A 57,671-nucleotide genomic window follows, 5' to 3' on the forward strand; every position below is an offset into this window, starting at 1 on the left:
GCGAGGAAGCCGATCGTCGGCACGTTCTTATCCGTGTTGGCCGGCAGCGTCGCCATGACATAGCCGTTGTCGTCCATGGTGACTTCCTGCATGCCGACCGCGGTCAACTCCTCCACGAGCAGGCGGGCGAGCGTCAGCTGCCCCGGCGTCGACGGGCACGTCTGGCTGTCGTCGTCGGATTGGGTATCGATTTGCGCGTATGTAGTCAATCGCTTAATTAATTCGTCTTTCATGCGTCATGATCATCTCCTTTGGGTCCATTGTAAAACAACGTTCGCGCCAATGGAAATGCACTGCTGTACCGGGGCAAAGCGCGGCAAAAAGCCTGCTCGCGGGAGGCGCGGGCCGGCTGCTGCAAATGCGGCTTATGGGCGGCAATCAGGACTTCGGTTTGATCGGAATCCATATTTCGCAGCGGTGATCGGGGCTTGTCGGGTCTTCGTCCGGGTACAGCTCGAACTCCGGTCCGCCCGCGTGCTCGTAATTCGAGGACGGGAACCAGTCTTGGAAAATGCGCTGCCAGACGTCCTGAATCGCGTCGGGCACCGGGCCGATGGCGGTGAACACCGCCCACGTCGACGCCGGAATCGTCAAGGTCTCGAAGCCGACCTCGGGCGCCTCGCCTACTTCCGCCGCGATCATGTAACGCAGCGTGTCGTCGGCATGGTTGAAGTCCATGCAGATGCCGAGCGTCTCATGGCGCGGCGAATGCGCGGCCAGTTTGGCCGTCGTGCCGTTCGCGTTGTGCTCCTGCCAGAACTTCGGGATGGCCCGGTGGTTCTCCCCGTCCTTGCACGAAGTGACGAAGCTGACGCCGGCGACCTCGAAGGCGCCGCGTTCGATAATGCGATATTCCATTTCCTTCTCTCCTCTCAGCGATAGATGGAACGAGATGCGGGGGAACGCTTTCAGCTTCGCGCCCGGCTGGCGCGCTTCCGACGGCGTGATGCCGTGCGCCTTGCGGAACGCCTTGGCGAACGACTCGGGCGAATCATACCCGTACTTGAACGAGACGTCGATCACCTTGGCGGACGTGGAAGCCAGCTCCTGGGCAGCCAGCGACAGCCGCCGTTTGCGCAAATAATCGCCGACCGTCACGCCCGTGATCATGCTGAACATGCGCTGGAAATGGAACGGGGATGAGCAGGCAACCCGCGCAGCCGCCTCGATATCCAACTTCTCCTCCATCCGCGACTCCATATAGTCCATCGCGTCCTTCATGCGCTGCAGCCATTCCATTGCCGCCTCTCCTCCAGTGCTCTCATCATACCGTGCGCCGCCGGTCGCGGCCTGTTCTTGCGTGCGTTCGTTAGACAGGGTGATGCTTCCAGTGTAAACGGGCGAGCCGCCGCCGGTCCAGACGAACAAGACGCCGGTTGCGAAGTCCGCAATCGAGAAGAAGCCGGCAGCAACGACGGCAACGGAGATCCGGCGGATTCCCTTTGATTCGGGTCATGGGCGGGCGATCGCCATGGGGAAGCGGGCCTAGCCGTCCCGGGATTCGCCATGCCGGCGAGAGGCGCGGCAGACAAGCAATCGCTTCATGCCCCCAAAAACGGTCATTAGGATGCAGGACGCGGGACAAATGCGACGTTTTCGACAAGAAGTTTTTGTAAAATCATTCCGTTCAATCGGCCGAAAGTCAGAAATGTTTGCGAAAATATTAGCAATCGCGTGAAGTAACGTGACATAAACAGCGATTCAGGACGATGTTTTGTCTGAAAATATATGTTTATTCCATTATTTCTCATATGTTATTGTGAAATAACGTGACGTCATCAACCTTATTTTATTTATTCGGCCATAACATCAACGGCATCGTTCGCATCAGGTACCGGCCTCACTACAACGTGAAAGGGTGCATGATTTGAGAACCATCCCTGTCTTGAACAAAGTCGTATCGCTTCCGCTCGCAGCCTTGCTCGCTCTGGGGGGCGCCATGCCGCTCGCGGCCTCGGCGCAGACCGCTCAGGCCGTCCTGTCGAGCGAGAACTTGCTGGACCGCAGCTTGCTCGCGCCGCTGCCGGCTTCCCATCTGAGACCGGCTTACGTTTCGCCGAATTTGAAGAACCGCGAGGACGAGCCGGTACGCGTCATTCTGACGCTCTCGCAGCAGCCCGGAGCGGTAGGTCGTTACGCGGCCAAAATGGGCGTCAAGTCGATGACCCAGCAGTCGGCCGAGCGCGCGGCCCAGCAGGAACAAACGACGCTGATCGGCAAGGCGGAGGCGGAAGGCCTCGACGTGCAGGTCAATTACCAATACGATACCGTTCTGAACGGCATGGAAGTGACGGTGCCGGGGGATCAGATCGACGAGCTCGCGGAGCTGCCGGGCGTAACCGGCGTGTTCGAGAATGTGACGTATTACAACCTTCCGGACCAGGAAGGCGAAGCGGCGGCGGAGCCGTTCATCGATTACGAGCCGCTGAAACAAATCGGCGTGCCGGAGGCATGGGAGGCGGGATTAAGCGGCAAAGGACTGAAAGTCGGCGTTATCGATACGGGGGTGGATTATACGCATCCGGATCTGAAGGACGCGTACGCGGGCGGATATAACGCGCATACGCATTCGAACGATCCGTACGAGAATATACCGGGCAAGCCGGAGGACAAGGTGTACGGCACCGATCACGGCACGCACGTCGCAGGGACGATCGTCGGACAAGCCAAGAATACGACGTCCGACATTCAGCACAAAGGCATCGCGTACGGCGCCAAGCTGTATGCGTACAAAGTGCTGGCGTCCACCCAAAAGCCGGACCAGGCAACCGGCACGTCGGCGCAGGTCATCGACGGCATCGAGCAGGCGGTGGAGGACGGCATGGACGTCATTAACCTGTCGCTGGGCTCCGATGTGGACAAAGATCCGAATTCGCCGGACGCGATCGCGGTGAACAACGCGGTGCTGGCGGGCGTCGTCACGGTCGTGGCGAACGGTAATGCTGCGGACTCCGGTCCATACTACTACTCGATGGGCTCTCCGGCCACGTCGCAGCTGGCGATATCGGTCGGCGCGGCGACGACGGTATCCAAGCGGTTCGAAGCCACCGTGGCGGTCGGCACGGCCGCAACGGGAGCAGACAAGGACAAGGCCGTAATCGCCGAAACGGCGGAAGGCGGCGCGGTGCAACAGCCGGAAGCCGCGACGCCGGAAGCGGACCCAACGGAAGCCGAACAGCCGGCGGTAGAGCAAGCTGCGGCGGAGCAACCGGAGATCGCGCTTGCCGTGCCGGACGCGGAAGAGAAAAAGGAAGCGGCGGCCGAGGAGCCTGTGCCGCCCACGAGCGGCGGCGGCGCGACAACGCCGAGCAGCACCCCGATCGGCCTGATGGCATGGACGACGAATCAAGAGGATTTCGCCTCTATTCTCGGCGCAGAGCTGCAAGAGGGCGTCTATGTCGGGCTTGGCGCGGACGACGATTACAAGGGCAAGGACGTCGAAGGCAAGGTCGTGCTGATCTCGCGCGGAACGCTCACGTTCGCGGAGAAAGTGGCCATTGCCGCGACGCACGGCGCCAAAGCGGCCGTCATCTTCAACGGCAACGCCAAAGGCAACGTGCCGGATCTAAGCGCGAGCATCCCGGGGCGGGACGAGCCGGTTGGCGCGATCGGCTTCCTGGGCGACAGCCCGGAATACATCCCGACGTTCGACATGGCGGGCACGACGGGCCGGGCGCTTGCGAAGCTGCTGACCGAGCAGCCGGGATCCTATCCGACCTTTACGTTCGGGGAGACGTTCAAATCCACGACGGTGGCGGGCGATACGATGGCGAGCTTCAGCTCGCGCGGTCCGAACGGCGATCCGACCCTCGGCATCAAACCGGACGTCGTCGCGCCGGGCGTGGGCATTCTCTCTACCGTTCCTGCCTACGGCAAGGGTAATCCGAACGTCAAGTACGATGAGCTCTCCTACGGCCGGAAGAACGGGACGAGCATGGCGAGCCCGCACGTCGCGGGGCTCGCGCTGCTGCTCCAGGAAGCGCATCCGGACTGGACGCCGTTCGATATTCGCGCGGCGCTGGCCAATACGGCCGATTCGATCAAGGACGAAGCAAACACGACGTACGACGTCTACTCCCAGGGTGCGGGCCGCGTGAACGTCGCCAAGGCGATCCAGACGCCGGCGCTGCTCCAGACGGTGGAGAACCTCAAACTGCTCGATACGAATCTGGAGGAGCAGAACGTCGTCAACTACGGTTCTTCCGCCAGCTTCGGCCTGGCGAAAGCCGGCGCGGGCGCCAAGTCGGTGAAGCTCGTGCTGAAGAACTTCTCGAACGCGGACCTTACGTACACGGCATCGGTCGTGAAGCATGCGAGCGTCACGGGCGATCCGAACGGAGCGGTCGCTACGCCGGACGGCGCGAATATCGACGTCAAGCTGGAAGGAACGGACGCCGGCGCGTTAACCGTGTCGAAGTCCGGCGGCGCGGCTGCTCCGGGCCAGAAGGAGTTCACGCTGACGTTGTCGCCGCAGGCGGATGCCGCGGACGGCGTCTATGAAGGTACGGTCGTGCTGCGCAGCGAAGGCAAGCCGGACCTGCGCCTGCCGTACGTCGTGCACGTCGGCGACGAGCAGCCTAGCAACGGCTTCGGCGTGGAGGATGTGACCGTATCGCCACGCATCATTACGCCGGACGGCGATGGCAAGAACGACACAACCGATGTTAGCTATAAGCTGACGGCGGAAGACGTGAATTATATCGAGCTGCAGGCGTATGATCTGAACGACGAACTGATCGCCGTACTGGCTTCGGCGCAGCAGCGCGACGACAAAGGCGCGTTGGTCGCGTTCAAGCCGGGCGATCGCGTCTTCGAGAACGTCGGCGACACCTATATCGACGACGCCGACGGAGACAATGAAATTGACGTAAACGACAAAGGCGAGCCAATTCTTTATCACTTGAAGAAAGGGACGTACCGCCTTGTGGTCGATGCCCTGAGCATTACGCCGGACAACAAGCTGGGCGCCGAATACGTAGCCTTCTCGGAATTCCGCGTCGCCGAGACCCCGGCACCTCCGGTCACGCCGCCAAGCGGCGGTGGCGGCTACGTGCCGCCGGTGATCACGCCGCCGGCGCCGGCCGCGCTTGACGCGTCCGCGAACGCGGTCGTGGGCCAAGGCCAGCAACAAGTGCGCCTGACGTCGGCCGAAGAGAAGAAGGACGGCGCGCCGCTTGCGACCGTGAAGGACGCGGATCTGGAAGCGGCGATTAAGCAGGCAGGCAGCTCGCCGGCGGCGATCATCGTGCAGCTGCAGGCGGAGAAGGGACAGCGTGCGCAGCTGACGCTGACCGCGAAGCAGGCGGCGATTCTCGCCGGCGCGCCATCGGGCAGCACGCTGCTGCTGAGCAGCGGCGGTTCATCCCTTGCGCTGCCGATCTCGCTCATCAAAGGACTTCCCGCCGAGAGCGGACTGCAGCTCGTCATTGCGCCGCAGAAGGATAAAGCGGCGCAATTCGGCAGCGCGGAATCCGGCTTGACCGTCATCGGCGATCCGGTCGCTTTCGAAGCGAACGTCACGGACGCTTCCGGCACGAAGCCGCTAATCGTTCCGTTCAGCACGCTCGTGAAGCGCTCCTTCACGATTCCGGGCAGCGTGAAGCCGAATTCGGCGGGCGTACTGTACGAGGAAGGCGGCAAGCTGCGTCCGGCGGCATCGACGCTGGCGCCGCAGGACAACGGCACGACGATCGTCACCGTCAGCCGCCCGGGCTTCTCGACGTACGCGGCCGTGTCGACGACGGCGCAGTTCGGCGACATCGCGGGCAGCTGGGCGGAGCCGAAGATTCAGGCGCTCGCCGGCAAGCTGCTCGTGAACGGCACGGATAAGACGACGTTCTCGCCGAAGCGGGCCGTGACGCGGGCGGAATTCGCTTCGCTGCTGGCGCGCGCCCTCGGTCTGTCGGGCTCGTCCAAGCAGGCGTTCCAGGACGTGCCGCAGGACGCGTGGTATGCCCAAGACGTGGCGGCCGCGTATGAAGCGGGTCTCATTACCGGCACGCCGGAAGGCCGCTTCGCGCCGGATGCGTCGATTACGCGCGACCAGCTGAGCGTCATGCTCGCCCGCGCCATCAAGCTGCTGAATATCGCGCCGGTCCAAGGCGAGCCATCGCGCGTCGCTTACGGCGACGAGAGCGAATTCCCGGGCTATGCGAAGGACAGCATCGCGGCGGTGACGGATGCCGGCATTCTGCGCGGCGATACGTCGGGCGGGGTCGCCTACTTCCGCGGCCAGACCATCGTCACCCGCGACGTGGCGAGCGTCGCGATTCTCCAACTGCTTCAACAGGGGAAACTGACGGATTAACGAGGAAGCACGGTCAATATTGAAAGAGAAAGCCTCCGCTTGCACGGCGATTGCCGTGCGGGCGGAGGCTTCTTGGCGTTGCCGTTCAAGCGCGATCATGCGGATCTGACGCGGCTAGTGGCGAATCTCGAACGCGTCGACTTTCACGCCGTCCACGTCATATGCCTCGTAGACGAGCGAGTCGCCTTTGATCGTAATGCCGGCGAACATCTGCTTATTGTTCTGGAGATGAACCTTGTGGTAGAACAGGTCTTCCTTCTTCTCGTTGAATTTGGGCCCGGCCGCGTTGGTCACGACATAGACGGTGCCCTCTCGATTCCGGACGGTGCCGTCGCCGTCCCCTGCGATCTTGCCGCCGCGCAGCGGGTAGGAGCGGCTGTACTCGTGATTATGCCCTTGCAGCACGAGATCGACTTTGAACTGATCGAACACCGCGACCCATTTGTCCAGCTTCTTGTAGCTATTGCCCCCGTAAGGACCGCGATGCATGGCGACGATCTTCCAAGGCTTGTCCGAGAACGCGAGATCGTTGCGCAGCCAGTCGACCTGACCCTTCAGATTGGATTCCGAATTCAGCACGACGACGTGCGCCGATCCGTAATCGAACGAGTACGTCGTGCCGGGAATGGACCCGGCGGCCCCGTTGCTCGGCGCGTGAAAATGCGACACGAACCGCTCGGCATTCCCCTCGACCTCGTCGTGATTGCCGGTCACCGGCATGAGCGGGACGGAGGGGAGGATGCCGCTTGCGCTGGCGAAGAAGGACCGCCAGGCATTCTCGTCCTTCGGATTTTCCGTGAAATCCCCGTTATGCACGATGAACCGCGAATCCGGGAAGACATCGAACGCCCGGCTCAGCGTGTTGCCCCACAGCTTGAAGTCCGCCTCCGTCGCTCCTTGCGAGTCGGTCACGTTCAGGAACGTGAACGCGTCCGTCTCCACGGGGGCCGTCGCGAATTGCGCCGGCTCGCTCCAATCTCCGTCCTCCCCGGTCCCGACCCGGTACGTGTACAGCGTATCCGGCTTCAAATCCGTGACGTTCACCTTGTGAATGCCTTGCTGGGAGCCGCTTTCGGCCAGCGCCTGCGTCGTGCCGGTACGAGCGATAATCGCCCGGCTTCCGCCGTCGAACGCGGCGCTCGTCGCCTTGCCTTCGACGACCTGTATGACGGTGCCCGCCTTCGGGTTATCCGTGAACCACGTGAACGCGCGAGTCGTTCGGGCATCTTCATGAAACGTCGTCGCCAGCGATTCGGGCATGTTCGATTCTCCGTCCTTTTGATCCCAGAGCATAAATAATAGTATGGCCAGCGCGATCGCCGCGAGAACGGCAATGAGCGCGATATTTTGTGTTCGCATCGGCGTTTCCCCTTTGGTGAAGAGATGGAAGAGAATGAAGAATGACCCCCTATTAATTCTACACGATTCGGGCCCTGTTAAAAAACCCGATGCGCCGGGACGGCCGATTCGGCGTTGCTTCAGCCTGTAATTCGGACGCAAGGGGCGCTCCAACCGTCCGGAAAAGCGGCCAGTTCGAAAACTGTTTCGCCCATTATGTGGAATTCCGGCTTGAATTTTGTTATTTTTCAAACAAATTAAGCGCGAAAAGAAAAAAATTATTGTTCACCTTTTGTTCAAAGGTGTAGAATAAGGTGAAGGTTAAAATTCGTTCTTGCCTGCGCAGCGCGATCGGAGCTCTCCGACCGTGAATAAAACGCGTTAATTAGAGGATCAGACTCGTCTGGTTTTTTATGTGAAAACTGTCACAAGGCGCTTGGGCCGTAACCGGAACAGGCCGAAGCAGGCACGCGAACTGGCAACCAAACCGTGATTTTCCGTAAAGGAGGACGTTTCTAATGTCAACACCTGAAGCTGTACAAACGGCTGAGCTGACGGCCAGCAAGCAGTTGGATATTCTGGATCAGCTGATCAAGCCGGAGGTTCAAGAATCGCTAACCGTTCTGGTGGAGAATCTGCCGAAACTGGCGGAGATGGTCACGATGATGACCAAGGCGTACGATTTCGCGCAAAGCATCGCGACCGACCAAGTCTTGATCGACGACATGATGGGCGGTCTCGGCGAAATGGTGACTCCCGTCGTCGACAAAGCCAAAGGCATCGCGGCTGCGGCAATCGAAGCCAACGACCGCGCGCAAGCGGAGACGGCATCGATCGGTCTGTTCGGCATGCTGAAAATGCTGAAAGATCCGCAAGTCCAAAAAACGCTCCGTTTTGCTCAGGCGTTCCTGAACGCCATGGCAGAACGCGACCGGAACAAACTGTAGGGAACGGGGGATAAACATGTCCAGAGAAATTCTAATTCTTGGCGGCGGCTACGGCGGTTTGTTGACCGCATTGACGGCACGTCAATATTTGTCGGCCGAAGAAGCGACGATCACGCTCGTGAACCGCTTCCCAACGCACCAAATCATCACCGAGCTGCACCGTCTGGCTGCAGGCAGCATCGCCGAGCCGGCCGTATCCCTGTCGCTCGAGAAGCTGCTTCGCGGCAAGAACGTGAACCTGGTGATCGACACCGTCGCTTCAATCAAGCCGGACCAGAAGAGCGTTGAGTTGGCAAGCGGCGTCGTGTATTCCTACGATGCGCTCGTGATCGCGCTCGGTTCCGAGACGGCGTTCTTCGGCATTCCGGGTCTGGAAGAGAACAGCTTCGTGCTGAAATCGGTCAACGACGCGAACCGCATTCGCGCTCACGTGGAAGCTCGCCTCGACGCTTACAAAGCATCGGGCAACAAAGCCGACGCGCGTATCGTGGTCGGCGGCGGCGGTCTAACGGGCATCGAGCTCGTAGGCGAATTCGCCGACAAGCTGCCGGTCGTCTGCCGCGAGAAGGGCATCGATTTCAACGACATCGAACTGTACTGCGTTGAAGCAGGTCCTTCCATCCTGGCCGGCTTCCCGCAAAATCTCGTTGACCGTGCGTACAAATCGCTCGAGAAACGCGGCGTGAAGTTCCTCACGGGCCTCGCGATCACGGAAATGACGAAAACGACGGTCTCCCTCAAAGACGGCCAATCGATCGAAACGAACACGCTCGTCTGGACGGGCGGCGTAGGCGGCAACGCCGTTGTCGCGAACTGCGGCATCGAAGTGAACCGCGGCCGCGCGTCGGTAACCGACACGCTGCACTCCACGTCGCATCCGGACGTCTTCCTCGCTGGCGACAGCGCGGTCGTCATCCCGAGCGAAGGCGCGCGTCCTTACCCGCCAACGGCACAGCTGGCTTGGCAGATGGGCGAAGTCGTCGGCTACAACCTGGCGGTGAAGTTCAAAGGCGGCGTCGAAGACGTGTTCACGCCGGTATTCTCCGGTACGCTGGGCAGCCTCGGACGCAAAGACGCGATCGGCATGATCGGCGGCAACCAAACGCACCTGAAAGGTCTGCCGGCCACGCTCATGAAGGAAGCGTCCAACATCCGCTACCTGTCGCACATCCACGGTCTGTTCGCGCTGGCTCACTAAGAGCGCCGCGATCCCAACCGCTTATAAAGAAGAGGTCGCCTTTGCGGGCGGCCTCTTTGCGTTGCGAGCCGGTCATCCGGCGTTGCGGGGAGCACGCGTTCTTAGGGACGGATCGTCAATGTCCGCCGAGATGCCCGCATGCGGATCGCATCCGTGCCAGGCTTAGTCTAGTCGTTGGCTGGGAGCTCTGCGCGGTCGCGGTACGTCTCGCCCCATTGCTTCATGCTCATAATGATCGGCTCGAGCGTGCGGCCGAACGTGGTCAGCGAATATTCGACCTTCGGCGGGACCTGCTGGTACACCTCGCGGTGGACGATGCCGTCTTGTTCGAGTTCCCGGAGCTGGAGCGTCAGCATCCGCTGCGTAATGTTGGGGCAGATGCGCCTGAATTCGTTGAACCGTTTCGTGCCGCCGATGAGATGGTACAGCAGCACGCTTTTCCATTTGCCGCCGATCACGTCCAGCGTGAATTCGACCGGACAGCCCTCGTAACTGGCGCAGTCGCTGAAGCCGTCGATCCGTTTTGCCATAATAGGTTCCTCCCGAATATAGGTATACAAAAAGCATCTACATGCGATTTCGTGTGTACGGTCGTTACTTCCTGATACTACCACAAACGCATGCGTTAGTTGAAGATCGAGGCGGCGCTAGCGTGCGAGAATACGCGTCTTTCCGCTATTCGAACGTGATTTCTGTTACGATAAAAGCTATAGGAGCGGCAAAGGCGTGCCGCGCAAATTCGGGGTTGGAGGAGGGATTCGCATGCGGTGGGAAGACGGAACCTACACCGTGACATGGCAGGGCCGGGCGCTGAGCCTGCTTCCGAAAGAGTACGGGCTGCTCCGGTACTTGCACCGGCATGCCGGGCAGACGCTGTCGCGGGAGCAGCTGCTGGATGGCGTATGGGCGATGGAGTCGCCGACCGACCGGACGGTGGACGACCATGTGTACCGGCTGAGGCGCAAGCTGGAAGGATGGTCGCCGGGCATCCGGATCGAGACGATTCGCGGACGCGGGTACAGATTAATCGCGGAGGAACCGCCCGGCGAAGGCAATCCGCTGCCGCGCCAGGCAGCCTTCTCGGAGGATATGAAGTCGATCGCGGGGGCGTATTTGCGCTATGGCCGCGGGGATGCGCTGCTGACGTTGTCGCGGAACCGGGAGGTGCTCGGTTTCGAAGCGGATCCGTCCTTCGCGCTGCTGCTTCGCATGATGGAAGGGCGGGACGTGCGGTTTATTACGCGGGAAGAGGGGGCCTTCGCGGACCGGGCTTTTCTGCTGCTGTACCTGTACCAGTTCTTGCAGCCGTTCGAGAACCGGGCTTATGTCGAACGGGCGCTGGAGCGTCGCGTGCTCCCGCCGGTCTGGCACGCGGAGCTTGCCACGATGGCGATCATTTCGATGCGCATGGACTGGGGCGAATGGGAGGCGGCGCGCGAGAAGCAGGCGGAGCTTGCGGCGGAGGCGGAGCGCAACGGCTGGGAGGGGCTTATTCCGTATGCCGCGAACCTGAGGCTCGAGTACGTGATTCGGGCAGGACGATGGACGGAGATAGCCGAGGCTTCGGCCGCGGCCGCGCGGCAGCTGGCGCGGTATCCGTACCAGCGCGAGACGGGGCACTATCGCGTGCTGACGGGCATTGCGGCACACCGCGAAGACGCGGCTAACGGCTTGGCGAGCATTGACGAGGGATTGGAGCTGCTCCGACAGTCGCGGTTTCTAGCCAATCAAATGAACGCCTATCATACGGTGCTTGCGGTTGGCCGCGAGCCGGAGTTGGCCGGTCTCCGGGTTCGATACGCCAAGGAGTGGAAGCAGCTTGCGGACGACCTCGGGCTGACGGAGATCGAAGGGGAGATCCGATCGCGGTTGCGGGATGAACTTGGCTTCGTCTGATAATCCTCTGACATTGCGGCGGTAAGGTGGATGTGAACCTTATTGCGACCGGAGGAGCTTGGAATGATGAAACAGAAGACTGCGCCGCTGTGGCGACCGCTTGAAGAGAAAGGCTATCGCCGGCTATTCGCCGGACAGCTGCTGTCGGACTTCGGCAATTGGCTGGATTTCATTGCGCTGAGCGCCATTATCGTCTACGCCTGGGGGCATGGCTCGATGGCGCTCGCCGCGCTCTCGATCTGCATCGGGCTGCCCTATGTCGTCGTCGGCCCGTTCATGAGCGTGCGTACGCAGCGCATGCCGGGCAAGACGCTCATGATCGTCTGCGATCTGCTGCGCGCGGGGACCGCGCTCGGACTGGCGTTCGCGCCGTCGCTGCCCGTGCTGCTGGCGCTCGTGCTCGTCAAGTACAGCGTCAGCGCGACCTTCGATCCGCTCCGACAGGGCGCGGTGAAGCGACTCGTCTCCCCGGCCATGTTGGCGCAGGCGTCGTCGCTCGGCCAAATGGCGGCGAATATGACGAAAATATTCGGACCAGCCGCGGGCGGAGCGCTGATGAGCGGACTCGGCGCTTCCGCGCCGTTCTTCGCGTCGGGCGCGATGTACGCGCTATCCGCGCTTGTGTTGGGCGCCATTCCGGCCTGGAGCGGAACGGGGGACGAGGAGCGCAAGGAGAAGGCGAGTCTTCGGGCCGCTTATCGGCATGTGACGGGGAGGCCGACGCTGCGCGGCGCCATTCTCTTCGCGTCGGCAATGTTCTTCCTCGTATTCCTGTACGACGGGCTATTCCCGCTGCTGACGAAGGAGGCCGGCATGGACGAGAGCCGGCTCGGACTGCTGGTCGGCGCCGTGGGCGCGGGCAGCGTAGCCGGGGCGCTTGCGGCGGGACAGTGGAGCGGGTGGCAGCGCCGGCCGCTCGCTTACATGGCGGGAGCGAGCCTGGCATCCGGGTCGCTGATCGTGCTCGTCGGACTGGCCGCCGCGGGGATGCTCGAAGTTCCGCTCGCCGTCTGGCTGCTCGCGTTCGCGGGGCTCGGCTTCACCGGCGCGCAGAGCGCCGTCCCTTTCGGCTACGTGCTCCAGGCGGAGACGGACGACGTCACGATCGGCCCGGTATCCGCGCTCTCCGGCGCCTTGCAGACCAGCTCGATGCTGGCTGCTCCCGTGCTCGGCGCCGCGCTTGCTGGGTGGCTCGGCATTGGCGGCGTGCTGATCGCCGTCGGCGGGGTCACGGTGCTCGCGGCGCTGGCGTGCCGGGTAACTGTCGTCGGAGGGCGGAAGCTCGACGACCGGACGAAAGCGGAAGGATTGACTCCCTAGCCCTATACGCGGACAACGGTACCCTATGGTAAAATGAGGGAATTATTGGTGATGCGGGGAGGTGCGGCATGTGGCGGATCGCATTCGGCGGAAGCTAAGTTATTTCATCTACCTGCTGCTCATGCTCGTATTCGGCATTTTAATGGTGCCGCAGCGCGGCGTATGGGGACCGCAGGAAGAGGTCTACAACGTGACGTACGCGCCGATCTGGATGTTAGCCAAGCCTCGAATGGACGTGAACGGTTATATGGTCGTCTACGAGCTGGATGTGGCGCGGCTGCTCGTGACGCTGCTGGTGATAACGCTCGTGATGTATGCCGAGCATAAAATTTTTCGCGGGGACGACCAGCGCTAAGACCAGGCCTTGCGGAATCGCGGCGGCGACGTCCGAAGAAGCGGCCGAGGTCTAATCATGCGGCAAAACATGCGCAGTCCATCACCCGCCAGACTCGAACTGCTCGCGTTCGGGTCTTTTTTGCCTTGGCCGCGCGCCGTGCGCGTAAAATCCATGTCCGACATTGGACTATTCCATTGTCATGCGTCCGGCCAGCGCCTATACTTGTTCTACTTTAACCGACGGTTGTAACGGAGGTGTTCCGTACTTGTTGAAGCTGATGCGTTATTTGAAGCCTTATTGGCGGACGGCGCTGCTGGCGCCGCTTTTTATGCTACTCGAAGTCATTATGGACCTTCTCCAGCCGAGGCTGATGGCCAGCATCGTGAACGACGGCGTGACCGCCGGCAATCTGGATCATATCATCCGGACCGGACTCGACATGCTCGGCGTGGCGCTCGTGGGGTTAATCGGCGGCGTCGGCTGCACGGTATTCTCCACGCAGGCGTCGCAGCGGTTCGGCACCGATCTGCGTCAGGCGCTGTTCGCGAAGATTCAATCGCTCTCGGCTCCGTCGCTCGACCGTTTCGGCGCGGGCTCGCTCGTCACCCGGCTTACCGGCGATATCGCGCAGCTGCAGCAAATGGTGCTGCTGACGCTGCGCATCGTCGCCCGATGCTTGTTCCTGGCGGTCGGCAGCATCGTCATGGCCGTGCTCATCAGTCCGAAGCTGTCGCTCATTCTGCTGGCGATGATTCCGGTGCTGGTGGTCTTCCTGGTCGTCATGACGAAGATGACCGTGCCGATGTACGGCGCGGTGCAGGAGAAGCTCGACGGCGTGAACGCGGTGCTGCAGGAGAACCTCTCCGGCATCCGCGTCGTGAAGGCGTTCGTGCGGGGCGACTACGAGGAGCGGCGCTTCGGCGAAGCCAACGGCCGTTTCCTGGAAGCGAGCTTGAAGGCGGCTCGCGTCGCGGCGCTTAACGGCCCGCTCATGTCGGTCATCTTGAACTTCAGCATCGTCGTCGCGCTCTGGTACGGCGGCGGCTTGACCGAGAAGGGGCTGCTCGAAGTCGGGAGCTTGGCCGCTTTCCTTGCGTACGTCACGGAGCTGCTGTTCGCGATCGTCGGGCTTGGCGGCCAGCTGATGATGATCGCGCGGGCGAAGGCGTCGGCCCGGCGGATCGCGGAGCTGCTCGATACCCGGTCGGACAAGGCGACGGATGAGCGGATTATGGGGCGGCTTGACGGTCGTGCCGCCGATCCCGAGGGAAGGGCGGCTAGGCTGGGAGATGTCGCAGACCATGACGCCCGAGCGGACAAGCCGACGCTCGAAGGCCTCGGCGCCCATGCGCGTTGCGGATCGCTCGAGTTTCGCGGTGTTGGCTTCTCTTATGGCGGGGCATCCGGTCCGCGCGTGCTGGCGGATATCGATTTCCGGGCCGAGCCGGGCGAGACGATCGGCATCGTCGGCGTGAACGGCGCGGGCAAATCGACGCTCGTCAGCCTGATCCCTCGTCTATACGAGGCAACCGAAGGACAGATTCTCATCGACGGCACGGATATCCGGGACCTGGCGCCGGAAGAGCTGCACCGGGAAGTCGGCGTCGTGCTGCAGCAGGCGCTGCTGTTCACCGGCACGATCCGCGACAATATCCGGTACGGCAAGCCGGACGCCGCGGAGGAAGAGATCGTCGCCGCCGCGCGGGCGGCGCAGGCGCACGACTTCATCGCGGCGCTCCCGGACGGCTACGATACGGAGCTGGGCCAGCGCGGGGTGAATCTCTCCGGCGGTCAGAAGCAGCGGATCTCGATCGCGCGCTCGCTGCTCGCGAAGCCGCGCATTCTCATTCTCGACGACTGCACGAGCGCCGTCGACCTGAACACCGACCGCCGCATCCGGCAGTCGCTGCAGACGCTGATGAAGGAGACGACCTGTCTCGTCATCGGGCAGCGGATCGCGTCGATCGAACACGCGGATCGGATTCTCGTGCTCGAAGAAGGACGCATTACCGCAAGCGGCACCCATGAGGAGCTGCTGCGCCGAAGCCATCTGTACCGGGACATCGCCGCGTCCCAGCAAGGAGCGTGACCTTATGGCAACCGCGACGACAACGAAACCGAATCCCGCCACGCTGCGCAGGCTTGGCGGTTATCTGCTGCGCCAGCCGATGCGGCTGTACGGCGTCATGGCGGCGACGCTCGCGTCCGCCGGCTTGACGCTGGCGGCTCCCTATCTGCTCGGAGGGGCGCTCGACCGCTATATTATCGCGCGTCAATTCGACGGCTTCTTCTCGGTCTGCCTATTGCTGCTCGCCGTATACGCCTTCGGCAGTTTCGTGAACTGGCTGCAGGCGCATTGGCTGGCGGACGTCGCCCAGCGGACCGTCTGGCAGCTGCGCACGGACTTGTTCCGCCATCTGCAGCGGCTGCCGGTGCCGTTCTTCGCCCGGCGGACGCACGGGGAGCTCATGAGCCGCACGACGAACGACGTCGAGAACGTGGCGAATACGCTGAACCAGACGCTGGTGCAGCTGCTATCCAGCGTCATCATGCTGATCGGCTCGTTCGCCATGATGGCGGCGCTCAACGGCTGGCTGACGATTACGGCGCTCGTGACCGTGCCGCTTATTCTGTTCATCTCGAAGCGGATCGGCGCGGTGACCAAGCGGCAGTTCCGGGCGCAGCAGGAGCATTTGGGCGCGTTGAACAGCTTTATTGAAGAGAACGTATCGGGGCAGAAGGTCGTGACGCTCTTCCACCAGGAGCAGCGCGCGCTGGCTCGGTTCGGCGAGATGAACGGCCGCCTTATGAAGGCGGGCACGACAGCCCAAATTTACTCCGGTCTCATGGGACCGGTCATGAATATGGTCGGCCACTTCAGCTATCTGCTCATCGCCGCGGTCGGCGGCTGGCTCACGCTGCACGGCGAGGCGACCGTCGGGGTGACGATCAGCTTCATCGGCTATTCGGAGCAGTTCGGCCGGCCGCTGCGGGACTTGGCCAACCAGTTCAACCTGATCCAATCCGGCGTGGCCGGCGCGGAGCGGGCATTCGATATCATCGATACGCCTTCCGAGTACGAGGACGGGGCGTCGCGGAAGCCGGGACCGCTGGCCGGCCGCGTCGAATTCCGCGATGTCGCCTTCGCTTACTCGCCGGATAAGCCGATTCTGCGGGACATTACGTTCACCGCGCAGCCGGGGCAGACGATCGCGCTGGTCGGACCTACCGGGGCGGGCAAGACGACGATCATCAACCTGATCGGCCGGTTCTTCGACATTACGGGCGGCCGCATCCTCATCGACGGCATCCCGGTCGACGAGCTGGACCGGGACGCGCTCCGGCGGCAGATCGGCATCGTCCTGCAGGATGCGCATCTGTTCTCCGGCACGATTCGGGAGAACATCCGCTACGGCCGGCTGGACGCGACGGACGCGGAGATCGAGGCGGCGGCCAAGCAAGCCCACGCGCACGCGTTCATCGCCCAGTTGCCGCGCGGCTACGAGACGGTGCTGACGCCAGAAGGCGGCAACGTAAGTCACGGTCAGCGGCAGCTGATCACGATCGCGCGGGCGATTCTGGCCGATCCGGCGCTGCTCATCCTCGACGAGGCGACGAGCAGCGTCGACACGCTCGCCGAGCTGCGCATTCAGGAGGCGATGAAGACGCTGCTCAAGGGCCGCACCAGCTTCGTCATCGCCCACCGGCTCAGCACGATCCGCGGCGCGGACTGCATCCTGGTCGTCCAGGACGGACGCATCGCCGAACGGGGCACGCACGAAGAGCTGCTGGCGCAAGGCGGTCTGTACCACGAGCTGCACGGCCGGAAGTTCGAGACGGTTTAAAGCCTCCCCCAAACCCCCTCCGCCGAGGGGGCTCCAAGGGCTGCCGCCCTCTGGACACCCGCTTTCGTGCTTGATCGATTGGTAGCGGATAGCGGATAGTTTTCGTCGGGGCACGCTTTTGTCCTGCGGACAAAGCTAACGACGTTTTTCAATGCTTAATCCCCTCCGCCGAGGGGGCACCGAGGGCTGTATGCACACTTACGAAAGCAGGTTTCCTCATAATAAGCTCTCAAAGCATCGTGCATGTACCGCTTGAAGAACTGCAACAAGCGACGAGAACCGATAACGGCGCAAAGCCGCTCCTTCCCCATCCGGCGATGGCGAAGGAGCGGCTTATTTGTTTTCCATACGAGGCCGCGGCATTCCGGCACCGCAGTGCTCGTTCACGCGTCGTCGGTCTAACCGTCTCGCGTTAGTTGCGGCGCCAGACGAGCTTGCGCGGGTCTACGCCGCCTTCGGCGGACGGGCTGACGCGGAGGCCGGCCGCGATCTGCTCCCAGCCGACGAGCTTGAAGTTCTGGTTCAGCTGCTTGTCGCCTTGCATGTTGCGGTCGTCCTGGGAGACGAACAGGCCGTACGGGTAGGCGCTGCCAAGACCGAAGCCGATGACGTCGATGCCGTCCGTCTCGGTCGTGCCGTCCGCCGTCTCGCCGTCCGCGATCGTAAAGCGCGACAGGAACGGGTTGTTGCCTTGGCGGTCATAGACGGCATAGCTGTTGCTGCCTTGGCTCGAAGCGATCAGGTAGCCGGTGCCGCCTTGGCCATAGTAGAGGGTCAGCCCTTCGATGTCGTCCTGCACGCGGCGGCCGTCGGCGAGGTCGACCGTCGCGAGCGGCTTCTTCGACCCGGACGGCTCGGCGTCGTATTTCCAGATCGCGTAATCTTCTTCCGCGACATACAGCGTGCCGTACTCGTCGTCGGCGACGATGCCCTCGGACTGCGTCGCGAGCTGGAAGCTGCGGACAAGCTTGCCGGCGATTTTGCCTTTGCCGTTGTCGCTCAGCAAATACTGCTCGAATTCGCCGTCCTTGCCTAGCGCGATCGCGTAGAATTTGCCGGTCTTGATGCTGTGGTACAGGCTGAATCCGTACACTTCGCCCATGTTCGACTTGATCGGCGCGGCTGTGACGGACTTCAGGGCGCCGCTCTTTCCGTCGATGGTGAAGACGTCGATCGTATTGCTCGTCCGGTTCGTGGCCGCGACGATATCGACCTTCTTGCCGCCCAGCGGGAAATTGTAGCGCAGATCGATATTGTTCATTTTACCGAGCTTATACGATTGGAGCTGCTTGCCCGTAAGGTCGTACACGAGAACGCCGCCGGCTTTGTTCGTGGCGATCAGCTTGCTTTTGGCCGAATCCGCGGGATCGACCCAGATGGCCGGATCGTCCGCCGCGTCGTCGCCGTCGGCGACCGCGGACGTCTCGCCCTGCGCCTTGACGGTGAAGGCCGGGACGGCTTGTCCGTCGTATTTGGCGTTGGCCGCTTCGATGCTGGCCCACAGCGATTCCGGCACGTGGATAATGCCCCGGGCGGCTTGAACCGGCTGCGCGAGCTTGCCGTCTTTGCCGGCGAGGCGGTACTCCTTCTCGCCCAGCGTCACGATGCCGGCGATGCCGTTTTTCAATTTGAACAGGATGGCCTTGTCTTCTTCTTCCCAGTGGACGGCGGCTCCGATTGCGGCCAGTTTCTCCCGCAGCGGCACGAGCTCCTCCGTCGCGGCGGACGTGGCGGCGATCGCGCTGCCCGTTGGCAGCAGCAGCGAGGCGGCGAGAATGGCGGATACGAATTTGTTCATACTCTAGTTTCCCCCTAAATGGCAGATATGGATGCACCAAGCTTAGGGACAAATTGTATGCGCTATATTAAGCGGATATAGAGATGTTGTGAAGCGAGGAAGTCTTTCGAGCCGTTTCGACGCAAGGATGGGTCGTTCGGCCTGATGATGTGTTCCCACGTTATGCGAAATTAGGTACAATGGGTGAAAAGTCATTGTGGCGAAGGGCGAAGAGGCATGAAGGTTTCGGACATTGCATTGTTTCAAGGACTGTCGAACGTCGAGCTGTCCAAGCTGCTCGGCCGTCTGGCCAAAAGGCGGCTGCACGCGGGGGAAGCGCTGTTCGAGCAGGGCGACTTCGGCGAAAGCATGTTCATCATCGAGCATGGCGAGGCGCAGCTATATTCGCAGGTCGGGGAGACGCGTCAACCGCTGGCCGTCCTCGGGCCGGGCGACAGCTTGGGCGAGATGGCGCTGCTCACCGGCGAGACCCGCTCGGCGACGGTGGTGGCGATCGGCGAGATGATGCTATACGAGATCGACCGGGAGACGTTCGATCGGCTGATCGCCGAGCATCCTTCGATCTCCGCGTATTTCATCCGGATGCTCTCGCGCAGGCTGACGGCGACGAACGGACAGCTGCACGATACGCTGCAGACGAAGAGCGAGTGGGTGCTGCAGGAGCTGTCGGAGCTGTCGGAGCCGCTGGACCGGATCGTGCTGTGGCTGTCGGAGCTGCCCGCGGCGCCGCAGGCGCTCATCGACCATACGTTCCACTGCCGAATGGACGAAGAATACGCCCGTCACCCGGCGTTCGCGAAGCTGGCGTTCCACGAAGCCGACGAGCCGTCGGGAGGCGAAGGGCGTTACCGCATCCATCCGGCGTTCAAGAAGGAGCTGTCCGACCGGTCCGCGCAGCGGTTCGGAGACGATCGGAAGCGGGCGTGGCGGGAGGATGCCGCTCGCTTCTACCGCCAGCGGCAGCGCTGGCCGGAGCTCGCCGAGCTGTACGCGGACGCCGGGGATTGGCTGGCGGCGCTGGAGGCGGCAGAGCAGGCAGAGAGCTCGCAGGATCCGGCCGACGACGGCCGCCCGCTGTTGTTCGAAGCGCTGCGCGGCGCGCCTGCGGCGCTAATGGGCGAATATCCGGCGGTGCTGGAACGTTGGCTTGCGGCGTCTAAGGCGCTCGATCCCGGAGCGGGGCTGCGTAAGCTCGAGGATGTAACCGCTTGCTGGATAGATCAGGGCGATACCGAACGGCTCCCGCGACTGTATGAACGCGGGGCCGATCTGTGCCGTCAGCTGGGCGACGACGAGCGGGCCATGACGTATCTCAGGCTAGCCGAGGCTGCCGATCCATACAACCGGACCTCCGCGCGCGGTTATGAGCTCACCCGCCAGGAGCTGGCCGGCAGGCGCAGCCGGGAGAAAGCCGAGCGGGCTCGCCGATTGGCCGGCGGCCCTTGGGCCGGTTGGGTCAGCGCGATCGCGGCTGCGCTGTGCGTGCTGTTGTTCGTTTATTTGCCGCCGGTCGGCGACTTGTCGCGGCACGGGATGATTTTCATCGGGATCGGCATCGCGGCCGTGCTGCTGTGGATCGTGAACATCGTGCCCGATTATATCGTGGCGCTCGGCATGGTGCTGCTCTGGGTGCTCGGCGGGCTGATCGAGCCCGAGCAGGCGCTATCCGGCTTCGCGTCGCCGACGTGGCTGTATATGATCTTCATCATGGCGCTGAGCGCGGCCATTACGCGATCCGGCATTCTGTACAGGTTCTCGCTGCACGCGCTCAAACGGTTCCCGCCGCATTACCGGGGCCAGCTGTGGGGCATCGTCGCGGGCGGCATCGTGCTCAATCCCCTCATCCCCTCCTCTTCGGCGAAAGTATCGCTCGGCGTCCCGATCGCGCGGACGCTGTCGGAGTCCATGGGGTTCCGGGACCGCAGCGGCGGCGCGGCCGGACTTGGGCTGACGGCGATGATCTTCTACGGATTCACCGCGCCGTTCCTGCTGACCGGCTCATACACGAACGCGATGGCGTACGGACTCGTGCCGGATGCGCCGGGCGTGTCGTGGCTGTCGTGGGCGCTGTACGCGCTGCCGGGCTTCGCCGTGTTCGCGGCGGTGATGCTCGGCGCGCTCGGCTTCATGTTCCGCGGCACGACGGCGGCGCGGCCGATCGAGGCCGGCGTGCTGGACGAGCAGCTGCGGCTGCTCGGACCGCTGACGAAGGCGGAGCGGGTCTCGCTTATGACCGTCGTCGGCTGCATTGTGCTCATGATGCTCCAGCCTCTTCACGGCATCGACGGCACCTGGATTCTCATGGGCGGCTTCGCGGTGCTGGTACTGTCCGGCACGCTGGACCGCAATGCGGTGCTGACAGGCATCGATTGGCCGTTCCTTCTGTTCCTTGGCGTTGCGTTCAGCTTCGCCAACGCCGCCGAAGCGCTCGGCATCTCGGCCGCCCTATCGGATTACTTGGGCGCGCATATGGAGGCGTTCATCGCTTCGCCGACGCTGTTCCTCTGCGCGGTCATCGCGCTATCGTTCCTCGTGACGCTGGTCGTGCGCGACGACCCGGCGGTCATTCTGCTCGTCACGGCGCTGATCCCGCTGGCGGAGAAGGCCGGCGTCGATCCGTGGATCGCCGTCTTCATCATTCTGCTGTCGACCGATCCGTTCTTCTTCGCCTATCAGTCGCCGACGTATCTGACCGCCTACTACAGTTCGGAAGAAAAGGCGTTCAGCCATCGGCAAGGTCAGCTCGTGGCGCTGTTCTACGCGGCGGCGGTCGTGCTGGTCGCGGTGCTCAGCGTGCCGTACTGGCGGTGGCTCGGACTTATTCAAGGTTCATAATCGTGTCGTCCCCCTTCCGTCTATGGCGCAACATCGGCCTCAGGCGGGAGGGTTTTTGTCTTAGCTGCAAACGGCTGGATCGTCTGCGAAGAATATCGCGCGCGGGCTCGATCAAATCCGCCGATATATGTCATAATACGAGAGAGTACATTTTAAAGGAGACTTGCACGATGACCCAAACGAAAATCATCATTGACTGCGATACAGGGATCGACGACGCGCTGGCCATTCTGTACGCGCTGCGCGCGCCGAACGTACATATTGAAGGCATTACGACCGTGTTCGGCAATACGCCTGTCGAACAAGCGGCGGACAACACGCTGCGCCTGCTGGCGCTGGCGAACCCGGGCTACGAGATTCCGGTGGCGCTCGGCGCGACGCGCGCGCTCGTCCGGGAGCCGGGCACGTTCGCCCCTCACGTCCACGGCGAGAACGGCATCGGCAACGCGGAGCTGGCGCCGTCGCCGCAGAAGCCGGTCGGCGAGTCGGCGGCGGACTTCATCGTCCGCAAGGCGAACGAGCAGCCGGGCGAGATCGTGCTCGTCACGCTCGGCCGGTTGACGAACGTGGCGCACGCGCTGGATAAGGATCCCGAGCTGACGCGCAAGCTGAAGAAAGTCGTCGTCATGGGCGGCAACGTGCTCGTGCCGGGCAACATTACGCCGGTCGCGGAAGCGAATATCTGGGGCGATCCGGAAGCGGCGGATCAAGTGTTCACCTCCGGTCTGCCGGTGACGATGGTCGGTCTCGACGTTACGCTCAAGACCCGCATCACGGAAGAGCATCTGAAGTATTTGAACCGCTTCGGCCGCGAAGAGAACAAGGCGATGATCGCGTTCATGGAGCAGTCGCTGACATATTACTTCAACTTCTACCGCGACGTGAACTACTACCTGGGCAGCGCGCCGATGCACGATCCGCTCGCCCTGATGGTCGCGCTGCAGCCGGACCTGGTGACGTACCGCCGGATGAAAGTACGCGTCGAGTGCCAAAGCCCGCTGACGCTCGGCATGGTCGTCGCCGACCTGCGTCCGCAGCCGACGGTCGGCTCGGAGATCGAAGTGGCGATCGACGTCGATCCGGAGCGCGCGGTGGGCGCGTTCTTGAGCGTGTTTATGTAAGTGATGCAAGGAGGAAGGCCGAGCAGCGCCGTGTGGCGTTGTTCGGCCTTTTCTGTATGGGGACGAGGGGTGCTGGCGAAGCGCTTCGGCCAAACCGGAGGACAGCCGCACGGCGCCGGAGGCATTCGAGCTCAGGAACTTCGTCTGCAGCTCGGCAATGATCGCCTTCATGTCATCCGCGTTATAACGATTCCGAACCTGAGCGGACGCTGAACCAAGGCTGAGCGCGGCCAGCCGTTAACCCGCCAGCGTCCCGTCAGCCCGTCGAGACGCCATCCGATGCAACAAAAAAACGTCCCCGGCGCTAACCGGGAACGTCTTCTCTCATGCTTGCGCCGGGCTCCACGGCGTTGCGTCCGCCCCGCTTGGCGCGGTACAGCGCGTCGTCGGCTTGGCGCAGCAGCCCGTCCAGCGTATCGTGGGGCGAATGGCTCACGGCCACGCCGAAGCTTGCCGTCAAGGGGAGCGAACGCCGCTCCAACGGAAGCGGATGGCTCGCGATCGCGCCGCGCAGCCGTTCGGCCAGCAGCATCGCCTGGTTCGTATCCGTGGCCGGCAGGCAGAGCACGAACTCCTCCCCGCCGTAACGCCCGAACAGGTCGACCGAGCGCAGATGCGGCTGGCAGCGGGCCACGACGTGCCGGAGCGCTTGGTCCCCTGCCGCATGGCCGTGTTCGTCGTTGACGGATTTGAAGTGATCGATATCCAGCAGCACGATCGCGCACGGCTTCCCGGCTAGCCGCGACTTGGCCAGCAGTTCCTCCGCGGACCGCATGAAATACGCGCGGTTCGCGATTTGCGTCAGCCCGTCGACGGTGGCCAAATGCCGCAGCTCGTCATGCAGCCGGACGGATTCGGTCACGTCGACGAACACGATCGCTTTGCCGCCAAGCTGCTTCTTGGACCGCATCACCGGCCAGGCGTGCGCCTTGTACCAACTGACCGTGCCGTCTTCGTGCGTCCACCGCAAATCCCGTTCCTCTTCGTCCAGCGCCTCGAGCGACGGGATCAGTTCCGCAACGGACGGCGCGAACGCAAGCTCTCGCAGCGTTCGCCCGATGGACGATTGGCCGAGCGACGGGATCAGCTTCAGCGCGGCGCCGTTATAGTCCGCGACGCGGCCGGTCGGATCGAGGACGAGCACGGCGTCGCGCATGCTCTCGAAGATCGCCGCCCGGGCGACGGGCGCGACCGTCAGCAGCCCCGAGGTGACGATCGACCAGATGTACAAGCCGTTCACCACGCACAGCGTGACCGGCACGGGATCCATGCCGTATGGCGTGAGGCCCATCAGATAGAGGAACGACATCATCATCGGGATATATAAGTTCGCGATTAGAATCGCCATCTGCAGCCGGTACGCGGACCGCGCGCCCCGCCACTGGCGGATGAGCAGAATGCCGCCGAACAGCAGACAGCCGAACGTATAGCTGCCATTGACGATATACCAGGGGCCGATCTCAATGTCCAGGAACAGCGACGTTTCGCCCGGGCGAATATAAATATCGGCATAGAAGAGATGATGGTACTCGTTCGTCAGCACCATCAGCAGCGTGATGGCGGGTATGGCGAACATGAGAATCAAGTTGCGCCGCGTCACGAACCGGTCCAACCCGATGTATTGCATGACCATGAGCAGGCAGCAAGGCGCAAGGAACGGCATGCCGAAAAACTCCGCATACGTCCACCGCAGCGCTTCCTCGTACGTCGTGCTGGCGAGCTCGAGGGCGAAGCTGAACGTATAAATGGCGGAGAAGACCGAGATCCACACGAACGTTTTGAGCCCGGAGAAGGTCGACTTGAGCGTATAGGCGTAAATACCTAGCAGCACGCTGAGCACGCCGGAGACGCAAATAATCACGATATAGTTGTGGACGGCATTACTCATTCGGGTACATACCTCTCCATGACGAACAAAATGTCGGAATTTGTTGAGCGCATACCTGAATCGTAACATAGATCGAAAGCGGGCGTGAAGTGTTTTCGGCCTCTTCCAAGGCGAGGTACGCACAACGCAAAATCCCCCGGATTCCCAACATGGGGGATGCTCCGGAGGTCTGACGTCATGAACGGCTTGGGTCATACAGCCTTGCGGGGGCTGGCGGCACGCCAACCGCAGCGCGATCCGGCGCGCCGTCAGGCACGCGCCCCCCCCCTCTACCCTTCGCCAAGCGGAATGCGGTATTGCGACAGCTCCTCGACGATATGCTCGCCGCCCTGGTACACCCATTTGAATCGGAAAACGCTGCCTTCGTATCCGGTCCGCTTGCGGATGTCCGGCACGATGACCGCGTCCATATTGTCGAGGATCGTCTGCTGCATGGTGAACAGACGCTGCTCGTTGGCGGCGCTTTGCAGCACGGCGTCGTCCTCTGCCAGCGTCTGCATATAATACGCCTTGGCGATGTCGTCGTCGCCCAGCTCCTCGGGCAGCGGGTGCCCGGAGCCACGGAACACTTCGCGCACGGTTTGAATCCAGTCGCGATATAAGTCAATGGTGATGTCGTACATGGGACAGTTCCTCCTTCAGTCGAAAAACGCTGACTCTATTATAAGGGAACGCGGCCTATGGCGAAATAACGGACGAGTGGAATAAATGAACCTTGTTCAGGGGAGCGTAACCAGAAAATGCGGATTTTGACGCGCGCGCTAACTTGTTTCCACGGTAGGATCGGGGGCTAAGATGAAGCAGTACCTGCATGATGAAATTAAAAAAATTGTGAATGCGACCATACAGGCTAATAAGGACTACTTTCAGTTGTGGAAGGAGCACATCCTATTCGGCTGGCAATGGTGGCTTCAAGCCATTCTGTTCGTAGGGCCGATTGCGGCGTGGCTGTTGGTCCGCAGGAAGGATAGCACCGACCGCTTGCTGTACGCAGGCTGCTTCTGTCTGCTCGCCACCTCCTGGCTTGATTTTATCGGGAACAGCTTCGGCCTCTGGTATTATCCTTATAAATTTCTGCCCTCCCTGCCGCCTTACGTGCCGTGGGAGACGACGATTACCGTCGAAATTCTGCTGCTGATTCAATACGGATCCCGCATCTCGCCTTGGTGGTCCGCGGCTGCGCTTGGGCTGTTCAATTCGTTTATTGGGGAACCCATCGCCGAGTGGCTGGGACTATACGTACGGCTCCATTGGCGGTATATATACTCGCTCCCGCTCTACGCCGTCCTGTACATGATCGCGCATCGCATTAGCCGCAGGCAAAGGTTCGGGGCTCTTTAGCAGCACCACGAAAGGATGTGAGTCGACTGGAGAACTACCGCAATTTGGACAACAAACACAGAAGGTATAAAGCCCATATCAGTACGGCCGGCACCACCCAATTCCATTTGCGCAATCCTTACGTGATCGCCTGGTGGTCGGCGGCGTTCCCCGGCTTCGGCCACCTCCTGCTAAGCAAGTATCTGCGCGGCCTGGTGTTGTTTATTTGGGAGGTAATCGTCAACAATCAGGCTCACATTAACCTGGCGATGGTGTATTCCTTCTCGGGGCAGATCGAAATGGCTAAGGACGTGTTAGACACGAGATGGATGCTCATGTATCTGCCCGTGTTTCTATTCGGCATTTGGGACAGCTACCGGACGTGCCTGGATTTGAACAAGGTGCATTTGCTCGCCGAACGGGAGAACGCGCCGTTCAATTCGTTCGTCATCGGATCGCTCGAAATCAATTATTTGGACCGGCGCAAGCCGGCGATGTCCGTCTTTTGGTCGGCGGTCATGCCAGGACTCGGACAGCTGCATATCCATCGGCTGCTGACAGCCTTCTTCGCCATGGTCTGGACGATCGTCTTTCTGTACTACTCGAAGGCGCTTGTTGCGATACAGCTTCTTTTCATGGGCGATATACCCGCTTCGACGAACGTTCTGGATCGCCAGTGGATGCTGTATATGCCTTCCATGTGGGGATTCGCGATCTATGATTCGTATATGAACACGGTGGAAAATAACAAACTTTACGCCAACGAACAGCGTTCCTATTTAATTAATCATTTTCAACGCCCTGGCTTCAGAGCGAAAACGGGAAGGATTGCGGGGGATTACGATCTATCAGGTGTACGCCACGTTTGAACATTCCGCCAACCTGGAGCTGGCGATCAGCTCCTTGGAGAAGAACGGAATAGGCAAAAACGATATTTTCGCCGTCCCGCTGACGAATCGCAAACTCGAGCGCAAATTATTCGATTCGATCCACCATACGGACGGGGTCTCGCTCTTAAGCACCGGGGCGGCATTGGCCACCGCCTTCTCGGTGGTCGGCGCAAGCGTCGGATTCCGTTTGGCGTGGGGGCCGATATATTGGGGATTGATCGGGGCTGCAGGCGGGTTTCTGTGCGGCTTCTTGATCGATTTCGTCTATTACAAGGTCGTCAAGAAGCGGCAGCGGCTGCTTCGAGGCAAGAACTCGGAAGTCATCCTGATCGTGGAGTGCGACGAGTCCCATTGCGATACGGTCGAACGCATATTGTGGCACCATTTTGCGCTTGGGACGGCGAGAGTCGAGATCTGACGGCAAAGCGCGAAAAGGGCCACCCGATAAAGGCAGCCCTGCAAGCAATCTAGCCTGTTGTGGTAATTAAGCGGTCGCCCGGCGCAGCAGCAAATAGCTGAGCGCGGCATAGACGACGGCGAGCGCCAGCGCCCACAGCGAATATTGGAACGCGGTTTGACTCGCCAGCCATTCGCCGATCTGCGGCCACTTGTCGTACTTGGTAATGAGCGCGGAGGCCAGACCGCCGAGCGCGGCCAGCACGACGAGCACGGTGAACGTGATGAAATGTCCGAAGCGGCGGTTAAAGAGACCCGTGAGCAAGCCCGAGTAATACATGTTCAGAACGAGCGCGAACGGAATGAGCAGCTGTTGGTACCAAGGGCCGTCATTCAAGTAAGGCAGGTCGAAGAAGTGCAGGTTGGCGCCCCAGTTGCCGGTAGCCGACTCGAGGGCCGCGAACGCCTGCATCAGAGCGGCGGTTACGATGCCGACGATGACGACCATCGCGGAGGTGCCGATGAAATAATCGTTGCGCCGAATGCCGAAGCCGAGCAGAAAAGGAAACGTCTGCGCTACGGAAATGATGCCCGTCACGAAAAGGTAAATATAAAGCGAAGCGATGCCGCCCGTATACATGCCCTGCTCCTGCTCGATCGAAAGGCCGATGATGAAGTTAACGACGAAACTCATCATCATGATGCCCCACGGCATAAGGAACCATAGGCTGCTTTCCCGTAGGTGCAGCGTCAACACGCGCATGGTCCGGTTCATCGCGCATCCCCCGCTTTCTGCTGTAGTTTGCCGTTCGTTAAATAAACCACGAGCTGTTGGAGCGAGACCGGCGCAAGCTCAAGGCCAGCCGCTTCCGCCGCTCTGCGGTCTTCCGCGCCGCGTTCGCTCCAGACGACCGCGGTGCCGATGCTGCCGAGCGATTGTCTGTCCAGCGCTTGGCGGCCGGACAAGAACGCCTCCAGTTTGACGGCCGCGCCCGAGACGGCGAACGCTTTGCCGCGCAGATCCTCGGTGTCTTCGTCCAGCAGCAAGCGGCCTTGGTCGATGACGAGGACATGCTCGAGCATTTGGCTGACTTCGTCGATTAGATGCGTGGAGAGCACGACGGTGCGAGGGTGTTCGGCATAATCCTCCAGTAGCCGGTCATAGAACAGGCTTCGGGCGACCGCGTCGAGACCGAGATACGGCTCGTCGAATATCGTCAGCGGCGCGCGGCTCGCGAGACCGACGATAATGCCTACCGACGACAGCATCCCGCGGGAGAGCTTCTTCACCTTCCGCTTCAGCGGCAGGCGGAAGTCCGCCAGCAGACGCTCGGCAAAGTCCGCGTCCCAATTCGGGAAGAACAGCGCCGACGCGCGGAGCACGTCGCACACCCGGTAATGGTCGGGATATTTCTGGCTCTCCTTAATGAAGCAAATGCGGCTGAGCACCTTGTCGTTCTCATAGGGCGCCTCGCCGAAGACGGCGATCTCGCCGCTCGTCGGGAACGATTGCGCGGTAAGCATGTGCATGATCGTCGTTTTGCCCGCGCCGTTGCGGCCGAGCAGGCCGTAAATCTTGTTGGCTTCGAGCGTGAAGCTCACGCCGGCGACGGCGGCCGTGCCGCTATAGACTTTACTTAACCGCGTAACTTTGGCGATCGCGTTCATTGGGCAGCTCCTCCCTTGCGAATCATGTCCGTCAGCTGATCGGTCGTAATGCCGAGTTTCGCCGCTTCTCTTACCATAGCGATGACATACTGCTCGTAGAATTGTTCCTTGCGCTTCTCCACCAATACCGCCCGCGCGTCCTGCGCTACAAACATGCCGATCCCTCTCTTCTTGTAGAGTATGCCTTGATCAACAAGCAAATTGACGCCTTTCGCCGCGGTAGCGGGATTGATCTGGTAGAATGCCGCGAACTGCGTCGTGGAAGGCACCTGCGTCTCCTCGCCGAGCGCGCCCGCAATGATGTCGTCTTCGATCCGTTCGGCAATCTGCACGAAGATCGGACGGTCTTCGTCCATGTGTACCCCCACAACCTCACCACCTAACCGGTTAATTACTCATGTAACTAACTATATAAGTAAAGGGGTGCCGTGTCAACAGGGTCGCAACCCAAAAAATGTAATCTTGTCCATCCAGATTATTGCGAGTTGAAAAAGCCGCCATTTCAGAACAGGGATGGCGGCTTTCCGAACGACCTTACCAGCAAAAAATGCGAGCATAAGTTCTACTTTTGCGCGTGGACTTCGACTATAATAGGGAGAGAGATCGGAACGGAACGTAAGGAGAGCAACGCATGAACGAATATTTGCACGAACAATTGCAAGAAGAACACGAATCCGCGGAAGCAAGCGAACCGGCTGCTCCCACGCTATATAAACTGCCGCTCGGCGCGGTAGAGAAACGAATCCCGAAGGCGCGGATGGCGCCGAATGCCGGGCCGCTTCGCCATGCGGCGGACGACGCGGCTTTCTTCGAGCGGCTGTCGCTGCACGGCATCCGGCTGAACGAAGCGCAGGCAAGGGCGGTGCGCCACGATACGGGACCGATGCTGACGCTGGCCGGCGCGGGCTCGGGCAAGACGAGCGTGCTCGTCTGCCGGACCGCTTACCTGCTGACGGTGAGGAAAGCCGACCCGCGCAGCTTGCTGCTCATGACGTTCTCGACGAAGGCGGCGGCCGAGATGCGCGAGCGCATCGCCCGTCTGCCTGGCGTCGGCAAGGAGGCGGCAGGGTCGGTGGAGGCAAGGACGTTCCACTCCTTCTTCCTCTACATGCTCCGCAGACAGGGCATACGGGAGGACGTATTCAGCGAGACGCGGCGCCAGCATATTTTGCTGAAGCAGATGATGCGCGAGCTCGGCTTGCAGGACACGTACCAGCCGGAGACGCTGCTGGCGGTGCTATCCTCGTACAAAATGAATCTGATCGCGGTCTCGGACATGCCCGAGAGCACCGACGCGGAGCGGGAGACGAAGGCGGTCTTGCTCCGCTACGAGGCATGGAAGCAGGAGAACGGCAAAATCGACTTCGACGATATATTGCTGCTCGCGCACGGGCTGCTGCAGGAGCGGCCGCAGCTGCTTCGATCGCTCCAGACCCGGTTTCGCTACGTGATGGTGGACGAGTTCCAGGATACGAACTTCCTGCAATACGAGCTGGTCAAGATGCTGGTCGCTCCGCACCGCAACCTGATGGTGGTCGGCGACGACGACCAGACGATCTATTCCTTCAACGGCGCCCGGAGCGAGTTCATTCTGAAATTCGAAGAGACGTATCCCGGCGCGAAGGTCGTCACGCTCGATATTAATTACCGCTCGACCTCGGCGATCGTGGGGCTGGGCAACGCGATCATCCAGCATAACAAGGCGCGCCGCGCGAAGACGCTGCAGGCGACGAAGCAGAGCGAGGACGTGCCGCGCTACATGACGCCCAAGTCGACGGACGACGAAGCGGCCAAGACGCTCGCCTTTATTCAGGAAGAGGTGGCGGAAGGACGGCGGCAGTACGGGGATTTCGCGGTGCTGTACCGTTCGGCGAGCAACAACCGCGCGATCATGGAGCAGCTGCTCCTGCAGTCGGTGCCGTTCATCGAATACGGCGACGGTCAGCTGCTCTATGAGCACTGGATCATCAAGCCGGTCGTCGATCATTTGCGCTTGGCGCTGTACCGACGGGATTTCAATGCGATGGAAGGGGTTCTGCCGACGCTCTATATCTCCCGCGACCGGGGGATGACGTTCATTCGCGAGCAGGACGCGATCCGCGCGAAGAAGGGGCCGCTCATCCATCTGCTGAGCTGGCCGGAGCTGAAGGATTATCAGAAGGACAAGATCAAGGAGCGGCTGCTGCTGATCAAATCGCTTGCCGCGATGAAGCCGGCGGATGCCATCGTGCATATCCGGCGGAAGTTCTACGACGGGCACATGGAGACGGTCGAGCGGCAGAACGCGACGCAGCACAAGGAGATGCTCCGCGAGATGCTCGACGAGCTGGAGGCGTCGGCCAGCCGGTTCGACACGCTCGAGGCGTTCCTCGCCTTCATCAGCGATGTCATGGAGAAGAGCGAGGAGCACGATAACAAGAAGCGCGAAGAGCAGGGCGACCGGGTGGCGCTCATGACGATTCACCGTTCCAAGGGGCTGGAATTCCCGGTCGTGCTGCTGATCGGCGCGTCCGAGGGCAGTCTGCCGCACAGCTCGTCGCTCGACGCCGACCGGATAAAGGATACGTTCGCGAAGCTGAAGAGCGGCGGTCAGAAAGCGAACGAAGCGATCGAGGAAGAACGGCGGCTTGCCTATGTGGCCGTGACGCGCGCGAAGGAGCAGCTCATCATCAGCTCGCCGGCCTATTATCGGGGCAAGAAGGCGGCGGTATCGCGGTTCCTGCTGTCGGCGTTCGGCGTGACGGCGCCGCCGAAGCGGGAGAGCGACGGCCAGCGCGGCGGATACGGCGCGACCGGTCGGGACGGCTGGGGCGCGCCGCCGAAGCGGGAGAGCGACGGCCAGCGCGGCGGATACGGCGCGACCGGTCGGGACGGCTGGGGCGAAGAGCGCAAACGAGGCGCCGGCGGTTATGCGAGTCGGGAAGAGACGGGACCCGGCATCCGCCGGACGGACGGCGTCGCCCCGTCCATGAGCTGGCAGCGGGCGGGCGCCCGCGAGCCTGAACGCGCCGTGCTGCAGAAAGGCGATGGAGCCGGCCGGAAGATTACGGTGCCGGCGTGGTTGTGCTCGAGCCCTTCCTGCAAAGCGTGGACGCGCATTATGATCCAGAAGGACGAAGGCGCGGCTGGCAAAGCCTGCCCGCTCTGCAAGTCGCCGATGAAGAAGGGAACGCGCGAAGTGCCGGCGGGTTAACGCGCCAGGGACCTTACTATGAAATCGAGGAGTTCGATATCGCATGCTGGTGGAAGTAATCGCAACGAACATCGCGGACGTGCGCGCCGCGGGAGCTTACGGCGCCGACCGGATTGAGCTGGTGACGGGCATTGCCGAGGGCGGACTGACGCCAAGCCTTGGCCTGATCGAGGCGGCCGCGGCCGTATCGTCGATCCCCGTGCAGGTCATGGTGCGGCCGCACAGCCAGTCGTTCCGCTATGACAGCGCGGACTTGGCCGTCATGCGGCGGGATATCGCGGCGGTCCGGCAAGCGGGAGCCGCGGGCATCGTTATCGGCGCGCTGGACGAGCTGGGAGCCGTCGACGTGCCCGCGCTGGATACGCTGCTTGCGGCGGCGGGCGAACTCGACGTGACGTTCCACCGGGCTTTCGACGAAGCGGCCGATCAGTTCGCCGCGCTGCGGACGCTCGCCGGATACCCGCAGATTCGGCGGATTCTCACCTCCGGCGGGCCGAACCCTGCTCCGCAATCGGTCGAACGGCTGGCCGCGCTGGTAGCGGCATCCGAAGGCACCCATTTGCGCATCCTGGCCGGTTACGGCCTGTCGGCGGAGACGGTCGCGGACGTCGTGCGAGGCGGCGGCGTGCACGAGGTGCACTTCGGCTCGGCGGCCCGCGAGAACGGGAGCTTCGCTCTGCCGATCTCTCGCGCGCGGATCCAGGCGATCCGCGCGGCGGTAGGATAAGCGAACGAGAAAGAAAGGCATGGTCCCCTGTGCGCGGGGCCATGCCTTTTTTGAGCCGTTATGCTTGCAGTCATGCGAAAAAAGAGCACCTTCATGCCGTTACGGGCAGACATGAAGGTGCTCTTCGTCGTGCGGGCGGGGGAATCTCGGACGCCTCGTCGCTTGATTACGAAAGCTGGGCGACCGCTTCCCGTACCGGCGGGAAATACCCGATCGATACCGCGTGATCGATCATGCGCTTAATGAACGCTTGGTCGATCCGCGGGCAGGCGATCGCCGTCTCCTCGAGGAAGGCCGACGCGTTGGCGCAGTCGTAGACGAGCGGCGAATCCTGCGCGCCGTCTCCGCCCAGCTGGCTCATGGCGATGCGCAGGCCCTCGGGGTCTTTCGGCATGCTTGCGTCGAGCAGCCATTCGGTATAAGCTTGCATGCTCATCAGCTCGACCGGATAGCCGCAATCGCGGATCATTTGGACGAGATCCGCATACAGAATCTGATGCGGATTCACGATGTGGAACACTTGGCCTTCGGTCTCCGGCATGAGCGCGAGCCGCGCGATCGCCGAACTCGCGAAGTCGATCGGCGTGAAGTCGACGTGCCAATCGGCCATTGGCGCCTTGCCCAGCAGCAGCATCGCCTTAATGAGCTGGTAGAACGCGTTGCTCTCGATATTGCGCTGGAACCTTCCCGTGCCGGAGTGGCAGGTCAGGTTGCCCGGACGGTGAATCGTAACCGGAAGGCCGCGCTCTCCGGCCGCCATGACGAGCTTCTCCGCCTCCAGCTTGCTGCTGGAGTAGACGTTGTCCACGCGCAGCTCCCGGGCCAGCTTGTTCTCCGCTGCCACTTGCTCCCATTGGCCGGATTGCGCGAGCGATTCCGGCACGCTGATCGTCGACACGTAGTGGAAATGAATGCGGTGCGGCGCATCCAGCAGCTTCAGCAGCTCGACGGTCGAGGCGACGTTGGTGCGTTCGAACTTGCGCGCATCCCCGAAGTGGCGGACGTCGGCCGCCGCGTGGATGATCGCGTCGATCTGGCGCGGCAGCAGTCGCATTTCCACGGGCGATAAGCCAAGCCCCGGCTGCTCGAGATCCGACTCGACGACATGGACGCGGCCGTTCATGAGCCACAGAACGGACGGGCCGAAATACATCGTCATGACGTCGTTCAGCCGTTCCGTGGCCGCTTGATGCGTGGCGCCGCGCACGAGCGCGATGATCGTCGTATCGGAGCCGGTCAGCAGATCGTATAGCAAGTGCGAGCCGAGATAACCGGTTGCCCCGGTAAGCAGGATATTCTCCGGTACCGGCGCGGCCAGCACCGAGCGCGGCGCTAGTCCGGCATGATTCACGGGCAGCTCGCGAAGCCGTTCGTAAGATTGAACGCCGCTCGTCTGCGACAGCTGTTGCACAGCGTTCGAGCCGGATTCTTCGGCATACGCGGCCAGCGCGGCCAGCGTCTCATACTGGAACAGATCGCCGATGACGAGCTGCGGGTAATCCGGCTTCAGCTGCACCAGCACGTGAATGATGTCGAGCGAATCGCCGCCGGCTTCGAAGAAGTTGGTGTCGGGCTCGACGCGTTTCACGCCGAGCACGCCGCGCCAAGCGTTGGCAATCCGGCTCTGCGTCGGCGTCAGGAGCAAGCGGGCGCCCGCTTGCTCCGGCTCTTCTTCGGCAATCGGGTAGCCCGCGAGCAGCTTGCGCTCGACTTTCCCGCTCGGCGAGAGCGGCATGGCCGCGAGTTGGACGAGCTTCTTCGGCACATAGTAAGGCGGAAGCGACTCATGCAGCAGCGCGGCAAGCTTGGCGGCGGCAATCGGCTCTCCGTCCTTGGACGTATAGTAGCCGACGAGCATCGTCTGTCCGCTCGGCTCTTTGCGGGCGATAACCGCGGCGGTGTGGACTTCCGGGTGCTTGGCCAACGTATCTTCGATGGCTCCGATCTCGATGCGATGTCCGCGGATCTTCACTTGCGCATCGCGTCGTCCCACATATTCGAGCTGGCCATCGGCGCGCAGCTTCACGATATCGCCGGAGCGGTAAGCGACTTCCCCTTCCGCGAACGGATTGGCGACGAAGGCCGCGGCGGTCTTGTCCGGTTGGTTGAGATATCCCCGCGCGATGCCGACCGTCGAGATATACAGCTCGCCGGGCACGTTGACCGGGCAGAGCGATTGATCAGGACCGACCACGTACACTTGATAGTTGCTGATCGGCGTACCGATCGGGATATGCGTCACGTCCTCGGCGACCGGTCCGTCGATCCGGTACATCGTCGCGCAGACGGTGCACTCGGTCGGGCCGTACAGGTTATAGATGCCTACGTTCGGCGACAGGCGGCGCTGCAGGATGCGTACCTGCTCCCCGTAGAGCGCTTCGCCGGCCGTCATAATGCTGCGAATGGAAGCGAGCCTCGCGAAGCCTTCCTCCGATAGATGAGCGGCGACTTCGTTGAAGAATACCGTCGGCAGGACGATAATGACGCTTGCTTGCGTGCGCTCGACCGCCAGGGCGAACGCCTCGACGGAGATGCGCTCTTCCGCGCCGAGCAGGTAGAGGGCGGCGCCGTTAAGCAGCGCGCCGAACGTCTCCCAGACGGAAGCGTCGAAGCTGAACGTGGCGAACTGGGTGAGAATATCCGCCTCGGTAATGGCGAACTCGCGGCCGATCATGGCCCCCAGGTTGACGACGCCTTCGTGCGCGATGAGCACGCCTTTCGGTTTGCCCGTCGAACCGGATGTATAGATGACGTAAGCGAGATCCTCCGGCAGCACGCCCGCATCGACGTTGTCCGCCGCCAGCCGCGCCAATTCCCCGTTGTCGACCGGCACAATCGCTTTCACGCTCGGCAGCGTCTCGCACAGCGCCCGGGCTTTGGCCGCATAGCGGGCGTTCGTCAATACATAAGGGGAAGCCGTGTCGCCGATAATATAACGAATCCGATCTTCCGGATGTTCGGGATCGACCGGCACGTAGACGCCGCCGGCCTTAAGCACGCCGAGCAGGCTGACGATGGTGGACAGACCGCGCTCCATGAAAATCGTCACGAACTCGCCTTTGCGAAGCCCGCTGTTCAGCAATAGACGGGCCACTTGATTCGCGCGTTCGTTCAGCGACGCGTACGTATAACGCTCTTCGTCGGTGAAAATCGCGGTACGCGGGCCGAACGCTTCCGACATCCGCTCGAACGCCTGATGGATGGTCGCGCCGCGCGCGTAATCGGCCGCCGTCGCATTGAAGCGTTCATACAACGCATGCTCTTCGGCGGACAGCAAATCGACAGAGCCGATGACGGCGCTCGGATTCTCGAGCGCGGCCAGGAGCAGACGCTCGTACATGCCGATATAGCGGTCGGCGGACCGCGGCGTCAACAGCGATTCGTCATAACGGAAGACGACGCTCCATGCGGACGGCTCCAAGCGAAGCTCCGCGCGGAGCACTTCGTTCGCATGCGGCAATGCGGAGGCGCCTTCGGCGTTCAGGCGGAAGGTGGTCGCGAACGCGCGCGCCGCTTCTGGCGTTCCGGCTTGAATACCCGCGACGACGGCGCTGCGGAGCGAATCGAAGGTGTGGCCTTCGCCGACGAGATCGAGCTGCAATGGCACGAGTTCGCCATGCAGGGCGATGCCCATGTTCAGCTCTTCTTCTCCTCCGGATAACCGGTACATGAGCGCGGCGTAGACGGCGGCGGCCATGCCGGCCAGCGTGTCGGCGCCCTTGAATCGTTCGCTTGCGCGCGCCATCACCGGCTCGCTCGGGACATAAGCGGCTTCGGCAAAGCCGTATTGCCTCGCATGCGGCGGCATATCCAGCGGAATGTTCAGTACAGGCGCATCCTCCTGCGAGGTTGGCGCGGCAGCGGATGTTGGCTTCATATCGAGTACTACTCCCTTTCTTGTCGTGAATCGCATGATGAGCGTATATAGCGCAACAATCGCCGCCCTAACGGACGGCGATGTTGGACCGGTCGAACGGGCTTAACGTTTGACGCGGAAATGTTTGACGAGCGTGTTTAGCGATTCGGCCGAAGCGGAAAGCTGATTCGAGGATTGCAGAATCGCTTCCATGTGCTGCTTCTGCTGGCCGACGGATTCCGCGATCTCGTCGGAGTTGGTCGCCGTGGAACGGATGTTGTTGTTCAATTCTTCGGCGGTTGCCGAAAGTTCTTCGGTGCCGGCCGACATTTGCTGCGCCGCCGTGGAGACGTCCTGGATTTGCGTCGATACTTTGCGGGACAGCTCCAGAATGTCCGTGAACAGGCGTCCTGTCTCGTTGGCCAGCGTCGCGCCTTGGCCGACGACGCTCGTGCCTTTGGCCATCGCGTCCGCCGTCAGGCGGATTTCTTCTTGAATCTCGTGCACGAGGCTCGAGATTTGATCCACGGAACCACGGGATTGCTCGGCGAGCTTGCGCACTTCGCCGGCTACGACCGCGAAGCCTTTGCCGTGTTCGCCGACGCGGGATGCTTCGATCGCGGCGTTGAGCGCGAGCAGGTTCGTTTGGTTGGCGATGCCGGTGATCAGGCCGAGAATGCTGCCGATTTGCTGGGAACGCTGATCCAGCAGTCGAACGGTTGCCGACGTCGAAGTCACGAAATCCGTGATCAGCTGCATTTGCTGCGCCATGTTGCGCACGATGACGTCGCCTTCGGCGGACTTGCTCTCCACGTCCTGCGCATCGCTTGCCGCGCTGACGGAGCTGTGGGCGATCGTCTCGATCGCGTTGGCCATCTCGTCGATGGAACGGGACGCGTCTTCGCTCGAACCGGATTGATGTTCCATGCTTGCCGCGATCAGGCGGATGTTCGTGTTGATCGTATCGGCGTGCGTATTGTTTTGCTCGGATGCGTGGAACAGGTCTTTGGCGGAGTCCGCCAGGTGGTTCGACGTTTCTTGGACTTTCAGCATGGTCGTGTTCATGTTGGAGACCATGTGGTTGAACTTCTCGTTGATGATGCCAAGGTCGTCCTTGCCCGTCTTGATCACGATGTCCAGGTTGCCCGCGCTAACTTCCTCGATGCCTTTGATCAGATCGCGGATCGGGGACAGCGTGCGGCGAACGATCAGATACTGGATCGCCAGAATCAGCGCCAGGAAGAAGCCGAGCAGCGACAGTCCGAAGACAAGCAGCTTATGCAGGCCGTCCGGGATCGCGCTTGCGTCCGTATCGACGCCGAAATAGGAGAAAATCTCGCCGCTATCGTTCATGATCGGGTACAGAATCGTGACCCAAGTGCCGTAATCGTCGCTGTAGTATTTCGTCAAGACCGGCTCTTTCGTCTCCAGCATGACCGCTACCGCGTCCGCATGGATTTGGGGCTGTTCGTACAGGTCGCCGATGCCAAGGTCGCCTTCCTTCAGCGGCTCGACCAGGTGCGTCGGAACCGCGACGAGCGACGTTTGGGTGCCGCCTTCAAGCTCGCTGCCGAATACGTAAGCTTGCGCGATGCTCGGATTATAGCGGCTGATCGTATCCATAATATCGCGCAGCTTCGCCTGGACTTCGCCGTCGTAGCTGCCTTCGTCGATCGCGGCTTGCACGGTGACCGGATCGACCGCTTCCGCCCATTGGCCGGTGACCGTCTTGATCTGCGAGTGAAGCTGATCCACGAGAATCTTCTTCTCCGTGTAGTAGCTGGCTACGATCAGGACCGATCCGATCAAGACGATGTTGATCGAGGATAGCAACAGGTTCTTTGTGAAAAACGAAAGCTTGCGATTCTTCTTTTGACCTTCTTTCATCGTTTCTTTCCCTCCATTAGTCCTAAAATATAGTTGTCCTTCTGTAGACCGCCCTCGTGTACCCGTTTATCAGCCTCGCTTTATATATCGGACTGATATAACAAAAGAATTACAGATTATCTACAATTCTAAACTATTTATCGACATAATGCGCGTTTTCTGAAGAGTTTTTCGGTGGTGAATAATGCTAGAGTCCTAGTTTTGTCTCGAAATGGGGGTCGTGGAAGAGAATGTTACGCCACCGCATGCGCACCGCCGTCCGTTAAGCGGCCATGCTGGACAAAATGCCGGAATTGTCGCGATTCCCTTTCACCTTTTGTCTAATGAGACGTTCCGAGGCGGTGTGTAAGATGGAAGACATCCCGACATGAAGCTCGATCGGCGCAAAGTCCGCCAGAACGTGATGGGAATGAAACGCGCGACGTCGCAAAAGACGACGCAAACGTTTCACCTTGAGCCGGGCAACTTGGACTATCCGGTGCTCAATACCGCATACGCTAAGGTAGGCGTGTATAGTTGCTGCGACCGGCATGGGCGCGGATGCTCGGGCTCGGCGGGGCGCAGATCGTGTTCAACCCGTCGGCGACGGTCGCGGGTACTCGGAATATCTAACTGTGGAGCTGGAGCAGCCGGTTCATGCCGTGGCCAACGGCTACTACGTGGCGGCGATCAACCGGGCAAGGAGATGGCGCGCTTGCGCGTTTTGCGCATGAGGCTCGCCTCCCTCGGCCGCCCGGCGCGAATGACGAAAGGGGATGCTGCAATGGTGCTGACCGCGCAACCGGCGAAGCTGCGCAATTGGATCGGCGGCGACTGGGTCCACTCCAGCGTGTCGGTCTATGAGGAGGTTTACAATCCCGCCACGGGCGCGGCGATCGCGCAGGTGCCGCTGTCGACGGCGGAGGAGCTGGATGCGGCGGTGCGCGCGGCGTCGGAGGCGTTCGCGTCGTGGCGGAAGGTGGCGTCGCCCCGAAGGGCGCGCTATCTGTTCCGGTATCAGCAGCTGCTCACGGAGCACGCGGATGAACTCGCCCGGCTGATCACGACCGAGAACGGCAAAAGCCTGGAGGAAGCGATAGGGGAAGTGCAGCGCGGCATCGAATGCGTCGAATTCGCCGCCGGGGCGCCGACGCTCCTGATGGGCAGCCAGCTGCCGGACATCGCGACGGGGATCGAATCGGGCATGTACCGGTACCCGCTCGGAGTCGTGGCGGGCATCACGCCGTTTAATTTTCCGATGATGGTGCCGTGCTGGATGTTCCCGCTCGCGGTCGCCTGCGGCAACGCGTTCGTGCTCAAGCCGTCGGAGCGGACGCCGCTGCTCGTGAACCGGCTGGCGGAGCTGTTCGAGGCGGCGGGTTTCCCGCCGGGGGTGCTCAACGTCGTGCACGGCGCGCATGACGTCGTGAACGCGATGCTGCGGCACGAAGACGTGGAAGCGATTTCATTCGTAGGGTCGCAGCCGGTCGCGGAGTATGTGTACAAGACGGGGACGTCGCACGGGAAGCGGGTGCAGGCGCTCGCGGGCGCCAAGAACCATTCCATCGTGCTCGCGGATGCTGATCTGGATAATGCCGTCCGTAATATAACGTCTGCCGCGTTCGGTTCCGCCGGCGAGCGCTGCATGGCGTGCGCGGTCGTCGCGGTCGTGGAGGAGGTTGCCGACGAGCTCGTTGCACGGCTCGTCGAGGCGGCGGACGCGATCAGCATCGGCAACGGTCTGGACGACGGCGTGTTCCTCGGGCCGGTCATCCGGGAGGCGAACAAGGCGCGGACGTTCCGTTATATCGAACAGGGCGTGGCGGAGCAGGCGGAGCTTGCGCGGGATGGCCGGCTGGATGCGGCCGCGGCGGGGGACGGATACTTCGTCGGGCCGACGATCTTCGACCGGGTGAAGCCGGGGATGGCGATCTGGAACGACGAAATTTTCGCGCCGGTGCTCGCCGTCGTGCGGGTGAAGGACTTGGCGGAGGCGATCGCGGTCGCCAATCGGTCCGAATTCGCCAACGGGGCTTGTCTCTACACGGACAGCGCGAAGGCGATCCGCCTGTTCCGGGAGGAGATCGACGCGGGGATGCTCGGGGTCAATCTCGGGGTGCCGGCGCCGATGGCGTTTTTCCCGTTCTCGGGGTACAAGAAGTCGTTCTACGGCGATCTGCACGCGAACGGCCGCGACGGCGTCGAATTTTATACGCGCAAAAAAATGGTGACGGCCCGCTATTAACGGCTATGGAGAGGAGCTGATCCGCATGCTGGATTTGAACGGGATCGATACGCAGGAGATGAAGGAGAAGGATCGGCGGTATTTGTGGCACGGCATGTCGCCGTACAGCGAGCACGACCGCCCAATGATCGTCGCGAGCGCGCAAGGGGCGTGGATAACGGACAGCGAGGGCAATCGGTACTTGGACGCGATGTCCGGTCTCTGGTGCGTCAACGTCGGCTACGGCCGCCAGGAGCTGGCGGAAGCGGCTTACAAGCAGCTTGCGACGCTGCCGTATTATCCGCTGACGCAGAGCCATCTGCCCGCGATCGAGCTGGCGGAGAAGCTGAACGAATGGCTGGAAGACGACTACGTCGTCTTCTTCTCCAACAGCGGTTCGGAGGCGAACGAGGTCGCGTTCAAAATCGCCCGCCAATACCAGCAGCAGATCGGCGCGCACAACCGGTTCAAGTTCATCTCGCGCTACCGCGCGTACCACGGCAGCTCGCTCGGCGCGCTGTCGGCGACGGGCCAGTCGCAGCGCAAATACAAATACGAGCCGCTGACGAACGGCTTCCTGCACGTGGCGCCGCCGGACGGATACCGCCGCCCGGAAGGGATGAGCCTCGAGGCGTTTAACCGCCAATGCGCGGACGAGATCGAGCGGACCATCGTGTGGGAAGGCGCGGAGTCGGTGGCCGGCGTCATCATGGAGCCGGTCATTACCGGGGGCGGCGTTATCGTGCCGGAGCCGGCGTATTTGACGCGGGTGGAGGAGATCTGCCGCAAGCACGGCGTGCTTCTCATCATCGACGAGGTTATATGCGGCTTCGGGCGCTCGGGCATGAAGTTCGGGCACCACAACTTCGGTGTGAAGCCGGACATCGTGACGATGGCGAAGGGACTCACGAGCGGCTACCTGCCGTTGTCGGCGACCGCGGTGCGCAAGGACATCTACGACGCGTTCAAGGACCCCGAGCAGTACGGCCATCTGCGCCACGTGAACACCTTCGGCGGCAATCCGGCGGCGTGCGCGCTGGCGCTGGCGAATCTGCAGGTGATGGAGCGCGAAGGGCTCGTCGAGCGGAGCCGCGTGCTGGGCGAGCGGCTGCGCGCCGAATTCGACGAACTGCTGGCGCATCCGCTCGTCGGCGATATCCGCGGCTTCGGCTTCCTGTTCGGCGTCGAGCTAGTCGCGGATAAGACGACGAAGGCGCCGGCGGGCACGGACGTCGTGAAGCGGATTATCGGCGGCTGCAAGCGCGCGGGTCTGATCATCGGCAAGAACGGCGACACCGTCGCGGGCTTCAACAACGTGCTCACGTTCAGCCCGCCGCTCTCGTGCACGGACGAGGACGTCGATTTTATCGTGCAGACATTCAAGCAGGCGATGGGCGAGGTCGCGGGTTGAGGCGCGCGAATAGTGGCGTGGGAGCGACTATTGGCGGGTAGGTGGTCGTGAGGTGCGCGAAAAGTGACGTGGGAGCGACTATTGGTGAGTAGATGGTCGTGAGGCGAGCGAATAGTGGTGTGAGGCCGACTATTGGCGGGTAGGTGGTCGTAAGGTGCGCGAATAGTGGCGTGGGAGCGACTATTGGTGAGTAGATGGTCGTGAGGCGTGCGGATAGTGGTGTGGGAGCGACTATTGGCGGGTAGGTGGTCGTGAGGCGCGCGAATAGTGGCGTGGGAGCGACTATCGGTGGGTTGGCGGACGTGAGGCGTGCGAATAGTGGCGTGTAGTGTAGCTGTGTAGCCGACTATTGGCGAGATAGTAGGCGCGAAATACGCAATAGCGGCGGGTTTCTTTATTAATTTTCTCTGCTTACGGACGCACCGAACTAGCTCAAATAGCGCTTATAGAGCGTCGCGATTGGCCAGCCGGTGCAATCCACAGCCAGAAGCAGTTGCCTACGTAAGCGAGCGACCCGTCGCCCGGCGCTCAGGCATCAAGGCGCCCCTTTCTAATACCGCCCCGAACAACCCCAAGAGCCGGAGCCCTGCCAGCCCCGGCTTGCCGCGCCGGCTCGCTTACCCGCGCGCCGCTTTGCGCTCGGCGGCGGGAGCCGTGACCGGGCGGAGTTTATCCGGGTACAGCATCTGGTAAGCGCGCAGGGCGACCTGGATCGCGATCCGGTTCTCCGGCGCCATGTAGTGTTCGCCGAGGAGCTCGGCGATTTTGTCCAGCCGGTAATAGAGCGACTGCCGGACGATGAACAGCCGCTGGGCCGCCAGCTGCTTCGAGCCGTCGTGGTCGAGATACACCTTGAGCGTATGCAGCAGCTCGCTGCCTTTGCTTTGGTCATGGTCGATCAGCGGTCCTAGATTGCTGCGCACGAACTGCTGCAGCATCGATCCGTCGTTCAGCCGCAGCAGCAGCTGGAACACCCCGAGTTCGTCATAGAAGACGATCGGCTGCTTGCAGGTCGCGTGAAGCGCCAGCGCCTGCGCCGCTTCCTGGTAGCTGTGGCTCGCCAGGGCGAGCTGTTCGCAGGCGCCGCCGATGCCGGCGACGAGCTTCAGGTCCTTCAGCTTCTCGTCGGCGTGCAGGTCGCCGAGGGCGTCGAGCGCCTGGCGGAGCCGGATTTTGGACGGGAGCTTCGACTTCAGATCGAAGGCGAGCATGACGAGCCGGTTGTTCTTCATCGTCATAAGCGGCCGGAAGGCATGACGCTCGAAGGCGGAGCGGAGCAGCAGCGATAGATGCAGCCGGATCGACTCCCATTCCTGCTCGTTCATGCCGAGCGTCTCGTCATACAAATTATCGATTTCGATCAGACAGACTTGGAATCGGGATTCGCTCAGCTTCTTGTAATCGAGTCCGACCAGCACCCGCAGCTGCTTCTCGTCGCGCAACTCGCCGCCGAGCAGCTCCGCGATCCACCGGTTCTCGGCGAATAGCTTGCGCTCCTCCATATACCGGGTGCGCAGCAGCTCCTGCGCGATGGAGAGGGCGGCCGAGTCGAGCAGCAAGTATTCGAATTCCCCCGGCTGCCGCGGACAGATCATGAGCAGCGACGCCCAGGTCTGATCCAGCGCGCCGATGGGCTTGAGCACCCGATACTGGCCGTCTCGTTCCTCGACAAGCGGCGCGACGTCCGGTTTAACGGTCTCCGTCTCCGCCGCGCGGGCCGCGGTCTGCTCCAGCAGCGGCGCCTGTTCGTCCGGTCGCAGAGGAGGGAAACAGGTCGGCTTGCCGGCCAGCGGCCGATAGACGAGCTGCGCGCCGGTGCTCTGGTGCAGCAGCTTCAGGACGTTGAGCGTCCCTTGCGAGGCGAGCGTCAGCCGGTGAAACGCGCGGGAGAGCCGTTCGAGCTCCTGGAGCATGAGATGATGGCGGTTGATGATCGCGGAATGCAGGTCTTGCGTAATGTCGACGTAGCGCACGGTGCGCGGGAATACGATGAGCGGGAAAGCATGCCGGTCGGCGAGTTCCATCAGCTCGCGGGGCGCCTCGGGAAACTTCGGCCCGAGCTCGATGCACAGACAGGCGGCTTTGCGCCCGATCAGTCCGCGCATGAAGGCGAGCGGGGAATCGGCTTTCTCCGCGAACCCCATGCCGGTCGTCAAAATCATCTCTTCCCCGTGGATGAGCGTCTCGAAGTTCGTAATTTCGAGAATGTGCACCCAGCGGATCCGCCGGTGCAGGCCGGCGGCCCCCGCCGCGAGCCGCGCGCCCTCGAACAGCGGCCGTTTCAGCGCCTCTCCGACCGTTAAGCTGCGTTCCGTCTCCATAAAGCAATCCCTCGCTTTCCGCAATTTGATGGCAGAAAAGATACGGTTCCTTTTTGACAGGATGTCTAGTGAATCCGAATCGGATCCTCGATATAGTTGGATTTGTTAAGTAATGTAACATATCGGAAGTGAAAAACGTGTCGAAATAGCGAATTTTTGAAAATTTATCTGAATCACTGCTTGATTTACCAGAAAAAATGTTATTAATGTTATATTATCTGACACAAACGGGGTGAAGAAGCGAAATGTTGCCCTTAATCGTAAATGCGGAACGCATTACGTCCCGTATCGACCGACTAGCCCAAATCGGCAAAATCAGCGAAATCGGCGTTTGCCGCTTGGCGCTCTCGAAAGAAGATTTGGAGGCGGTGCTCGTCGTGAAAGGCTGGATGGAGGAAGCGGGTCTCGAGGCTCGGATCGACGCGTTCGGCAATTTGATCGGTCGGTTAGAAGGCGCCGATCCGCACGCGCCGGCCGTCATGATGGGCTCGCACATCGACACGCAGCCGTACGCGGGACGCTTCGATGGCATTATCGGCGTCATCGGCGCGATCGAAGCGGTGCAGACGATGAAGGAGCAGGGCATCGCGCCCGCCGTGCCGATCGAGGTGGCTTCGTTCTGCGACGAGGAGGGGTGCCGGTTCAACAAAGGCTTGTTCGGCGTCCGGGGGCTGCTCGGCCAATTGGAGGAAGGCGAGCTTTCGCGGGCGGACAAAGACGGGGTCACCCGGCTGGAGGCGCTCGAGGCGTTCGGCGGCGATCCGGCCCGATTCGCGGAGTCGGTCTATCCGCCGGGCCGGGTCGGTTCCTTCCTGGAACTGCATATCGAGCAGGGACCCGTGCTGGAATCGCTGGACAGTCCGGTCGGGCTCGTCACCGGGATATCCGGGCCGCTCTGGTGGACGGTCGATCTCTACGGCTTCGCGGGGCATGCCGGTTCCGTGCCGATGACGCTAAGACGGGATGCGCTGGCGGGCGCGGCGAGGATCATCAGCGGGCTGCAAACGATCGCCGCGCGCGATCCCGAAGCGCCGACGGTCGGCACGGTCGGTTCGCTGCAGGTGTTTCCGGATTCGCGGAACATCATCCCCGAGCACGTCCGGTTCACGGTCGATCTGCGGGATATCGATCTCGCCCGGCGCGACCGGCTGGAGGCGGAGCTGCGCGCTTTAATCGAAGAAGCGGCGTCCGCGAACGGGCTGACGTATGCGATCCGCGAGGACACGAACAGCGAGCCGCGATATTGCGCGGAACGGATTATGGACGCGATCCGCGCGTCGGCCGCCGATCTCGGCGCGGCGCTGCCCGAGCTGATGAGCGGGCCGTTCCATGATTCGCTCGCGATGTCGCGATACTGCGAGTACGGGATGATTTTCGTCCGGTGCAAGGACGGGATCAGCCACAATCCGAAGGAATTCTCGACGCAGGCGGACATTGCGCTCGGCTGCGAGCTATTGTACCGGACGGCGCTTCGGCTGTGCGCGGCGGGTGCTCCGGCGCCGGCGGAGCCGGCATAGGCATCTATTCGCCACGGCGAATCCGAAGGCGGAGCCGCTCTCCATCGACGTCGCCGAATCGAAAGCATGCGCAAATTCCGGATTCGCCGGCATAAAGCCAGTCCACTCTTGCATACATGAAAGCATAGCCTTGGGAGGGATGAGAGATGGAGCAACGTTCACCGCTTCGCATGCTGGCGCCCGAGCTGCTCGCGCGCAATTTCGCGGAAGCCGAGCCGGGCCTTACGCGCAAGGCGGCGGTCGAGGAATCGAACCGTTGTCTGTACTGCTATGACGCGCCTTGTATTCAAGCTTGTCCGACCGGCATCAACATCCCGTCTTTCATCAAGCGAATCGCGACCGACAATCTGAAGGGCGCGGCGACGACGATCATGGACGCGAACCCGGTCGGCGCCAGCTGCTCGCGCGTCTGCCCGACGGAAATTCTATGCGAAGGCGCATGCGTCCTGAATGACGCCTCCGAGCCGATCATGATCGGCAAGCTGCAGCGCTACGCGACGGACTGGGCGATCGCGGACGGACGCCCGCTCTTCAAGGCCGGCGCGCCGAACGGACGCCGCGTAGCGGTCATCGGCGGCGGTCCGGCCGGCCTATCCGCCGCCCGGGAGCTGGCGCGGGACGGCTTCGCGGTGACGATCTACGAAGCGAAGCCGCTCGCGGGCGGCCTCGACACGCACGGCATCGTCTCGTTTCGGCTGCCGCAGCCGATCTCGCTCTGGGAGGTCGAGCAGGTGGAGAAGCTCGGCGTCTACATTCGCACCGGCGTGAAGGTCGGCGACGACGTCCCGGCGGAGCTGTTGCTGGACAGCTACGACGCGATCGTGCTAGCGGCGGGAATGGGCGACGTGCCGCCGCTTGGCATCGAAGGCGAGGAGCTGGACGGCGTGTATGACGCGATTCATCTCGTAGAGTCGACCAAGACCGCCGACCAGCCGCAGCCGGCCTTCGAAGGCGCGCGCGTGGCGGTGATCGGGGCGGGCAACACGGCGATCGACGCGGCGACTTGTTCCGTACGGCTCGGGGCCGAGAACGTGCGCATCGTCTACCGGCGGACGCGGGCGGAGATGACGGCGTACGACTTCGAGTTCGAGTTCGCCAAGCAGGACGGCGTCGAGTTCGGCTGGCTGACGGCGCCGGTACGGATCATCGGCGACGAGCAGGGCAGAGTGTCGGCGCTTGAGTGCGTGCGGATGCGGCTGTCTGAGCCGGGCGCCGACGGGCGGCGCGCGCCGGTGCCGATCGAAGGCTCCGAATTCCGGATGCCGGTGGACGCGGTCGTGACGGCGATCGGACAGAAGCGCCGGGTCGCGCTCATCGACCAGCTCGGACTTGCGCACGACCGCGGCGTCGTCCGGATCGATCCCGACACGCATGTCACGTCCAATCCGAAGGTATATGCGGCGGGAGATATCGTGTTCGGCGCGGGCCAAGGCGAAGCGATGGTCGTCTCGGCGGCCGAGCAGGGCAAGCGGTCGGCGCGCGCGATCAGCCGGCATTTCGCGGAGCTGCCGCGCGCGGAATCGGGGGCGGCGCCCGCGGCGCAGGGCGAAGACGAGCAGGGCAAAGTGGCGATGTGACGGCATTTTGCGGAAATTATACCGGCGGGGAAGCGGCGCTCAGGGCGCAAGTCGAGGACGAACAGGGCAAAGCGGCGGTACGACGGTCGCGGCGCTTATGGCCCGCGCGAGGTTGGGCCGCCAATAAGTGATTGGACACCGCAGGCCGCTAAGACACCTGAACGGTTGGAGACTCAACGTCGTTTACCCGCCCGTCGCCTTTACTCCGGCCGCCGGATATTGAACGGAGTTAAGTCTGGCTATTCGGCGGCAGCGGATAGGCATTTCCTTTTGGTACTCCACAACTAACGGGCGAAAGGGTTGGTCGCATGGCAGACTTACGCATTAACCTGGCGGGCATCGAGTCGCCGAATCCGTTCTGGCTGGCGTCGGCCCCGCCGACGAACACCGGCTACCAGGTGCAGCGCGCCTTCGAGGCCGGCTGGGGCGGCGCCGTCTGGAAGACGCTCGGCGAGCCGATCATCAACACGTCCGCGCGGTTCGCGGCCGTCCATTATAACGGGCAGCGCGTCGCGGGGTTCAACAATATCGAGCTGATCACCGACCGGCCGCTCGAGGTGAATCTGAAGGAGATCTACGAGACGAAGAAACGTTTCCCCAAGCATGCGCTCGTCGCCTCCCTCATGGTCGAGCCGAAGCGGGAGAAGTGGCACGAGATCGTCAAGCGGGTCGAGGACGTAGGCGTCGACGGGCTGGAGCTGAACTTCGGCTGTCCGCACGGGATGGCCGAGCGCGGCATGGGCGCGGCATCGGGACAGCAGCCGGATCTCGTCGAGATGCAGACGATGTGGGCGAAGGAAGCGGCGAAGACGCCGGTCATCGTCAAGCTGACGCCGAACATCACGGATATCACGGTGACTGCTCGGCATGCGGTCATGGGCGGGGCGGACGCGATCAGCCTGATCAACACGATCAACTCGCTGGCCGGCGTCGACATCCACTCTTGGCAGACGATTCCTCATGTGGCAGGCAAAGGGGCTCACGGCGGCTACTGCGGTCCGGCCGTCAAACCGATCGCGCTCAACATGGTCGCCGAGTGCGCGCGCAATCCGCAGGTCGGCGTCCCGATCTCCGGCATCGGCGGCATCTCGACGTGGCAGGACGCGGTGGAGTTCATGCTGATGGGCGCGACGGGCGTCCAAATTTGTACGGCGGCCATGCACCACGGCTTCCGCATCGTGGAAGAGATGATCGACGGACTGAACAACTATCTCGACGACAAAGGGATCGCCTCCGTCGAGGAGCTGATCGGCAAATCGGTCCCGCGTTACTCCAACTGGGGCGATCTCGACCTCAACTACCGCGTCGTGGCGCGCATCAACACCGAGACGTGCATCAACTGCAACAAATGCCATATCGCCTGCGAGGATACGTCGCATCAATGCATCGACATGCTGAACGGGGACGGCGGCAAGTACCTGCAGGTGCGGGAGGAAGATTGCGTCGGCTGTAACCTATGCTCGATCGTCTGCCCGGTCGACGGCGCGATCGAGATGGCGGAGGCGGCTCCGGCGGGGGCGCCGATGAGTTGGAACGACAGGCAGCGTACACTGGCGAAGTTGAACGCCGGGACGGCCGAAATGGAGGCGGTGTAGACGATGAAGAAGCTGATCAAGAACGGCACGATCGTGACGGCGGCCGATACATATGTCGCCAATATTCTCGTGGACCATGGCGTTATCGCGCAAATTGGCACGGATCTCGCCGCGCCAGCGGACGCGGAGGTCGTGGACGCGTCCGGCCATTACGTGTTCCCGGGCGGCGTCGATCCCCACACGCATCTGGATATGCCGTTCGGCGGCACGGTGACGGCGGATGATTTCGAGAGCGGCACGATCGCGGCGGCGTTCGGCGGGACGACGAGCATCATCGATTTCTGTCTCACCAGCAAAGGCGCGCCGCTGCGCGATGCGGTGGCGACCTGGCACGCCAAGGCCAAGGGCAAGGCGGTCATCGACTACGGTTTTCACCTCATGGTCGGCGAAGTGAACGACGAGGTGCTGCGGGAGCTGCCGCAAATCATCGACGAGGAAGGCATTACGTCGCTGAAGGTGTTCATGGCGTACAAGAACGTGTTCCAAGCCGACGACGGCACGCTGCTCCGCACGCTGCAGCTGGCCCGCCAGGAAGGCGCGCTCGTCATGGTGCACGCGGAGAACGGCGATGTCATCGCCTACCTGATCGACAAAGCGCTCGAGGAAGGCAACACCGATCCGATCTACCACGCCCTGACGCGGCCGTCCGTGCTGGAGGGCGAGGCGACGGGCCGGGCGGTCAACCTGACGGAGCTGGCCGATTCGCAGCTGTACGTCGTGCACGTGACGTGCGCGGAGGCGGTGGAGAAGATCGCGGACGCCCGGCGCAAAGGTCTGCGCGTCTACGGCGAGACGTGTCCGCAATACCTGACGCTCGACGTGTCGTATTTGGAGAAGCCGGATTTCGAGGGGGCCAAATACGTCTGGTCGCCGCCGCTGCGGGAGAAGTCTCACCAGGGCGTGCTGTGGGATGCGCTGTGGAACGGCTCGCTGCAGACGATTGGATCGGACCAATGTTCGTTCGATTTCAAAGGACAGAAGGAGCTCGGCCGCGGCAATTTCTCCAAAATCCCGAACGGCGGGCCGACGATCGAAGACCGGTTCAGCCTCCTCTACTCGGAGGGCGTCGCGAAAGGACGGCTGTCGCTGAACAAGTTCGTGGACGTCGTCTCGACGTCGAGCGCGAAGCTGTTCGGCCTGTTCCCGCGGAAAGGGACGATCGCGGTGGGCAGCGACGCGGACATCGTCATTTTTGACCCGCACGCCCAGCGGACGCTATCGGCGGCGACCCACCACATGCGCGTCGACTACAATGCGTTCGAGGGGATGGACGTCGCCGGGGAGCCGGTATCGGTGCTCGTGCGGGGCGAGTTCGTCATCCGCGACAAGCAGTTCGTCGGCACGCCGGGCAGCGGCGAATATTTGCGGCGGAAGCGGTTTGGGCAGCATGCGGCGAAGCCGGAGCAAGCGTCGGCCGAAGCGGCGGGGAGCGCGCAGCCATGAGCCATTACGCGGAGGTGCTGAAGGAGCAGCGGGCGATCGACGCGCTGCTGGCGGATGGGTATCGGATTACGCGGATCAGCGAGGACATGGACGGCTCGGCGGTATCGTTCGCCAAAGCGGCGCCGTCCGGCGAACGGGCCGAGCTGCAGCTGTTGACGGCGGATGCGCGGAAGTATGTGGTGACGCTGCTTTTTACGCGGATGCGGGCGGGGGAGTCGGCGAAGGCTTCGAGGCAGGAAGATGGCTCGGGGGCAGGGCAGACGTTGGCCGTGCCCAGTTCGCCGAACGGCTCTCATCTCGCGAAGACAGTTGCAGATGCGAATTCGCCGAATAGCTCGTGTCAAAACAAGACGGAGGCGGATGCCGGCGAGACGGACCATCTGCCCGAGCGGCCGGCGGAGAGCTCCGCGTGACAAAGATGACGGAAGCCAAGTGGCCATGTCAAGCATAGGAGGGCGGCGTTGGAGAGGACTGCATGATGTCGTACCGGAAGAAACAAGGGAGAGGGCACTGGCGACAGTGCTCTTTTGGCGTTCGCGGCGAGAGGTTTGCGATCAAGCCCCGCGCAATGCAGGGGCATCTCAAAGAAAGAAGGGGAGTCGGATAATCGGTCGCGAACCAGTTTGGATTCGGTAGCGAATCTACAAGTCGCTAATGCCACCGCACCCGTATCTGTACCTATTAGTGACCTAGAAGTCATTATCGCCACTCGCCGCTCCGTGTCGGCTCTCGATAGTGACCTACAAGTCGCTATCGCCACTCGCCGACTCGTGTCTGTACTCAATAGTGATCTGCGAGTTACTATCACCGCACGCCGACTCGTGTCGGCACCTAATAGCGATCTACAAGTCACTATCGCCGCTCGCCGAACCGAATTCGGACTCGCGCGTGGTCCGCGCGTCACTATCGACCTACCGTGACGTCCCTGTGGGAGCCGCAAGTCACGGCCCATCCGTCATTAGACATCGGACGTCTGAACATAGATATCGGACATCGGACATCAGACATCTGAGAATCCGACACCAATTTCTCCGCCCAAAGTCCTCGTCGCAAATACGCCTCAATCACCCACGGTTACAGGCTTTTGACCCTTGCCAATCGCCCCAAGGTAGGCAAACTTCAGGTTACCTTAATTTTCCCCACCTTAAGAAATTAAACCTCTTCCCTTAAACTTGTCGCATTGTAAGGGTTATCATATCCGCGTCATAATAAGAACATAAATCAACCAAGGGGGATTACAAAGGTGATTAAACAATCCAACCTCATCAAACTGGTTTTGGCTGGCGTGCTGGCGGCAAGCTTGACGGCTTGTGGAAGCGGCAACAACGGTGGCAATAACGCGAATAGCGGCGGCGAGACCGACGCGGGCAAGAACAACGCGGCAACGACGAACAACGGCGGCACGAACGCGCCGGCCGAAGAGCCGAAGAAAGAGAACGTGACGATCACGTTCCAAAATATCTATCCGGATCCGACCGATCCGAAGAACGGCATGCTGAAGAAAATCGTCGCCGACTACGAGAAGGCGAATCCGCACGTGAAAATCGAGCTCGACTCGCTGAACACGGACCAACAGAAGCTGAAGTTGAAGACGCAAGCGGCGTCCAAAGAAGTACCGGACATCACGATCGTCAACCCGGCCGCGCAAATGCAGCCGTTCGTAGAAGCGAACCTGTTCGCGCCATTGAACGACATGGTCGAGCAAAACGGCCTGAAGGACACGTTCCAAGAAGGCATCCTCGACTGGTACACGTTCGACAACAATCTGTACGCGCTGCCGGACGGCAACAACATCGGCCTCGTGTACTACAACAAAGAGCTGTTCGAGCAAGGCGGCGTGAAAGTGCCGACGACGTTCGAAGAGATGGTCGACGTGGTTAAAGCGCTCAAAGCGAAAGGCATCCAGCCAATGGCGATCGGCGAGAAAGACTCCTGGACGGGTTCGTTCCTGTTCATGAACGTCCTGCTCCGCACGAACGGCCCGGGCTTCCTGAAAGACGTTGCAGCCGGCACGAAAACGTTCGAAGATCCGGCATTCGTCGAAGCGGTAGAAGCGTTCCAGAACCTTGTGCAAGCGGGCGCGTTCCAAGAAGGCGCGACGAGCTTCGACTACAACGCGGGCGAGAACCTGTTCAAGACGGGCAAAGCGGCGATGTACTACATGGGCAGCTGGGCAACGGGCGGCATCGAGACGTCGTCGGTTAACGGCAAAGTCGGCGTATTCAAATTCCCGACGGTTGGCGGCAAAGGCAACCCGAACGAGTTTATGCTCGCGCCGGGCTCCGCGTTCGCGATCTCCGCGAACAGCAAGCACCTGCAAGAGACGAAGGACTTCCTGAACTACTTCATGCTGAACTTCCCGAAAGAAGCGTTCGCGGTGAAGGGCGCGGTAGGTCTGGCTCAAAAGGTAGAAGGCGACTTCAAAGCAGCCGGCTACTCCGACATGGCGATGGAAGTACTGGGTCTGTTCAAAGAAGTGCAAGGCGGCGACCTGAGCTTCGACAACACGATGAACCCGGGCACGTCCCAAGGCCATCTGACGAGCATCCAAAACCTGTTCGTGCAGAAGAAAGACTCCGCGGAAGTGGCGAAAGAGCACCAAGCGGCGTTCGAATCCAACAAATAAGCCATACCTAAATAGAGACAAAGTTTGAGGGTGCAAGGGGTCTGCCGTTAGCTGCAGGGACGGCCCCCTGCGCCCTCATTCCATTATTGGTTAGGAGATGATTCCATGAACGTCTTGCGGGTGTCCAAATGGACGATTGCCGCTTTTGTGCTGCCGTGTCTGATCGTATACGTCGGCCTGGTATTCATTCCGGTCCTCGTCTCGATGTACAGCGGTCTGCTGGATTGGAACGGCATCGGCACCTCGAAGTTTGTCGGCTTGGACAACTTCAAGACGCTGCTGTTCGATGATCCGGTATTCTGGCCGTCGGTACGCAGAACGCTGATGTTCGCCGTATTCTCCATGGCGGAGATTCCGGTCGCGCTGTTCGTCGCCATTTTGCTCAATCGTTTCGTCAAGAAACCGAATTTCTTCGTATCGGCGTACTTCATGCCGGTCATTCTCTCGGTCGTTATTATCGGCCAACTGTGGAAAACGATCTATAATCCGGCCGCCATGGGCGGCATGCTCAACCAAGTGCTTGAGCAAATCGGCCTCTCCAGCTGGACGCATTCCTGGTTGACGGAGCCGAATATCGCGATGTACTCGCTCTATTTCGTCGCATTATGGCAATACCTTGGCTACCATACGCTGATCCAGTTTACGGGCATCCAGAACATTTCCGCCGATATTTACGAAGCGGCGAAGATTGACGGAGCCGAAGGGCTGAAGGCGGACTGGTATATTACCTTCCCGATGAATATTCCGATTTTCAAAATATCGATCGTCCTCGCGTTTATCGGCTCGCTTCAAGCGTTCGACATGGTCATGGTCATGACCGCCGGCGGACCGGCTCACGCGACAGACGTCATCTCGACCCATATGTACAACATGTCCTTCTTGTCCATGAAATACGGGTACGGCAGCTCGATTGCCACCTTCCTGGTCGCGCTTTGCTTGCTCGCCACCGTGGTCATCAACTTCATCTTTAATCGCCTGGAACGCAAATACACGTAAGGAAGGGAGGAGTCCGGTCATGAGTCAAACCATACCCGTCGCCGGCGTAAAGCCCGTTGCACAGAGAGGGAAGCAGATGTTCCCGCTGGCGAAAATCATCGTGTTCATTCTGCTTGGCATTCTGCTCGTCACCCAGCTGTATCCGCTCCTCTGGCTGCTTATATACTCGCTGAAGAACAACGAGGAGATTCTCTCCGGCAGCTTCTTCTCGCTGCCAAGCAAGCTGATGTGGAGCAACTACACGGACGCGATCGCATCCGGCAACTACTTCAAATATCTGCTGAACAGCTTAATCACGACGACCAGCACGATGGTGCTCGTCCTGCTGTTGTCCTCCCTGGTATCGTTCGCGATCAGCCGCTTCCGTTGGAAATACGGCCAGCTCGTCATGGTGCTGTTCCTGATCGGGATGATGATCCCGATGCAAGCGACGCTGCTGCCGCTGATGCTTATTTTCAAAGAGATGAAAATCCTCAACACGCTCTGGTCGCTCATCCTGCCGTACGTCGCGTTCCAGACGCCGATCGCGGTATTCATCATGAGCGGCTTCATGAAGTCGATCCCGCACGAGATCGAGGAGTCGGCGGTCGTCGACGGCGCGAACGTGCTGCGCATCTTCTGGAGCGTCATCATTCCGGTGTCGATCCCGCCGATGATGACCGTGTGCATCTTGACGTTCATCAACATTTGGAACGAGTACATTTTGGCCGCGACGTTCATCTCGAAGGAAGCGCTCAAGACGCTGCCGTTCGGCGTGAACAGCTTCGTCAGCCAGTACTCGGTCAACTACGGGGCGATCGGCGCTTACCTGGTGCTCGGGGCGCTGCCGGTTATCGTCATCTACTTCCTGCTTGCGGACAAAATTACCAAGGGCATGGTGGCCGGCGCGGTCAAAGGTTAAGGCCTTCGGCAAACGCCGCTGTGCTACAATAGAGTCATCGATGAAGATGGCGAGAGCAAAATGATCGGGCGAGGCGGGAGGGCGCAACCAAGCGTGCTGCTCCTGCGCCAGATCCTTGCGTTTTCGCCCGGGGGAAGGGAGATTGTACGAATTGGCACGGTCGCGCGGCAGACATTCGATCTATAACCGGCTGTTTCTGCTTTTTCTCTCCTGCATGATGACGCTCATCGTCATCGTCAGCGTGCTCTATTATCGCAAAACATCCGACATCATTCATACCAAGATCAGCGACATGGCCGAGAAAAACATCTCCCAGACCGTTGGTCTTTTTGATCTTCTGCTGGAAGGCTATGACAGCGTCACGAAATCGCTCAACAGCAACTACGAGCTGCTTCGCTTGCTGGAAGAGCGCGAGAAGGTGACGGACCCGGTGCTCAGCGTAATCAATGAGCGATCGATCACCAATATATTGGGCGCGGTCTATTACTCCCGGGACGACATCGTCGGCATTCACATCATTACCAGCTCCGGCAAACTGTACAACTATGAGAAACGGTATGCCGGCGTATTCGATCTCAATTACAAGCAGACGGATTGGTACGCGCAGCTGCAGGCGTCGACCGGCGAGATGGTATGGCTGGGCTTGTACAACGGCTCGGTCATCAACAGTCTGCAGGAAGAGCGAGTGTTCGTCTTCGGCCGCGCGCTGTACGATCTGACGACCTACAAGAAAATCGGCATTATGTTCATCGAGACGAATCCGAAGCCGATTCTCGCCGCGCTCTCCAACGTCACGATCAGCCCGAACAGCCAGGTGTACATCGTCGACCGGCAGGACCGCATCATCGCCTCCACCGGCAGCGAAGAGGCGGCTATGCCGTCGTTCAGCGGACTGCCGAGGCCCGCGCAGAAGGAAGTCGTCGTCGACGATGGAACCGACCAGCTGATCGTCTCGGCCAAGGCGGCGCTGGCGGACTGGACGGTGTTCGGCCTGACGCCGAAGGCGGATATCGGTTCGGAGCTCAAGGATACGCGCCAGTACTTACTCGTCGTCATCGCCGTGTTGATCGGACTCTCGATCGCGATCGCTTCGCTCGTCTCGCGGACGATCGCATCGCCGCTCAAACTGCTCATTCGCGAGATGAAGCAGGTGGAGCTCGGGAATTTCAAGGGCGGCGTGAACGTGAAGTCGTTCGATGAAATCAATTCGCTGGTCGCCTCCTTCAACCGGATGGTGCACCGCATGGATGAGCTGATCGAGGGCATTACGCTCGCTTCGATCAGCGAGAAGAACGCGGAGCTGCAGGCGCTGCAATCCCAGGTCAATCCGCATTTTCTGTACAACACGCTCGACATGATCTACTGGATGCTGGATGAACGGGAGAACGACCGGCTCGGCCGCGTCATTCTGGCGCTCTCCCACATGTTCCGCTACAGCAGCGACTGGCAGGAGGCATCCCGAACGACGTTGCGCCAAGAGCTCGATCAGATGCGTCATTACATGACGATCATCGAGAGCCGGCTGGAGGGACGCGTGTCGACCGAAATTCAGATCGAGGACCGCTGGCTGGATGCCGTCATGCCCAAGATGACGCTGCAGCCGATCATCGAGAATGCGGTCAAGAGCGGGCTCGAGCCGCTCGGACGCCCTGGTAGGCTGCGCGTCTACACCGAAGTAGACGCGGGCGAGCTGCGGATCGTCATCGAGGACGATGGCGTCGGCATGGATGAGCAGACGCTTGCCTTCCTGCAGCAATCGCTGCTCGGCGGGCGGGTCGCGCGCGCGGCCGGCGAAGGGCAGGCGGATACGCGGGCACCGGCGTTGGCAATGACGAACGGCGGACGCGAAGCCGCGGCAGGTATCGCGGATACGGGCGCGACCGGACTGGCGACTGCCGGCGGGGGCATGCAACCGGGCGCGGCGCAGCGGCGCAAGGGCATCGGGCTGCCTAACGTGCACCGGCGGATTGCCATTATGTACGGGGACCAATACGGTCTGCGAATCGATAGCAAACGAGGCGAGGGGACGACGGTTATCGTCGTGATGCCGCTTCCTTAGCGGATTGGTTTGCGTACCCAATCGGAAGATTGGGCATGCAGCATTCCGCGATAAGAAATACAAGATGACTTATATGCGTGAAACATATAACGCTTGTATTTGAAGAAAGGTGGTTCTACTCGATGGATATTCTCATTGTCGATGACGAAACGGTCATTCGCGAAGGCATCATGCGCACGCTGCATAACCGGTTTCCCGAGCATACGCTCCACTTGGCCGCGAACCCGGAAGAAGCGGCGGCGCTGCTGCGTCGGC

Annotated in this window: 41 protein-coding genes and 1 pseudogene (2 of these 42 cut by a window edge); 29 read left to right on the forward strand and 13 right to left on the reverse strand. The window is 61.5% G+C overall.

Going from position 1 to position 57,671, the window contains the following annotated elements:
• Nucleotides 1–233, reverse strand: partial view of a peptidase T gene (gene pepT, locus BCM02_RS12185; protein ID WP_148929379.1) — the 5' portion only. Its footprint begins 1,003 nt before the window's first position; only the first 233 of its 1,236 coding nucleotides appear in the window; its start codon is at nucleotides 231–233; its stop codon lies beyond the left edge, outside the window.
• Between the two features lie 145 nt (nucleotides 234–378).
• On the reverse strand, nucleotides 379–1,239 hold the full coding sequence (locus BCM02_RS12190; protein ID WP_148929380.1) for an AraC family transcriptional regulator: 861 nt from the start codon (nucleotides 1,237–1,239) through the stop codon (nucleotides 379–381).
• Between the two features lie 628 nt (nucleotides 1,240–1,867).
• Between BCM02_RS12190 and BCM02_RS36320 the strand changes: the two genes are divergently transcribed.
• Complete coding sequence (locus BCM02_RS36320) at nucleotides 1,868–6,307, forward strand: S8 family serine peptidase (RefSeq protein WP_148929381.1); 4,440 nt, start codon at nucleotides 1,868–1,870, stop codon at nucleotides 6,305–6,307.
• Nucleotides 6,308–6,421: 114 nt separating this feature from the next.
• Here the strand turns inward: BCM02_RS36320 and BCM02_RS12200 are convergent, their stop codons facing one another.
• Nucleotides 6,422–7,666 (reverse strand): purple acid phosphatase family protein, encoded by a 1,245-nt coding sequence (locus tag BCM02_RS12200; protein WP_148929382.1) that lies wholly within the window; start codon nucleotides 7,664–7,666, stop codon nucleotides 6,422–6,424.
• Between the two features lie 497 nt (nucleotides 7,667–8,163).
• Between BCM02_RS12200 and BCM02_RS12205 the strand changes: the two genes are divergently transcribed.
• A complete protein-coding gene (locus BCM02_RS12205) occupies nucleotides 8,164–8,592 on the forward strand; it encodes a DUF1641 domain-containing protein (RefSeq protein WP_148929383.1) in 429 nt (142 codons plus the stop codon).
• 16 nt (nucleotides 8,593–8,608) lie between these two features.
• On the forward strand, nucleotides 8,609–9,790 hold the full coding sequence (locus tag BCM02_RS12210) for an NAD(P)/FAD-dependent oxidoreductase (protein WP_148929384.1): 1,182 nt from the start codon (nucleotides 8,609–8,611) through the stop codon (nucleotides 9,788–9,790).
• Between the two features lie 167 nt (nucleotides 9,791–9,957).
• On the opposite strand, the gene BCM02_RS12215 is transcribed toward BCM02_RS12210, so the two are convergent.
• Nucleotides 9,958–10,320 carry a winged helix-turn-helix transcriptional regulator gene (locus BCM02_RS12215; protein ID WP_148929385.1) on the reverse strand — a complete coding sequence of 121 codons (363 nt, stop codon included), beginning with the start codon at nucleotides 10,318–10,320 and terminating at the stop codon, nucleotides 9,958–9,960.
• Between the two features lie 232 nt (nucleotides 10,321–10,552).
• Here BCM02_RS12215 and BCM02_RS12220 point away from each other — a divergent pair, with 232 nt between their 5' ends.
• From BCM02_RS12220 to BCM02_RS12240, 5 genes are all read left to right on the forward strand, one after another.
• Nucleotides 10,553–11,686, forward strand: a complete 1,134-nt coding sequence (locus tag BCM02_RS12220) for a winged helix-turn-helix domain-containing protein (protein ID WP_148929386.1) — start codon at nucleotides 10,553–10,555, stop codon at nucleotides 11,684–11,686.
• 63 nt (nucleotides 11,687–11,749) lie between these two features.
• Nucleotides 11,750–13,006 (forward strand): MFS transporter, encoded by a 1,257-nt coding sequence (locus tag BCM02_RS12225; protein WP_222871006.1) that lies wholly within the window; start codon nucleotides 11,750–11,752, stop codon nucleotides 13,004–13,006.
• A 70-nt stretch (nucleotides 13,007–13,076) separates the two neighbouring features.
• Nucleotides 13,077–13,361, forward strand: coding sequence for a hypothetical protein (locus BCM02_RS12230; RefSeq protein WP_148929387.1), 285 nt, complete (start codon nucleotides 13,077–13,079; stop codon nucleotides 13,359–13,361).
• 247 nt (nucleotides 13,362–13,608) lie between these two features.
• The gene (locus BCM02_RS12235; protein WP_246183345.1) at nucleotides 13,609–15,432 is read left to right on the forward strand and encodes an ABC transporter ATP-binding protein; all 1,824 of its coding nucleotides are present in this window, start codon (nucleotides 13,609–13,611) and stop codon (nucleotides 15,430–15,432) included.
• Nucleotides 15,433–15,436: 4 nt separating this feature from the next.
• Nucleotides 15,437–17,188, forward strand: coding sequence for an ABC transporter ATP-binding protein (locus BCM02_RS12240; protein WP_148929388.1), 1,752 nt, complete (start codon nucleotides 15,437–15,439; stop codon nucleotides 17,186–17,188).
• A 412-nt stretch (nucleotides 17,189–17,600) separates the two neighbouring features.
• Here the strand turns inward: BCM02_RS12240 and BCM02_RS12245 are convergent, their stop codons facing one another.
• The gene (locus BCM02_RS12245; RefSeq protein ID WP_148929389.1) at nucleotides 17,601–18,986 is read right to left on the reverse strand and encodes a phytase; all 1,386 of its coding nucleotides are present in this window, start codon (nucleotides 18,984–18,986) and stop codon (nucleotides 17,601–17,603) included.
• Nucleotides 18,987–19,202: 216 nt separating this feature from the next.
• On the opposite strand from BCM02_RS12245, the gene BCM02_RS12250 reads away from it, so the two are divergent.
• The 3 genes from BCM02_RS12250 to BCM02_RS35245 all read left to right on the forward strand — a co-directional run bounded on the left by BCM02_RS12250 (nucleotide 19,203) and on the right by BCM02_RS35245 (nucleotide 23,155).
• The gene (locus BCM02_RS12250; RefSeq protein WP_148929390.1) at nucleotides 19,203–21,821 is read left to right on the forward strand and encodes an SLC13 family permease; all 2,619 of its coding nucleotides are present in this window, start codon (nucleotides 19,203–19,205) and stop codon (nucleotides 21,819–21,821) included.
• A 170-nt stretch (nucleotides 21,822–21,991) separates the two neighbouring features.
• Nucleotides 21,992–22,942 (forward strand): nucleoside hydrolase, encoded by a 951-nt coding sequence (locus tag BCM02_RS12255; protein ID WP_148929391.1) that lies wholly within the window; start codon nucleotides 21,992–21,994, stop codon nucleotides 22,940–22,942.
• Between the two features lie 69 nt (nucleotides 22,943–23,011).
• Nucleotides 23,012–23,155 (forward strand): hypothetical protein, encoded by a 144-nt coding sequence (locus BCM02_RS35245; RefSeq protein ID WP_187434172.1) that lies wholly within the window; start codon nucleotides 23,012–23,014, stop codon nucleotides 23,153–23,155.
• Nucleotides 23,156–23,246: 91 nt separating this feature from the next.
• Here BCM02_RS35245 and BCM02_RS12260 read toward each other — a convergent pair whose 3' ends face one another.
• Nucleotides 23,247–24,830 (reverse strand): histidine kinase N-terminal 7TM domain-containing diguanylate cyclase, encoded by a 1,584-nt coding sequence (locus tag BCM02_RS12260; RefSeq protein ID WP_187434173.1) that lies wholly within the window; start codon nucleotides 24,828–24,830, stop codon nucleotides 23,247–23,249.
• Between the two features lie 269 nt (nucleotides 24,831–25,099).
• Nucleotides 25,100–25,453 carry a hypothetical protein gene (locus BCM02_RS12265; protein WP_148929393.1) on the reverse strand — a complete coding sequence of 118 codons (354 nt, stop codon included), beginning with the start codon at nucleotides 25,451–25,453 and terminating at the stop codon, nucleotides 25,100–25,102.
• A gap of 172 nt (nucleotides 25,454–25,625) precedes the next feature.
• On the opposite strand from BCM02_RS12265, the gene BCM02_RS12270 reads away from it, so the two are divergent.
• From BCM02_RS12270 to BCM02_RS12280, 3 genes are read left to right on the forward strand one after another with little or no spacing between them, the layout of a single operon-like run.
• Nucleotides 25,626–26,171 carry a CBO0543 family protein gene (locus BCM02_RS12270; protein WP_148929394.1) on the forward strand — a complete coding sequence of 182 codons (546 nt, stop codon included), beginning with the start codon at nucleotides 25,626–25,628 and terminating at the stop codon, nucleotides 26,169–26,171.
• 26 nt (nucleotides 26,172–26,197) lie between these two features.
• Complete coding sequence (locus tag BCM02_RS12275) at nucleotides 26,198–27,019, forward strand: hypothetical protein (protein ID WP_148929695.1); 822 nt, start codon at nucleotides 26,198–26,200, stop codon at nucleotides 27,017–27,019.
• Nucleotides 27,003–27,458, forward strand: a complete 456-nt coding sequence (locus BCM02_RS12280) for a hypothetical protein (protein WP_425466173.1) — start codon at nucleotides 27,003–27,005, stop codon at nucleotides 27,456–27,458. The genes BCM02_RS12275 and BCM02_RS12280 overlap by 17 nt, the downstream gene beginning before the upstream one ends.
• A gap of 66 nt (nucleotides 27,459–27,524) precedes the next feature.
• On the opposite strand, the gene BCM02_RS12285 is transcribed toward BCM02_RS12280, so the two are convergent.
• The 3 genes from BCM02_RS12285 to BCM02_RS12295 are packed head-to-tail and all read right to left on the reverse strand — an operon-like array spanning nucleotide 27,525 to nucleotide 29,460.
• Entirely contained in the window at nucleotides 27,525–28,211 is a 687-nt protein-coding gene (locus BCM02_RS12285) for a hypothetical protein (RefSeq protein WP_148929395.1), read from the reverse strand.
• Nucleotides 28,208–29,104 carry an ABC transporter ATP-binding protein gene (locus BCM02_RS12290; protein ID WP_148929396.1) on the reverse strand — a complete coding sequence of 299 codons (897 nt, stop codon included), beginning with the start codon at nucleotides 29,102–29,104 and terminating at the stop codon, nucleotides 28,208–28,210. The genes BCM02_RS12285 and BCM02_RS12290 overlap by 4 nt, the downstream gene beginning before the upstream one ends.
• Nucleotides 29,101–29,460, reverse strand: coding sequence for a GntR family transcriptional regulator (locus tag BCM02_RS12295; protein WP_425466175.1), 360 nt, complete (start codon nucleotides 29,458–29,460; stop codon nucleotides 29,101–29,103). Before BCM02_RS12295 ends, BCM02_RS12290 begins: the two co-directional genes overlap by 4 nt.
• Before the next feature lie 275 nt (nucleotides 29,461–29,735).
• On the opposite strand from BCM02_RS12295, the gene BCM02_RS12300 reads away from it, so the two are divergent.
• Complete coding sequence (locus BCM02_RS12300; RefSeq protein WP_246183346.1) at nucleotides 29,736–32,297, forward strand: UvrD-helicase domain-containing protein; 2,562 nt, start codon at nucleotides 29,736–29,738, stop codon at nucleotides 32,295–32,297.
• A gap of 43 nt (nucleotides 32,298–32,340) precedes the next feature.
• Nucleotides 32,341–33,024 (forward strand): copper homeostasis protein CutC, encoded by a 684-nt coding sequence (locus BCM02_RS12305; RefSeq protein WP_148929398.1) that lies wholly within the window; start codon nucleotides 32,341–32,343, stop codon nucleotides 33,022–33,024.
• Nucleotides 33,025–33,190: 166 nt separating this feature from the next.
• Here BCM02_RS12305 and BCM02_RS12310 read toward each other — a convergent pair whose 3' ends face one another.
• Both BCM02_RS12310 and BCM02_RS12315 read right to left on the reverse strand, forming a co-directional pair.
• A complete protein-coding gene (locus BCM02_RS12310) occupies nucleotides 33,191–36,901 on the reverse strand; it encodes a non-ribosomal peptide synthetase family protein (RefSeq protein ID WP_187434174.1) in 3,711 nt (1,236 codons plus the stop codon).
• Between the two features lie 102 nt (nucleotides 36,902–37,003).
• Entirely contained in the window at nucleotides 37,004–38,767 is a 1,764-nt protein-coding gene (locus BCM02_RS12315) for a methyl-accepting chemotaxis protein (protein ID WP_148929400.1), read from the reverse strand.
• A 454-nt stretch (nucleotides 38,768–39,221) separates the two neighbouring features.
• Between BCM02_RS12315 and BCM02_RS12320 the strand changes: the two are divergent.
• The 3 genes and pseudogenes from BCM02_RS12320 to BCM02_RS12330 all read left to right on the forward strand — a co-directional run.
• Nucleotides 39,222–39,444, forward strand: a pseudogene (locus tag BCM02_RS12320) (nitrilase-related carbon-nitrogen hydrolase); the annotation flags it as partial.
• A gap of 86 nt (nucleotides 39,445–39,530) precedes the next feature.
• On the forward strand, nucleotides 39,531–40,991 hold the full coding sequence (locus tag BCM02_RS12325; RefSeq protein ID WP_148929698.1) for a CoA-acylating methylmalonate-semialdehyde dehydrogenase: 1,461 nt from the start codon (nucleotides 39,531–39,533) through the stop codon (nucleotides 40,989–40,991).
• Nucleotides 40,992–41,016: 25 nt separating this feature from the next.
• Entirely contained in the window at nucleotides 41,017–42,381 is a 1,365-nt protein-coding gene (locus BCM02_RS12330) for an aspartate aminotransferase family protein (RefSeq protein ID WP_148929401.1), read from the forward strand.
• Nucleotides 42,382–42,998: 617 nt separating this feature from the next.
• Here the strand turns inward: BCM02_RS12330 and BCM02_RS12335 are convergent.
• A complete protein-coding gene (locus BCM02_RS12335) occupies nucleotides 42,999–44,702 on the reverse strand; it encodes a PucR family transcriptional regulator ligand-binding domain-containing protein (protein WP_148929402.1) in 1,704 nt (567 codons plus the stop codon).
• 245 nt (nucleotides 44,703–44,947) lie between these two features.
• Here BCM02_RS12335 and BCM02_RS12340 point away from each other — a divergent pair, with 245 nt between their 5' ends.
• From BCM02_RS12340 to BCM02_RS12385, 10 genes are all read left to right on the forward strand, one after another.
• Nucleotides 44,948–46,219, forward strand: coding sequence for a Zn-dependent hydrolase (locus tag BCM02_RS12340; protein WP_148929403.1), 1,272 nt, complete (start codon nucleotides 44,948–44,950; stop codon nucleotides 46,217–46,219).
• Between the two features lie 146 nt (nucleotides 46,220–46,365).
• Nucleotides 46,366–47,796, forward strand: coding sequence for an NAD(P)-dependent oxidoreductase (locus BCM02_RS12345; protein WP_246183347.1), 1,431 nt, complete (start codon nucleotides 46,366–46,368; stop codon nucleotides 47,794–47,796).
• A gap of 308 nt (nucleotides 47,797–48,104) precedes the next feature.
• The gene (gene preA / locus BCM02_RS12350) at nucleotides 48,105–49,391 is read left to right on the forward strand and encodes an NAD-dependent dihydropyrimidine dehydrogenase subunit PreA (protein ID WP_148929404.1); all 1,287 of its coding nucleotides are present in this window, start codon (nucleotides 48,105–48,107) and stop codon (nucleotides 49,389–49,391) included.
• A 3-nt stretch (nucleotides 49,392–49,394) separates the two neighbouring features.
• The gene (gene hydA, locus BCM02_RS12355) at nucleotides 49,395–50,834 is read left to right on the forward strand and encodes a dihydropyrimidinase (protein ID WP_148929405.1); all 1,440 of its coding nucleotides are present in this window, start codon (nucleotides 49,395–49,397) and stop codon (nucleotides 50,832–50,834) included.
• A complete protein-coding gene (locus BCM02_RS12360) occupies nucleotides 50,831–51,247 on the forward strand; it encodes a hypothetical protein (RefSeq protein WP_148929406.1) in 417 nt (138 codons plus the stop codon). The genes hydA and BCM02_RS12360 overlap by 4 nt, the downstream gene beginning before the upstream one ends.
• 830 nt (nucleotides 51,248–52,077) lie before the next feature.
• Complete coding sequence (locus BCM02_RS12365; RefSeq protein ID WP_187434175.1) at nucleotides 52,078–53,460, forward strand: extracellular solute-binding protein; 1,383 nt, start codon at nucleotides 52,078–52,080, stop codon at nucleotides 53,458–53,460.
• 105 nt (nucleotides 53,461–53,565) lie between these two features.
• Entirely contained in the window at nucleotides 53,566–54,456 is an 891-nt protein-coding gene (locus BCM02_RS12370) for a carbohydrate ABC transporter permease (protein WP_148929407.1), read from the forward strand.
• A 76-nt stretch (nucleotides 54,457–54,532) separates the two neighbouring features.
• Nucleotides 54,533–55,357 carry a carbohydrate ABC transporter permease gene (locus BCM02_RS12375; protein WP_246183365.1) on the forward strand — a complete coding sequence of 275 codons (825 nt, stop codon included), beginning with the start codon at nucleotides 54,533–54,535 and terminating at the stop codon, nucleotides 55,355–55,357.
• A gap of 142 nt (nucleotides 55,358–55,499) precedes the next feature.
• On the forward strand, nucleotides 55,500–57,416 hold the full coding sequence (locus BCM02_RS12380) for a sensor histidine kinase (protein ID WP_246183348.1): 1,917 nt from the start codon (nucleotides 55,500–55,502) through the stop codon (nucleotides 57,414–57,416).
• A 122-nt stretch (nucleotides 57,417–57,538) separates the two neighbouring features.
• Nucleotides 57,539–57,671, forward strand: the start of a protein-coding gene (locus tag BCM02_RS12385) for a response regulator (protein ID WP_148929409.1). Its footprint extends 1,049 nt past the window's final position; the window shows 133 of its 1,182 coding nt (coding positions 1–133); the start codon lies at nucleotides 57,539–57,541; its stop codon lies off the right edge, out of view.

It is taken from the genome of Paenibacillus methanolicus, from assembly GCF_008124765.1.
GTDB lineage: Bacteria > Bacillota > Bacilli > Paenibacillales > Paenibacillaceae > Paenibacillus_Z > Paenibacillus_Z methanolicus.

What these genes read in the sequence shown, in the direction of transcription:
- preA (WP_148929404.1), top strand. Translation starts at nt 48,105, where the DNA reads ATGGCAGACTTACGCATTAACCTGGCGGGCATCGAGTCGCCGAATCCG.
- BCM02_RS12245 (WP_148929389.1), bottom strand. Translation starts at nt 18,986, where the DNA reads ATGAACAAATTCGTATCCGCCATTCTCGCCGCCTCGCTGCTGCTGCCA.
- BCM02_RS12265 (WP_148929393.1), bottom strand. Translation starts at nt 25,453, where the DNA reads ATGTACGACATCACCATTGACTTATATCGCGACTGGATTCAAACCGTG.
- BCM02_RS12205 (WP_148929383.1), top strand. Translation starts at nt 8,164, where the DNA reads ATGTCAACACCTGAAGCTGTACAAACGGCTGAGCTGACGGCCAGCAAG.
- BCM02_RS12345 (WP_246183347.1), top strand. Translation starts at nt 46,366, where the DNA reads ATGGAGCAACGTTCACCGCTTCGCATGCTGGCGCCCGAGCTGCTCGCG.
- BCM02_RS12335 (WP_148929402.1), bottom strand. Translation starts at nt 44,702, where the DNA reads ATGGAGACGGAACGCAGCTTAACGGTCGGAGAGGCGCTGAAACGGCCG.
- hydA (WP_148929405.1), top strand. Translation starts at nt 49,395, where the DNA reads ATGAAGAAGCTGATCAAGAACGGCACGATCGTGACGGCGGCCGATACA.
- BCM02_RS12240 (WP_148929388.1), top strand. Translation starts at nt 15,437, where the DNA reads ATGGCAACCGCGACGACAACGAAACCGAATCCCGCCACGCTGCGCAGG.
- BCM02_RS12200 (WP_148929382.1), bottom strand. Translation starts at nt 7,666, where the DNA reads ATGCGAACACAAAATATCGCGCTCATTGCCGTTCTCGCGGCGATCGCG.
- BCM02_RS12220 (WP_148929386.1), top strand. Translation starts at nt 10,553, where the DNA reads ATGCGGTGGGAAGACGGAACCTACACCGTGACATGGCAGGGCCGGGCG.
- BCM02_RS12375 (WP_246183365.1), top strand. Translation starts at nt 54,533, where the DNA reads ATGTTCCCGCTGGCGAAAATCATCGTGTTCATTCTGCTTGGCATTCTG.
- BCM02_RS12270 (WP_148929394.1), top strand. Translation starts at nt 25,626, where the DNA reads ATGAAGCAGTACCTGCATGATGAAATTAAAAAAATTGTGAATGCGACC.
- BCM02_RS12255 (WP_148929391.1), top strand. Translation starts at nt 21,992, where the DNA reads ATGACCCAAACGAAAATCATCATTGACTGCGATACAGGGATCGACGAC.
- BCM02_RS12300 (WP_246183346.1), top strand. Translation starts at nt 29,736, where the DNA reads ATGAACGAATATTTGCACGAACAATTGCAAGAAGAACACGAATCCGCG.
- BCM02_RS12290 (WP_148929396.1), bottom strand. Translation starts at nt 29,104, where the DNA reads ATGAACGCGATCGCCAAAGTTACGCGGTTAAGTAAAGTCTATAGCGGC.
- BCM02_RS12330 (WP_148929401.1), top strand. Translation starts at nt 41,017, where the DNA reads ATGCTGGATTTGAACGGGATCGATACGCAGGAGATGAAGGAGAAGGAT.
- BCM02_RS12325 (WP_148929698.1), top strand. Translation starts at nt 39,531, where the DNA reads ATGGTGCTGACCGCGCAACCGGCGAAGCTGCGCAATTGGATCGGCGGC.
- BCM02_RS12340 (WP_148929403.1), top strand. Translation starts at nt 44,948, where the DNA reads ATGTTGCCCTTAATCGTAAATGCGGAACGCATTACGTCCCGTATCGAC.
- BCM02_RS12305 (WP_148929398.1), top strand. Translation starts at nt 32,341, where the DNA reads ATGCTGGTGGAAGTAATCGCAACGAACATCGCGGACGTGCGCGCCGCG.
- BCM02_RS12250 (WP_148929390.1), top strand. Translation starts at nt 19,203, where the DNA reads ATGAAGGTTTCGGACATTGCATTGTTTCAAGGACTGTCGAACGTCGAG.
- BCM02_RS12210 (WP_148929384.1), top strand. Translation starts at nt 8,609, where the DNA reads ATGTCCAGAGAAATTCTAATTCTTGGCGGCGGCTACGGCGGTTTGTTG.
- BCM02_RS12370 (WP_148929407.1), top strand. Translation starts at nt 53,566, where the DNA reads ATGAACGTCTTGCGGGTGTCCAAATGGACGATTGCCGCTTTTGTGCTG.
- BCM02_RS12215 (WP_148929385.1), bottom strand. Translation starts at nt 10,320, where the DNA reads ATGGCAAAACGGATCGACGGCTTCAGCGACTGCGCCAGTTACGAGGGC.
- BCM02_RS12190 (WP_148929380.1), bottom strand. Translation starts at nt 1,239, where the DNA reads ATGGAATGGCTGCAGCGCATGAAGGACGCGATGGACTATATGGAGTCG.
- BCM02_RS12260 (WP_187434173.1), bottom strand. Translation starts at nt 24,830, where the DNA reads ATGAGTAATGCCGTCCACAACTATATCGTGATTATTTGCGTCTCCGGC.
- BCM02_RS12310 (WP_187434174.1), bottom strand. Translation starts at nt 36,901, where the DNA reads ATGAAGCCAACATCCGCTGCCGCGCCAACCTCGCAGGAGGATGCGCCT.
- BCM02_RS12315 (WP_148929400.1), bottom strand. Translation starts at nt 38,767, where the DNA reads ATGAAAGAAGGTCAAAAGAAGAATCGCAAGCTTTCGTTTTTCACAAAG.
- BCM02_RS12360 (WP_148929406.1), top strand. Translation starts at nt 50,831, where the DNA reads ATGAGCCATTACGCGGAGGTGCTGAAGGAGCAGCGGGCGATCGACGCG.
- BCM02_RS12295 (WP_425466175.1), bottom strand. Translation starts at nt 29,460, where the DNA reads ATGGACGAAGACCGTCCGATCTTCGTGCAGATTGCCGAACGGATCGAA.
- BCM02_RS12225 (WP_222871006.1), top strand. Translation starts at nt 11,750, where the DNA reads ATGATGAAACAGAAGACTGCGCCGCTGTGGCGACCGCTTGAAGAGAAA.
- BCM02_RS12285 (WP_148929395.1), bottom strand. Translation starts at nt 28,211, where the DNA reads ATGAACCGGACCATGCGCGTGTTGACGCTGCACCTACGGGAAAGCAGC.